The 57,671-nt window shown below is 73.8% G+C and carries 29 protein-coding genes (1 of these 29 cut by a window edge); 18 read left to right on the top strand and 11 right to left on the bottom strand.

Going from position 1 to position 57,671, the window contains the following annotated elements; genetic code table 11:
* The 6 genes from ACFV4F_RS28580 to ACFV4F_RS28555 all read left to right on the top strand — a co-directional run.
* A protein-coding gene (locus ACFV4F_RS28580) for a LacI family DNA-binding transcriptional regulator (RefSeq protein ID WP_380506673.1) crosses the window boundary here: on the top strand, positions 1-587 show its 3' portion. 496 nt of this gene lie to the left of the window's left edge; 587 of the gene's 1,083 nt are visible here — the last part of the coding sequence; its start codon lies beyond the left edge, outside the window; the stop codon is at positions 585-587.
* Between the two features lie 158 nt (positions 588-745).
* Positions 746-2,899, top strand: a complete 2,154-nt coding sequence (locus ACFV4F_RS28575) for an endo-beta-N-acetylglucosaminidase (protein WP_380506670.1) — start codon at positions 746-748, stop codon at positions 2,897-2,899.
* A gap of 284 nt (positions 2,900-3,183) precedes the next feature.
* On the top strand, positions 3,184-4,470 hold the full coding sequence (locus tag ACFV4F_RS28570) for an RNA-guided endonuclease InsQ/TnpB family protein (RefSeq protein WP_380506667.1): 1,287 nt from the start codon (positions 3,184-3,186) through the stop codon (positions 4,468-4,470).
* A 194-nt stretch (positions 4,471-4,664) separates the two neighbouring features.
* Positions 4,665-8,846 (top strand): NEW3 domain-containing protein, encoded by a 4,182-nt coding sequence (locus ACFV4F_RS28565; RefSeq protein ID WP_380506664.1) that lies wholly within the window; start codon positions 4,665-4,667, stop codon positions 8,844-8,846.
* A 143-nt stretch (positions 8,847-8,989) separates the two neighbouring features.
* A complete protein-coding gene (locus tag ACFV4F_RS28560; protein ID WP_380506661.1) occupies positions 8,990-9,532 on the top strand; it encodes a hypothetical protein in 543 nt (180 codons plus the stop codon).
* Positions 9,533-9,793: 261 nt separating this feature from the next.
* A complete protein-coding gene (locus ACFV4F_RS28555; RefSeq protein WP_380506658.1) occupies positions 9,794-10,999 on the top strand; it encodes an alpha/beta hydrolase family protein in 1,206 nt (401 codons plus the stop codon).
* Here ACFV4F_RS28555 and ACFV4F_RS28550 read toward each other — a convergent pair.
* The 5 genes from ACFV4F_RS28550 to ACFV4F_RS28530 all read right to left on the bottom strand — a co-directional run bounded on the left by ACFV4F_RS28550 (position 10,996) and on the right by ACFV4F_RS28530 (position 18,175).
* Positions 10,996-11,466: a GNAT family N-acetyltransferase gene (locus tag ACFV4F_RS28550; RefSeq protein WP_380506655.1), complete on the bottom strand. Its 471-nt coding sequence runs from the start codon at positions 11,464-11,466 to the stop codon at positions 10,996-10,998. The two genes, ACFV4F_RS28555 and ACFV4F_RS28550, sit on opposite strands and share 4 nt — an antisense overlap.
* A gap of 53 nt (positions 11,467-11,519) precedes the next feature.
* The gene (locus ACFV4F_RS28545; RefSeq protein WP_380506652.1) at positions 11,520-12,827 is read right to left on the bottom strand and encodes a S8 family serine peptidase; all 1,308 of its coding nucleotides are present in this window, start codon (positions 12,825-12,827) and stop codon (positions 11,520-11,522) included.
* A 200-nt stretch (positions 12,828-13,027) separates the two neighbouring features.
* Positions 13,028-13,543, bottom strand: coding sequence for an SMI1/KNR4 family protein (locus ACFV4F_RS28540; protein WP_380506649.1), 516 nt, complete (start codon positions 13,541-13,543; stop codon positions 13,028-13,030).
* Positions 13,540-14,778, bottom strand: coding sequence for a cytochrome P450 (locus ACFV4F_RS28535; protein ID WP_380506646.1), 1,239 nt, complete (start codon positions 14,776-14,778; stop codon positions 13,540-13,542). The genes ACFV4F_RS28540 and ACFV4F_RS28535 overlap by 4 nt, the downstream gene beginning before the upstream one ends.
* A 193-nt stretch (positions 14,779-14,971) precedes the next feature.
* Complete coding sequence (locus tag ACFV4F_RS28530; RefSeq protein WP_380506642.1) at positions 14,972-18,175, bottom strand: M28 family peptidase; 3,204 nt, start codon at positions 18,173-18,175, stop codon at positions 14,972-14,974.
* A 347-nt stretch (positions 18,176-18,522) separates the two neighbouring features.
* On the opposite strand from ACFV4F_RS28530, the gene ACFV4F_RS28525 reads away from it, so the two are divergent.
* Together ACFV4F_RS28525 and ACFV4F_RS28520 are read left to right on the top strand one after the other, a co-directional pair.
* On the top strand, positions 18,523-19,986 hold the full coding sequence (locus ACFV4F_RS28525; RefSeq protein ID WP_380506639.1) for a helix-turn-helix domain-containing protein: 1,464 nt from the start codon (positions 18,523-18,525) through the stop codon (positions 19,984-19,986).
* Between the two features lie 133 nt (positions 19,987-20,119).
* Positions 20,120-20,581 carry a rhodanese-like domain-containing protein gene (locus ACFV4F_RS28520; protein ID WP_380506636.1) on the top strand — a complete coding sequence of 154 codons (462 nt, stop codon included), beginning with the start codon at positions 20,120-20,122 and terminating at the stop codon, positions 20,579-20,581.
* Positions 20,582-20,614: 33 nt separating this feature from the next.
* Here ACFV4F_RS28520 and ACFV4F_RS28515 read toward each other — a convergent pair whose 3' ends face one another.
* On the bottom strand, positions 20,615-21,793 hold the full coding sequence (locus ACFV4F_RS28515; protein WP_380506633.1) for a cytochrome P450: 1,179 nt from the start codon (positions 21,791-21,793) through the stop codon (positions 20,615-20,617).
* Positions 21,794-22,219: 426 nt separating this feature from the next.
* Between ACFV4F_RS28515 and ACFV4F_RS28510 the strand changes: the two genes are divergently transcribed.
* The 7 genes from ACFV4F_RS28510 to ACFV4F_RS28480 all read left to right on the top strand — a co-directional run bounded on the left by ACFV4F_RS28510 (position 22,220) and on the right by ACFV4F_RS28480 (position 39,921).
* On the top strand, positions 22,220-31,561 hold the full coding sequence (locus tag ACFV4F_RS28510) for an amino acid adenylation domain-containing protein (protein ID WP_380506630.1): 9,342 nt from the start codon (positions 22,220-22,222) through the stop codon (positions 31,559-31,561).
* Positions 31,548-33,248, top strand: coding sequence for a phytoene desaturase family protein (locus ACFV4F_RS28505; RefSeq protein ID WP_380506627.1), 1,701 nt, complete (start codon positions 31,548-31,550; stop codon positions 33,246-33,248). The genes ACFV4F_RS28510 and ACFV4F_RS28505 overlap by 14 nt, the downstream gene beginning before the upstream one ends.
* Before the next feature lie 20 nt (positions 33,249-33,268).
* On the top strand, positions 33,269-34,909 hold the full coding sequence (locus ACFV4F_RS28500; protein WP_380506687.1) for a phytoene desaturase family protein: 1,641 nt from the start codon (positions 33,269-33,271) through the stop codon (positions 34,907-34,909).
* 37 nt (positions 34,910-34,946) lie between these two features.
* Complete coding sequence (locus ACFV4F_RS28495; protein ID WP_380506624.1) at positions 34,947-36,005, top strand: MDR family NADP-dependent oxidoreductase; 1,059 nt, start codon at positions 34,947-34,949, stop codon at positions 36,003-36,005.
* 116 nt (positions 36,006-36,121) lie between these two features.
* On the top strand, positions 36,122-37,423 hold the full coding sequence (locus ACFV4F_RS28490) for a hypothetical protein (protein WP_380436432.1): 1,302 nt from the start codon (positions 36,122-36,124) through the stop codon (positions 37,421-37,423).
* Positions 37,424-37,447: 24 nt separating this feature from the next.
* Complete coding sequence (locus tag ACFV4F_RS28485) at positions 37,448-38,683, top strand: AAA family ATPase (protein WP_380506621.1); 1,236 nt, start codon at positions 37,448-37,450, stop codon at positions 38,681-38,683.
* Positions 38,680-39,921 carry a VWA-like domain-containing protein gene (locus ACFV4F_RS28480; protein ID WP_380506618.1) on the top strand — a complete coding sequence of 414 codons (1,242 nt, stop codon included), beginning with the start codon at positions 38,680-38,682 and terminating at the stop codon, positions 39,919-39,921. The genes ACFV4F_RS28485 and ACFV4F_RS28480 overlap by 4 nt, the downstream gene beginning before the upstream one ends.
* Here ACFV4F_RS28480 and ACFV4F_RS28475 read toward each other — a convergent pair.
* On the bottom strand, positions 39,867-40,433 hold the full coding sequence (locus ACFV4F_RS28475) for a winged helix-turn-helix transcriptional regulator (RefSeq protein WP_380506615.1): 567 nt from the start codon (positions 40,431-40,433) through the stop codon (positions 39,867-39,869). The two genes, ACFV4F_RS28480 and ACFV4F_RS28475, sit on opposite strands and share 55 nt — an antisense overlap.
* A 176-nt stretch (positions 40,434-40,609) precedes the next feature.
* On the opposite strand from ACFV4F_RS28475, the gene ACFV4F_RS28470 reads away from it, so the two are divergent.
* Positions 40,610-41,365 carry a methyltransferase domain-containing protein gene (locus tag ACFV4F_RS28470; protein WP_380436440.1) on the top strand — a complete coding sequence of 252 codons (756 nt, stop codon included), beginning with the start codon at positions 40,610-40,612 and terminating at the stop codon, positions 41,363-41,365.
* A 64-nt stretch (positions 41,366-41,429) separates the two neighbouring features.
* Here ACFV4F_RS28470 and ACFV4F_RS28465 read toward each other — a convergent pair whose 3' ends face one another.
* Positions 41,430-42,014 carry a class F sortase gene (locus ACFV4F_RS28465; RefSeq protein WP_380436442.1) on the bottom strand — a complete coding sequence of 195 codons (585 nt, stop codon included), beginning with the start codon at positions 42,012-42,014 and terminating at the stop codon, positions 41,430-41,432.
* Positions 42,015-42,097: 83 nt separating this feature from the next.
* Positions 42,098-43,711, bottom strand: coding sequence for an ADP-ribosyltransferase domain-containing protein (locus ACFV4F_RS28460; RefSeq protein ID WP_380506612.1), 1,614 nt, complete (start codon positions 43,709-43,711; stop codon positions 42,098-42,100).
* A 216-nt stretch (positions 43,712-43,927) separates the two neighbouring features.
* Here ACFV4F_RS28460 and ACFV4F_RS28455 point away from each other — a divergent pair, with 216 nt between their 5' ends.
* Together ACFV4F_RS28455 and ACFV4F_RS28450 are read left to right on the top strand one after the other, a co-directional pair.
* A complete protein-coding gene (locus ACFV4F_RS28455; protein WP_380506609.1) occupies positions 43,928-44,602 on the top strand; it encodes a macro domain-containing protein in 675 nt (224 codons plus the stop codon).
* Between the two features lie 101 nt (positions 44,603-44,703).
* Positions 44,704-45,924 carry a cytochrome P450 gene (locus ACFV4F_RS28450; RefSeq protein ID WP_380436448.1) on the top strand — a complete coding sequence of 407 codons (1,221 nt, stop codon included), beginning with the start codon at positions 44,704-44,706 and terminating at the stop codon, positions 45,922-45,924.
* Here ACFV4F_RS28450 and ACFV4F_RS28445 read toward each other — a convergent pair.
* Both ACFV4F_RS28445 and ACFV4F_RS28440 read right to left on the bottom strand, forming a co-directional pair.
* A complete protein-coding gene (locus ACFV4F_RS28445; protein ID WP_380506684.1) occupies positions 45,872-48,733 on the bottom strand; it encodes a type I polyketide synthase in 2,862 nt (953 codons plus the stop codon). The two genes, ACFV4F_RS28450 and ACFV4F_RS28445, sit on opposite strands and share 53 nt — an antisense overlap.
* 52 nt (positions 48,734-48,785) lie before the next feature.
* A complete protein-coding gene (locus tag ACFV4F_RS28440) occupies positions 48,786-57,476 on the bottom strand; it encodes an SDR family NAD(P)-dependent oxidoreductase (protein ID WP_380506682.1) in 8,691 nt (2,896 codons plus the stop codon).
* Positions 57,477-57,671 lie beyond the last annotated feature (195 nt).

Raw genomic sequence — 57,671 nt, 5'->3', positions numbered from 1 at the left:
ACGACCGGGAGGCGATGCTCTCCATCGTCGACTACCTGGCCGCCATCGGGCACCGCAGGATCGCCCACCTCGCCGGGCTCCCGCACTTCCAGCACACCCAGCGGCGGATCCGCGCGCTGCGCGACGCCTCGCGTCGGCTCGGGCTGGAGGAGGCGGTCTCGGTGCCGACCGACTTCAGCGACGCCGAGGGCGCCGCGGCCACCCGCACGCTGCTCTCGCGCGCCCGGCGGCCCACCGCGATCGTCTACGACAGCGACGTGATGGCGGTGGCCGGCCTGGGCGTCGCCGGCGAGATGGGGGTCGCGGTGCCCGGCGAGCTGTCAATCGTCTCCTTCGACGACTCGGTGCTCGCCCGGATCGTCCACCCGCCGCTCACCGCGCTCAGCCGGGACACCTTCGCCCTCGGCGAGCAGGTGGCGCGCAGCCTGCTGGAGGCCCTGGACGGGGCCGGGCCCGGGCGGGACCTCCAGATGCCGACGCCGCGGCTGACCGTCCGGGAGTCGACGGCGCCGCCCGGGGCCGCGGCCGTTTCACCCGTGGGGGCGGTTGTTGCGCGGGTCGTTGACAGCGGTTCTGAACCGGTTTAGCCTCGCTGCGCCGAGGGGGTCCGGCACCCTGCCCGTTGATTGCGTACCGTCAGCCGATCGCCGGCGCCTCCTCCGATGCGCATCGTCACGCCCGCATGCACCCGGGCCCGCCGCGCCGGTGGGCCCGCGCCCCTCCTCCGCTCGATCGGAGTCAGCGCATGTCCAGACGTCTCCCCCTGCTGCTCAGTGCCGCGCTCGCCGCCGCCGCGCTGGGCGTCGTGCCCGCCGCCCACGCCTCGCCCGCCGCACCCCCGCCCGCCGCACCCCCGGCCGTGAAGGCCGCCGCGGCCGGCAGCCAGCCCTACGCGTCGTACTGGTACCCCGGCACCATCCTCACCTGGGACCCGTCCACCGACCCCGACGCTCGCTTCAACCGCTCCCGCGTCCCCCTCCAGCCGCGCACCAGCGACCCGTCCCTCGCGGCCAACCCCAACGCCCGTGCGGGGGAAGGGAAGATAGCCTCCCTGGTCTCCTTCGCCCCCACCTCGAACAACCCCTCCCAGGGCTCCGCCGACCCCAACTACTACGCCTTCGGCTACTGGCAGTACGTCGACAAGCTCGTCTTCTGGGGCGGCTCGGCGGGTGAAGGTCTCATCCTCGCCCCCAACCCGACCGTCATCGACGCGGCCCACCGCAACGGCGTCAAGGTCTACGGCACCGTCTTCTTCCCGCCCGCGGCCTACGGCGGCCAACTGCAGTGGGTACGCGACTTCGTCCAGAAGTCCGGCGACCGCTACCCCGTCGCCGACAAGCTCGTCCAGGCCGCCCAGTACTACGGCTTCGACGGCTGGTTCATCAACCAGGAGACGGGCGGCGGCGATCAGGCCCTCGCAGGTCAGCTGCGCGACCTCATGCAGTACACCAAGGCGCGCAGCGGCGGCACCGACTTCATGTGGTACGACGCCATGACCACCTCCGGCGCCGTCGACTGGCAGAATGCGTTCACCACCGCGAACTCGCCGTTCCTGCAGGACGGTTCGAAGCGCACCTCGGACTCGATGTTCCTCAACTTCGGCTGGACGCCGTCGGGTCTGGACTCCTCCCGCACGCTGGCCCGGCAACTCGGCCGCAGCGAGTACGAGCTCTACTCCGGCATCGACACCGAGGCCAACGGCTCCAACACGAGCGTCGACTGGAACACGCTCTTCCCCGCCGGGCAGCCGCACACCACCTCGCTCGGCCTCTACCGGCCCGAGTGGACCTGGAAGTCGGCCACCGACCGCAACGACTTCTACGCCAAGGACTCCCGCTACTGGGTCGGCGCCAACGCCGACCCCTCCAACACCAACCTGTCCGACTCCTGGCCCGGCCTCGCCAGTTACGTCGCCGAGTCCTCGCCCGTCACGGCCAAGCCGTTCGTCACCAACTTCGACACCGGGCAAGGGGACTTCTACAACGCCGGCGGCACCCGCGTGGCCACCGGCGGCTGGAACAACCTCTCCCTCCAGGACGTCCCGCCCACCTACCGCTGGATCGTCGACTCCGACGGCAGCAGGCTCACCCCGTCCGTCGACTTCACCGACGCCTACCAGGGCGGCTCCTCGCTGCGCCTCACCGGCACGCTCGACTCCGCCAACACCGTGCGGCTCTACCAGACCAGCCTGCCCGTCGCGGCGGACACGCGGCTGTCGATGGTCGTGAAGACTCCGGGCGCCGGCCCGACCAAGCTCAAGGCCGCAGTCTCCTTCACCGACGCGCCGGACAGCTTCACCACCCTCGACGTGGGCGCCGACACCGGTACGGGCTGGGAGCGCCACACCCTCGACCTGTCGCCGTACGCGGGCCGCACGATTGCCCAGATCGGGCTCCGGGTCGAAGGGTCCGACCCCGCGTACGACGTCCGGATCGGCCAACTCGCCGTCTACGACGGCTCGGTGGAGGCTCCGGCCGCGCCCGCAGGGCTCACCGTCCTCGGCGCGAGCGACGTGGTGGCCGGCGCCAGCCAGTCCCTGCGGCTCTCGTGGACGGCGGCGCCCGGCGGAAACGTCCACCACTACGAGGTGTACCGGCGCAACGCCGACGGCACCCGGACGTTCCTCGGGGCCACGCCCAACGATGCCTATTTCGTCGGCAAGTTGGACCGGGCGGGCGGCGAGGACAGCACGGTGGTCGACGTCGAGGCGGTCTCGACGACGTACGGCCGCTCGGCGGCCGCGTCCACCGCGGTGGCCTGGACGGCCGCGCCCTCCGGCAGCAACCTCGCGCTCAACCGGCCCGCCACCGCCTCCGGCCAGCCGGGATCACAGGCGTTGTGCTCATCAGCAGTGCTGGAACCAGGTCGGGAAGCTCGTGATGCAGGCGGTGCGATCTGATGGCTTTGAAGCTGTTGGCTGGCTTCGAGAAGGCCACTTAGGTCCCGAAGTTGACGCGTAGGTGAACGCGATCGCCTTCCATCATTTGGACTCGAACAGTTCTGTCTCGCGGTCCGCACGCACGGACCACGTGATTTCTGGCATGCGGGTCGGGCGGGGGTGGTGAACACATAGCGCTGGTGGTTCGTCACAGAACCGGCGGGCGTTAGCAGAAATGCACCGCTCCGATCAATTCTGGTCGCCTGATTGACAACCATGAAATGACTCAACATAGGGTGATTCGCGTGAAGGCTGACATGGGGCGCCGGTACCGGCTGTACCCCACCGTGGACCAGGAGGAGATCCTGATCCGGTGGGGTCACACCTGCCGTGCCCTGTGGAACGTGGCCCTGGAACAGCGCCGGTACGTGTACCGTCAGCGCGGGACTACCCTCATGGGATCAGCCCAGTGCGGGCAGCTCACCGCCGCCCGCGCCGAACTGGACTGGATGGCCGACCTGCCGGCCGAGTGCGGTCAGCGCGTGCTGGCGAATCTGGACGCGGCCTACCTGAACTTCTGGAACCCCAACCACCCGGCCGGATTCCCTGCGTGGAAGAAGCGCCGGGAGCGCATGTCGATTCCGTTCAAGGGCCAGCGCATCGAGGTCCACAAGCTCAACCGGCACTGGGCCGAGGTGCGGCTGCCCAAGCTCGGATGGGTGCGGTTCCGGCTCTCCCGCGCCCTCGGGGGCACCATCCGCAACGCCACCGTGTCCCGGGATGGAACCGGCTGGCACGTCTCCTTCGGCGTCCATATGGGCCGCATCCCCGACGCACCGAACGGAAGGCCGGGCTGCGGTGTTGACTTCGGAGTCGCGGCCTCGGCGTTCGCCTCCACCGAGACCGAGCCCCGGCTCATGCCGCCCACTCTCACCAAGGCCGAACAGGCCCGGCTCAAGCACCTGGAGCGCAAGAAAGCCCGACAGCTCACCTACGCCAAGAAGCACAACGGCGGTCGCTACTCCAACCGGCTGCGCCGCACCATGGCCGAGATCGCCAAGATCAGGGCCCGGCAGGCCAACCGCCGGGCCGACTTCACGCACAAGCTCACCACTGACCTCGCCCAAAACCACGGCTTCGTCGGCATCGAAGACCTGCGCGTGAATAACATGACCAAGAGCGCCAAGGGCACCATGGACACCCCCGGGAAGAACGTGGCGGCAAAGGCCGGCCTGAACCGGTCGATCCTGGACAACGCGCCCGGCGAGCGACGCCGCCAGCTTGAGTACAAGTGCCGCATGTACGGTTCCGAGCTCATCCCGGTACCGGCGTTCCATACCTCCCAGACGTGCGGCAATCCCGCATGCGGCAAGGTCGATCCCGCCAGCCGTCCCGGCTGTGGACGGCTGTTCCGTTGCGTGAATTGCGGCTGGGAAGACGACGCTGATCACAATGCCTCGATGGAGATCGAGGTCCGAGCCCGCCGGACGGGTGGCTCGGTCATCAACAGCACGCGCAGCGCCGAACCGGCGCGAGTCCCGGCCCAAACCCGGAGGCGGACGCGTGAAGCCCTACCGGCCACCCACGGGTAGTCGAAGGGAATCGCCTCCCGTTCGCGGGGGCGAGGATCGTCAATTGCCCCAGGCCTCGAACTCGTGAATTCGGGCGGCCGGACTGGTGTTCTGGATGGGCTTGGTGACGACCAGCCGCACGTACCGGGCAATCACGTTCACCGGGTGGGTGGTGACTCAGCAGCCTCCCCTCGCTTGTCTTGGAAAGGACGCCCGTGCCGGTCACCATCACCGCCGTCGAGAGCACCGACCTGTTCGTGGGCCCCGAGGACGCCCCGCGCCAGTTGCTGCGAGTCACCGTCGACGGCCCCGCCGCCCGGATCGCCGTCAGCGGTCCCGGCGTGCGCGGCGAGGCGGCCGGCACGGGGGAGGTCGAAGTCCCGCTGGAGATTACCGGCGCCGCCGTCGGGGCCCGGCTGCCGGTCACCGTGACGGCCGGGGACTTCGAGGCCGAGGCCGTCGTCGAGGTCGCCGAGCCCGGCTGGACGATGTTCCTCGTCTCGCACTTCCACTACGACCCGGTCTGGTGGAACACCCAGGCCGCCTACACCTCCCCCTGGGACCTGCTCTCCGCCGACGCGACCACCCGCCCGCTCTGGGAACGCAACGGCTTCGCGCTCGTCGACGCGCACCTGGACCTCGCGCTGCGCGACCCGGTCTACAAGTTCGTCCTCGCCGAAGTCGACTACCTGAAGCCGTACTTCGACCAGCACCCCGAGCGGCGGGCGGAGCTCCGGACGCTGCTGGCGCGCGGCCAGGTCGAGCTGGTCGGCGGCACCTACAACGAGCCGAACACCAACCTCACCGGCGCCGAGACGACCATCCGCAACATCGTGTACGGCATCGGCTACCAGCGCGACATCCTCGGCGGCGATCCGCAAACCGCCTGGCAGCTGGACGTGTTCGGGCACGACCCGCAGTTCCCCGGGCACCTCGCCGCGGCCGGGCTCACCGGCAGCGCCTGGGCGCGCGGGCCGTTCCACCAGTGGGGCCCGATCCAGAAGAACTTCCGCGAGGGCAAGGACGACGCCCGGGTGATGCAGTTCCCGAGCGAGTTCGAGTGGATCGCCCCGAGCGGCGACGGCGTCCTCACCCACTACATGCCGCACCACTACTCGGCCGGCTGGTGGATGGACTCCTCCCCGGACCTCGCCACCGCCGAACGGGCCGTCCACGACCTGTACCGCAAGCTCAAGCCCGTCGGCGCGACGCGGAACCTGCTGCTGCCCGTCGGGACGGACTACACCCCGCCCAACAAGTGGGTCACCGCGATCCACCGCTCCTGGGCCGCCAAGTACCTGTGGCCGCGCTTCGTGTGTGGGACGCCGAGGGACTTCCTCGACGCCGTCCGGGCCGAACTGGCCTCCACGGGACGCCGATTGAGCCCGCAGACACGCGACATGAACCCGGTGTACACCGGCAAGGACGTCTCGTACATCGACACCAAGCAGGCCCAGCGCGCGGGCGAGGTCGCCGCCGTGGACGCCGAGAAGCTCGCCACGCTGGCATCCGTCCACGGGCTCGGCCGGTACCCGTCGGTGGCGATGGACAAGGTGTGGCGCCACCTCGCGTACGGCGCCCACCACGATGCCATCACCGGCTCCGAGTCCGACCAGGTGTACCTCGACCTGCTCGGCGGCTGGCGCGAGGCGCACGACCTCGCGGCGGAGGTGCGGGACGCGGCGCTGGACGCTCTGGCCGCCCGGATCTCCCTTGAGGGAACCGGTTTTGGGGTGGTCGTAACGAACACGCTCTCGTTCGACCGCACGGATCTGGTCGCCGTGCGGCTGCCCCCGGACGTTCGCGCGGTACGGGTGCTGGACCCGCTCGGTGCGGAGGTGCCGAGCGTCGTCGACCGGGGGACGCTGCGGTTCCTGGCGGCGGACGTTCCCGCGCTGGGGTGGCGCACGTGGCGGCTGGTGCCGGCGGGCGAGCCGGTTGACGCCTGGACGGCCGAGGACGGGTGGACGATCGCCAACGGGCGCTACCGGGTTCGGGCCGATCCGGCGCGCGGTGGCGGTCTCGCCTCGGTCTACGACCGGCTGCACGAACGGGAGTTGATCCGCGACGGCGCGATCGGCAACGAGCTGCGCGTCTACGAGGAGTACCCGCAGCACCCCGACTTCGGGGAGGGCCCCTGGCACCTGCTGCCCAAGGGGCCGGTGGTCGGGTCGGGTGCGGGCGCGGCTGTCGTCCGGCGGGAGGTCGGGCCGCTCGGGGAGCGGCTGGTGATCACGGGCTCCGTGGACGCCGTCCGCTACGAGCAGACGGTCACGCTGTGGCACGGGCTCGACCGGGTCGACTGCCGGACCCGGGTGGTCGACCACTCCGGTGCCGACCGCTTGCTGCGACTGCGCTTCCCCGTCGACCTCCCCGGCGCGCTGCCGGTCAGCGAGGTCGCGGGCGCGGTCGTCGGGCGGGGCTTCGCGATGCCGGACGTCGACTCGGCGGAGGCGCCGTGGACGCTCGACAACCCGGCCAACACCTGGTTCGGCCTCGGCGCGACGGCCCGCGCGGTGCTCCGCGACCCGGCGGGGTCGGTCCTCGGCGAGCGGGCGTTGGGCGTGGCGGAGGTCGTCGTGCCGGCGCTGGACTCGGCGGCCGGCGTCCGCGATCTCGTCGTGGCGCTCGCCCGGGTCGGCGTCACGGCCACGACTTCGGGCGCCGAATGGGCCCGGTACGGCTGGCTGGACGTGGACTCCAACCTGCCGGACTTCCGGATCGTCGTGGGCGGCCCGGAAGTCAACTCTGTGGCCAGGGATTTGATCGAGCGGGCGGGCGAGGAGTACGCGAGCGTGCTCAAGGCGCACGGTGCGGCGTGGGTGCCGGCGGTCGCGCCGCTGGCGGACGCGTGGCGGCCCGGCGCCGACCTGCGGGACCTGCGGGCGCTCCCGGCGCTCGTCGTCACGGACCCGGCCGGACTGGCGGCGGACCTGGCGGACGCGCGGATCGAGGTCGTCTGCCCGGTCCACGATCCGGACGCCCAACTGGCCGACAACACAGTCGCGTTGCTGAGCTACGGCCTGCCCGGCTTCGCGGTGGACACGACCGGCGCGCTGCACCTCTCGCTGATGCGCTCCTGCACCGGCTGGCCGTCCGGCGTCTGGATCGACCCGCCCCGGCGGACAGTGCCCGACGGCACCTCTTTCCAACTCCAGCACTGGACACACGAGTTCAGCTATGCGCTGGTCGGGGGAGCGGGCGACTGGCGCGCGCAGGCGCTGCCCGCGCAGGGGCAGGAGTTCAACCACCCGCTGTACGGGCGCGTTGTGCCCGCCCAGGAAGGCCCGCTGCCGTCCACCCTGTCGTGGCTGCGCGTCGAGCCGCAGCGGGAGGTGCTGCTGAGCGCGCTGAAGCCGGCGGGCAACCCGATCGCGCACGGGTCGGCGGCGTCGGCGGGTTCGGATCTCGCAGTCCGTCTGGTGGAGTCGACGGGCTTCGGACGGACGGTGACGCTCGGCGGCGCGCTGGGCCTGGGCGAGCTGCGGCAGGCGGACCTGCTGGAACGGCCGGCGGGCCCGGCCGACCTCGACCTCTCCGGCTCGCAGATCGTGACGCTGTTGGCGGCCCCCGCCCTCACGTCACCCCCGGAGGGTCCCGCCCTCGGCCCGGAGGCGGAGGCCGCCCAGCCGGTTCACGCCCGCTACTGGCTGCACAACCGGGGCCCGGCGCCGCTCGGCTATCTGCCGGTGTCGGTGGGCGTCTCGCCCGGCCTGCTGCGGACGGTAGGGGAGCCGGTGTCGGTCTCTGCGGTCCTCTCTTCGCACCTCCGCGACGCTGCGGTCGAGGGCACGGCCGTGGTCCTGCCGCCAGAGGGTTGGCGGACGAGCCTCGGCAGCCGCCCGTACCGTCTGGAGACGGGCGGCCACGTGCGCTTCCCGGTGACGCTCACCCCGCCTGCGGACGTCCCGCCGGGCCTGTACTTCGCCGCCGTGCGGCTGGAGCACGACGGCCAGGAGGTCGAGGACGTGGTGACGATCGCCGTCGGCGACCTGCCCGACCTGCTGCCCGTCCCGGGTGAGGCCCCCGAGGAGTGGGTGGCCACCCAGGGCACGAAGGCGACGAGCGGCCGGGACACGGGTCTGGAGGTAGCGGTCTCTTCCGAGGCCCTCGTTCTCACTCCCGGTGTCCGGACGAACCTCACCTTGACCCTCATCAACCGCACGCGGAGCGAGATCCGGGGCGAGCTGCAAGTGGTCTCCCCCTGGGGCACCTGGGCGGCGATCCCAGCCCCCGTCCGGGGCTTCCGCGTCCCGGCGGGGCAATCCTCCACCGCCACGTTCGACCTCACCGTGCCCGAGGACGCCGACGCCGGCGCCTACTGGGCAGTGGTCAAGGTGATGTGGTTCGGCCGCTGCCAGTACAGCCCGACCGTCACCCTGGAGGTCCGCCGGTGACTCTCGGCCACCTCGACGGCCGCCCGCTGTCACGCAGGAACCTCGACCACCGTTTGACCGCCCTCCGAACCGGCCCCCGCTCAACAGCGCTTCCGCGGCCCGGGAGCCCCGAGGACCGTCAACTCACGAGGTGGGTGGCCCAGGTGATGTTGACCGAGGCCCTGTGCGAGGCAGTGGCCGCCGAACGCGGCCTGGCGGTGGCGGGTGGGGCGCCCGTCCACCTCGACCAACAGGCAGCCGTCGAGCTGGGCTCCATCACGGCGGCGGCCTTCGAAGGCAGCGCCGCCGTGCGGGCGGTCTACGAGGCCGTCACGGCGGACGTCGAGCCGTCGGAGGACGAATCGGCCCACTACCGCCGGATGACGACCCGCCCGCCGTCCGTCGTCTGGCGCCTGGTGCTCCCCGACGGTGAGTGCGAGGCGGCCCCGGAGTCGCTCCCGCTGGCCCTGGCCGACGCCCTGCGCAAGGCCCCGAGAGGAGAACGAGTCACCGCCGGCCGCTGGACAGCGACCCTCATCTCCGAGCACTCGACCACCCCCGACATCACCACCACCATCCACGACGCCACCCGCCGCGCGGCCTTCACCCGCTGGCTCGACCGAGAACGGGCAGCCCGCCTCACCCTCGTAGCCGGCCTGGAACACCCGGGCGACCCGGGCCAGCCCGACAACCACCACCGTCACTAGTGCAGCGCCGCGTTGATCCTTCGGGGGTTCGTGCGGCTTTGAGTGGGCTGCCGTCGTGGGTCCGGCGGTAGGGCTCGGCGTCGTGTTCGTCGGAGGCCAAGACGAAGTCGGCGCTCGACGATGCCGGCGCGAGGAGCCCCGCGCCGCACGACGTACTCCCGGCGGGTGACTCCGGTACCTCGCCGGGGCTACGAACGACACCGGAACGTTTACATCCACGGGCCGATTCGATGCGGAGCCGCGGAACCTAGCGTCGATCCCATGAAACGCAATCACCGTGTCAACGCCGTCGCGATGCTGGCGCTCGCCGCCCTCGTCACCGGAACCGGCGCCGGGTTCGCCGCCACGACCACACCGTCGGCCACACCGGTGGCCACGCACGCGTTCGACGCCGCACCGGCCACGGCCACCGCGCCCACGCGGTCCTTCCAAGGCGCGCTCCCCGCGCCGACCGGCCCCTACGCCGCCGGCGAGGACGTCATCCACCTCACCGACGCGAGCCGTCCCGACCCGTGGGTGCCGTCATCCGGCCCCCGCCAACTGACCGTCACGATGGTCTACCCGGCCGTCCCCGGGACCGGGACTCCGGCCCCTTACATGACCCTCGCCGAGGCAGCCGGACACATCCAGCGCGCGAAGATACCGGCGAGCTCCGGCATCACCCCACAGAACGTTTCCAGCGTCACCACTCACGCCTTCGACGGCGCTCGGCCGCGACACGGCAAGTATCCGCTGGTGGTCCTCTCACCCGGGTTCGGGGACCCGCGCATGGTGCTCACCTCGCTCGCGACCGAGCTGGCCAGTCAGGGCTACGTCGTCGCGCTCGTCGGCGACACCAACGGGGACAGCGGCGAAACGCTGGCGAACGGCCGGACGCCGCCGTGCGCGATCTGCGATGACCCGAACCTCGACATGGACACGGTCACCGCCGGCCGCGCGCTGGATGTGTCCTTCGTGATCGACCAGTTGACGCACGGCAATACCGCGTGGCCCCTGGCACACCTCATCGACAAGCACGAGATCGGCATGGCCGGACACTCCATCGGCGGAGCGGCGGCCGCCGCCACGATGGTCGCCGACCCGCGAGTACGGGCCGGGGTGAACATGGACGGCAAGTTCTACCCGGTCCCGGTGCCCGGCCGGATCAACCGCCCGTTCCTCATGCTGGGCGAGACCGACACCCACGTGGCCGACGGCTTCGACACCACGTGGGGGCAGACCTGGGCCGCCCTCGGCGGCTACAAGAAGTGGTTGACGGTCACCGGCGCCAACCACCCCAGCTTCACCGACGTGGACCTGCTCGAGGAGCAGGCCGGGTTCCCGACGCCGGCCCTCGACCCCGAACGTGGAATCGTGATCACGCGTGAGTACGTGACAGCGTTCTTCGACCGGACGCTGAAGGGGATCCACAGTCCGCTGCTGGACGGCCCCTCGCCGGACAATCCGGAAGTTCTCTTCCAGTACTAGAGCAGTTGGTCCATCTGCTGGTTCATCGGGCTGAGGCCGGCGGACTCGTAGAAGGCGCGGGCCGGCTCGTTGAAGTGCCAGACGGCGGTGGTCAGGCGGCGGCAGCCTGCGGAGCGGCCGTGGGTGCGGACGGCGTCGAGGAGGGCGGAGCCGACGCCGGTGCGGGCGGCGGCGGGGGAGACGGAGAGCTGGTCGAGGTAGACGACGTCGTCGGGGACGGCGAAGGTGTTGCCCGGCCAGTGGACGATGCGGGCGACCGCGTAGCCGGCGGGTGTGCCGTCCGCCGCCTCGGCGATGAAGACGGTGACGGCCGGAGCGGTGATCTGCTCCTCGAAGTGGGCCGCCGCGTCGGGGGACGGGGTGAAGAGGTCGGGGCGGTGTTCGACGTGCAGGGCGTGGACGTGGTCGTTGAGCCGCGCGAGGAGGGCGGCGTCGGCGGCGGTCGCGGTGCGGATGGTGATCGTCACGGCGTCATCCTGGTCAACTCGCCTCCGCACCGCCACGCCTTTTCGTCGGAGGGTCAGCGGCGCAGTCCGCGGACGCCGCGGGGGGTGCCGAGGCCGGTGGGGCCGTCGTAGCCGGGGAGGGCGGTGCAGAGGTAGGAGCCGCCGCACGATCCGTTGGAGCCGGTGGTGATGTCGTTGAAGGCCCGGGGGTGGGCGTAGGGGTAGGAGGCGGCGAAGTCGTTGGCGCCGGGTGTGCCCGCCACCGCGTACATGCCGGCGATCAGGGGTGCGGCGACGCTGGTGCCGCCGATCACGTGCCAGCCGGCGCCGTCGGTGGGGTCGGTGAAGTAGACCGCGACACCGGTGGCGGGGTCGGCGACGGCGGAGACGTCGGCGATGGTGCGGTTGGCGCAGCCGGGGTCGTGCTGCCAGGACGGCTTCGGCTCGAAGAGGGAGCAGCCGGAACCGGCGCCGACCCAGGCGCTCTCGGACCAGCCCGGGCGGTTGAACGGCGGGAACGGGGGCCGGACCCGGTGCAGGCTGGTGCCGCCGGCGGCGGTGACGTACTGGGAGGCCGCCGGCCAGGTCGGGTTGGGGTAGCCGTTGTCACCGCTGCTGGCCACGAAGGCGATGCCGCGGTGGTTGAAGAACGAGTCGATGATCGTCTGGTTGGGGAATTCGGGCGCACCGAAGCTCATGGAGATGAACGTGGCGTTCTGCTGGAAGGCCTGGCCGACCGCGTGGATCTCGTTGCGGAGCAGCTCGTCGTCGGCCTCGACCAGCAGGATGTGGCAGTCCGGGCAGGTGGCGCTGACGGAGGCGAGGTCGGTGGCGGCCTCCACGACCCAGCCGGGGTCGGTGGTCGGGGGCGGGGTGCTGCCGCCGTTCTGGTTGATCTTGCGGAAGCAGCCGTTGGCGGTGGTGCACGGCGGCAGGTGGTACTGCTCGCGGTAGACGGCGAGGTCGCTCTCGGCGGTGCGGTCGTCGAAGGCCACCACGATGGCCACGGTCCGTTCCCCGCCGCCGTTGCGGGGCAGGTTGTAGGCGGCCTGGAGGTCGCGCGCGCCGAGTCCCGGGGGCTCGGTGTCCGGCTGGAGGCGCCGCAGCGGGGGCAGGTCGGTGCGGATCAGGGCGAGGCAGGGGCCCCGCAGGTCGGACGGCACCTCGGCGACGGTGCCGTCCGGGGTGGTCAGGGCCGTGGTCGGTGCGTCCGCCGCCGCGGGCGATGCCGGTGCGCACGCCCGCTCGGCGGTGACGGCCGGTGGGTCGGCGGGCTGCACGCCGCCGGCCGGGGTCAGGGCCTGCGCGGGCGCGGCGGTGGCCGCGAGGGCCAGCGCCAGGGGGACGGCGAGCAGGAAGCGCATGAGTGGGGTGGGCCGCATGGACTCCTCGTTTCGTCGGCCCGAACCCCGGGGCCCGTCGAGGCGCCGCCCGGTCCGAGCCGGGTGTTCCCGTTCGGTGGCGCGGTCCCGCAACGGCGGACCGCTCGATGTGGCGCCATCGTCGCAGCGGCCGACCGGGGGTCGACGACGTCGGGGCGGACACCGCGGCGCGATCACTCCGACGGGCCATCGCCTCGCCGTCAGGTGTCTTCGGCGGGAGCGAGCCAGGCCTCGTACCAGTCGCGGAAGTCCGGGCCCGGGGTGAGACCGCCCCAGTCGGGGTCGTCGTGCCACACCTCGCCCGCGTTCGGGCCGGTGACGACGAGACGGGACCACATGCCGCAGCCGCCCTCCGCGATGACCAGGCTTCCCGCGACCGGGTGCGGGCCGTGCCCGGTGAACGGCATGGCCAGGACGCCGGGGCGCAGGTCGTCCTCGCGCACGCCGTGGATGGCGTCCTCCTCGTCGAGGACCTCCGTGAGTCCGACGACGCCGTAGTCCGGGCCGGCACCGCCGTCGGCGACGTCGGTGAGGAAGCTCCGGTAGGAGGAAGGGAGTTGGACGCCGTGCCGGTGCTCGAACGCCCGGATGGTCTCCTCGGCGAGCGGCGGCCGGAGCCGGTAGTCGTGGTGGTCGGAGCCGAAGCGGCGGCGTTCGGGGTCCGCGTCGGCCATGGCGGCGAGGCGGGTGCGCACCCTGGAGGCGTCCCGGGTCACGTGAGCAGCACCGCCGGCGTCGGGCCGTCGGGGCGGACGGTGATGCTGTAGGCGGCGCCGGTGGGGGTGGAGAGGAAGGCCGGGGTGTACGCCGGGAGGAGCAGTTCGAGCAGGGCGGTGGTCTCGCGGACGGCGAACTGGGTGCCGAGGCAGGCGCGGGCGCCGAGGCCGAAGGGGTAGTAGGCGGCGAGGTGGGCGGGGCGGGTCCCGGTGGCGGTGAAGCGGGTGGGGTCGAAGCGCTCCGGGTCGGGCCAGAGAGCGGGGTCCCGGTGGGTGAGGTACGGGCAGACGAGGACGTCCGTTCCGGCCGCGATGTGGTGGCCGGCGATCACGTCGTCCTCGGTGGCATGCCGAGGGAGCATCCAAGCGGACGGGTAGAGGCGCAGGGTCTCGCTGACGAGCGCCTGGGGGGCGGCCGTACGGGCCTCGGGGTGGCGGTCGAGGAGGAGATACAGCCAGGTGAGGGTGGTGGCGGTGGTCTCGTGGCCGGCGACGATGAGGGTGACGAGTTCGTCGCGGATCAACCGGTCGGTGTACTCGGGGTGTTGGCGCGAAGCTTCGAGGAGGTCGTGCAGGACGCCGGGGGAGTCGTGGGTGGTGCGCGCCGCGTCGATGGCGGCCTGGGCGATCGCGTCGATCCGGGCGAGGTCCTCGGCCACCGCGTCGCGGGCGTCGGCCGCGTTGGTGGGCAGGGTCGGCATCGCGGCCACCACCCGTTCCACCGAACGGAGTTCGCGGTCGGTCGCGTCATCCATCTCGTGTCCGGTGAGGGCCCGCCACACCGTGTCGAGGGCGAAGCGCCGCATCTCCTCGCCGACGTCGAAGGTCTCGCCGGTGCGGGCGTACCCCGCCCACCGGTCGGCCGTGCGCCGCGCCGCCTCGGCGATCCGCTGCTCGTAGCGCCGCATGCCCGTCCCGGTGAACTGGGACTGCAGCAGCCGCCGTTGACGCTTCCACGCATCCCCGCTGGCGGACAGCACACCGTCCCCGACGAGCATCCGCGCCCGGTGCGAGCGCTTCACGTACCGGTCCGGATGCCGCCCGAGCACGTGCTGCACACCCGCCGGATCCGTCACCAGCACGGTCGCCCGCTCGCCCCCGAGCGGGACCGCGGCGATCCCCCCGACCTCCCGCCGCGCCCGCGCGAGCAACTCGACGAGGTCGGCCCCGGAGGCCCGCCACTGCTCGACGGCCTCGGCGGGAAGCTCGGGAACGGAAAGCGCTTCGGTGGCCACGGGCTGCTCCTCGGTGCGGCGGCTGTCGGTCCGTCGGATCCGGACGGAACTCTATGGCAGGGCAGTGGCGATCATGGAATGACGACGGGACCCGGTGCTCTCCTCTCGTCATCAACGCGCGCGGCTGCGCCGCGGTCCGTCCCCCTCGACGGGCCGCGGCGCAGCTCTTTTTCCCCTCTGCGCGTCAGAGACGTCAGATGCGCTGCCAGAGGGCCGGGACGATGGGCGGTTCCCAGCCGGCCTGGGCCGTGTGGCCCTGGATGCAGCGGTAGCTTGCGCCGTTGTACGTGACGACGTCGCCGGCCTGGTAGGTGGTGCCGGGGGTCCAGGTGCCGCCGGGGTTGCCGCTCCCGACGGTCAGGGAGTAGGTGGTGGTGTGGGTGGCGGTGCCGGTGCCGGTCACCGTGATGGTGTAGGTGCCGGCGGCGGCCGAGGAGGAGGCGGTGACCGTCATGGTCGACGAGCCGCCGGACTGCACCGAGGCCGGGCTGAAGGAGACCGTCACGCCCGCCGGGGCGCCGCTCGCCGACAGGTTGACCTTCTGCGCGGAGCCGGACGTGGTGGCGGTCGAGACGGAGGCCGTGGCCGAGCCGCCGGGCGTCACCGAGCCGTTGGCCGGGTTGACGGACACCGAGAAGTCGTTGGACGGGGCGGTGCCGCCGACCGAGGTCTTCCAGATGGTGTACGCGACGCCGTTGGCGCTGCGCTTCAGGGCCGTCGGGTCGATGTTGCCGCTGGTGTCGCAGGACTGGTGGTAGCAGGAGTCGTAGGACTGGTTCGCGGTGCCGCCCCACTTGGCCGCCTGCGCCGCCGTCTTGACGGCGTCCGCGCCGGCCGCGTAGCCGGAGGTGGCGATGCCGGCCTGCTGGAAGGAGTAGTCGTCGGAGCGGCCCTGGCCCTCGACGTTCTCCTCGGGCTGGAGGTTGAGCGAGTCCCAGTACGCCTTCATGGGGGCGGCGGGCGCGGTGGTGATGTTGTTGATGAAGTAGCCGGCGTTGGGCGAGCCGACCATGTCGAAGTTGTAGTAGGCCTTGATCGCGGAGCGCTGGGCGGAGCTCAGCTGGCCGACGTAGGAGCGGGAGCCCTGGAGGCCCTGCTCCTCGCCGGTCCACCACGCGAAGCGGACGTGCCTGGTCATGGCCGGGTTCTGCTGGGCGAGGGCGAGGGCGTTCTCCAGCAGGGTGGCCGAGCCGGAGCCGTTGTCGTTGATGCCGGGGCCGGCCTGGACGCTGTCGAGGTGGGCGCCGAGCATGGTGACCTGGTCGGCGGGGCCGCCGGGCCAGTCGGCGACCAGGTTGCTGGACGGGTAGTCGCAGGAGCTGCAGGTCTGTTCGGCGACGGTGTAGCCGGCGGCCTGGAGCTTGCCCTTGATGTACGCGACGGACTGGCTGTGGCCGGCGCTGCCGGCCCGGCGGTTGCCGCCGTTCTGGTCGGCGATGGTGTTGAGCTGGGCGAGGTCGGCCTGGATCTTCGCGACGTCGATGTCGGGCGCGGGTCCGCCGGGCGTGCCGCCGCCGACCGTCAGGGTGTACTGGGCGGTGTGGGTGGCCGCGCCGGCGGTGCCGGTGACGGTGATGACGTACGTCCCGGCCGGGGCGCCCGAGGAGGCGGACAGGGTCAGGGTCGCGGAGGAGCCGGTCTGCACGGAGGACGGCGAGACGGTGGCCGTGACGCCGGCCGGCGCGCCGGATGCGGTCAGGCCGACGTTCTGCGCGGTGCCCGAGGTGACGGCCGTGCTGACCGTCGCCGTGGTCGAGGAGCCGGGCTGGACGGAGCCGGACGCCGGGCCGAGGGCGAGCGAGAAGTCGTTGTTGCCGGACGGCGTGCAGCTCGGGTCGCCGCTCTGCGCGGGCACGCTGACCGCGTCCCAGGCCGCCTTGGTGCGGTTGTAGAAGCCGCAGGTGGGGTCGAGGTTCTTGGCGGCGGTCAGGGTGGTGGTGCGGTAGCGCTTGTACGTCATGCCGCTGGTCTTGAGCAGCATGCCGCCGTAGAAGACCTGCCCGGCTTGCTTGACGCCGATGCCGGTGACCGAGGAGCCGTTGCAGGTGGGGCTCGTGGGCTTGCCGCCACCGGGGTTGGAGCCGAGGCTCAGCAGGTAGAACCAGTGGTTGAGCGGGCCGGCCGCCGCGTGCACCTCGGTGCTCGGGATCGAGGAGGAGTAGCAGTCGGGGTCGTTGTTGACGAGCGAGGGCTGGTAGAGGCTGCGGATCGGGCCCTGGCCGAGCAGGTTGGCCTCCCGGCCGACCTGGTAGTCGGGGTAGTCGTAGGGCGAGGGCTGGTTGGCGTACTCCTTGGTGAGCGCGCCGAAGATGTCGCCGGTGCCCTCGCCGAGGCCGTTCTCGTTGTTGGCGCCGCCGGGGGTATACTGGTCGATGCCGTGGCCGAACTCGTGGCCGACGACGTCCTGCGCGGCGATCCACTCGCCGCCCTGGTTGTGGCCGATGGAGACGGAGCTGCCGTCCCAGTAGGCGTTGACGTCGTTCAGGCCCATCTTGACCGGCCAGCTGCCGCCGTTGCCGTCGTGGCCGTTGCGTCCGAGCCAGTCGCGGAGCATGTTCCACTCGGTCTGGGCGGCCCACATGGCGTCGCCGCAGCCGGTCTCCCTGCTGGACGGGTCGCCGGTGCCCCAGGAGTCGGAGGACTTGGTGAGCACCTGCCCGGTGTCGTAGTCGGAACAGGTGAGGCCGGGCCGGTTGGGGTCGCGCAGGCTGTACGAGCCGCCGGAGTTGGTGGTGTTGATGGTGAGCGGCCCGGGGCCGTTCCACTTGCTGTTGACGGTGCCCGCGCGGACGTCGTCGTAGCTGTCGATCACCTCGCCGGTGGCGGCGTCGACGAACACGTGCAGCTTGCTGGGCGCGCTGTCGGTGCGGCCGGTCAGGACGGTCTCCCAGGCGAGCCGTCCGGCGCCGTCCTTGACCCGGACGACGAGCCGGCGCGCGTCCACCGAGTCGACGGCGGCGAGCCGGGTGCGGGCCGTCTGCTCCGCGTGCGCGGCGCTCACCTGCGGGGTCGTCGAGCCGCCGACCGGGCCGGTGGCCGCGGACTGGAGGCCCTGGACGCGCCCCTGGCCGTCGGCTATGACGACGGCGTCGCCGCCGACCACGGGCAGGCCGCGATAACTGCGCTCGTAGGCGACGGAGTAGAGGCCGTTCAGCCAGGGGGTGACGGCCCGCCGTTCGTACGTCTCGCCGGGGCCCTTGGCGAGGGCGTCCAGGCCGGCCGCCGCGGCGGCGTCGGCGGCGTTGACGGCGGCGGCCAGGGCACTGGGCGGGGCGGCGGAGGGACCTGGGTCCGCGGCGGCGGCCGGCCCGGCGCCGGTGGCGGCGATCAGGCCGGCCAGCACGGTCAGGGTGGTCGCCGTGGTGAGCAACCGGCCCGTGGTCAGTCTGCGTTGCATCGAGGCTCCTCGAACGTGGGGGTCCTCGACCGCGGACGGCGTGGTGGTGCGTGGAGCTGCGTTCCGCGGGCCGCGTCTGGGGGACGGCCGTTCGCTGCGGGCCGTCCGCGCTCGGGTGCCGGAACCCTCACATGTCGTCATGGCCGGGTCAATGGGCGGTGCGGAGGTGCCCAAGGGTTGGCAAATTCCGTCAAGGCGCCGGGGGTCCGCCCGGGGTCGTCCGGAAGCCCGAATTGGTTGAGACCACGTCATGTACGGATCGCGTGCCATCGAGTACCGTCCTCATCGTCGGACGGTCCGTGAACGTCCCGGGGGCCGGGGTTGGAGCGCTACCGCGGGAGGCAGCCGTGCACCGGAACCGGGTGGCCGCGCCCCAGCCGTCGACGACCCGGCCGTCGACGCCCAGGCCGTCCGCGCCCCAGCCGTCGACGCCCCAACCGGACGGGCCCTGGCGCGAGTTCGGCGCCCGGCTGCGCCACTGGCGGCGGCGGGCCGGACTCACCCAGGCCCAGCTCGGCGCCGGCATCGGCTACGACCACACCGCCGTCAGCAAGATCGAGCACGGCACCCGCCGGGTCACCCCGCGCGTCGCCGACCGGCTCGACGACCTCCTCGCCGCCGGGGGCGAACTGCGCGGCGCCCTCGCGCGGGCCGAGGAGGCCGAACTCAACGCCGCCGTCCTGCCGTTCGCCCCCGGCCTCACCCGCCCGCCGCTGCCCGGCGACCCCGACGAGCGCGGCCCGCAAGCCCCGTGGTGCGCGCCGCCGCGCCGCCTGCCCGACTACGGACTGCTCTGCCCCCTCCACGGCGCCGACGGCTGCGCCGTGCCCGCACCCGCCGAACTCGCCGCCCTGCACGCCGGGTTCTGCGCGGCCGACCCCGCCGCCCCGCCACCCCTGGACGCCGACACCGCACACGCCCTCACCGGGCTCCTCGCCGCCCGGCTGCGCTCCGGCGAGACCGCCGCCCACCCCGGCCTCGCCGCCGCCGTCGAGCGGACCCTGCGCGCCGTCCTCGCCCGGCTCGCCTCCGCGTCCGCCTCCGCCGATCAGCGGCGCCCGCTGGCCCGCCTCGCCGCCGAGTACGCGCACGCCGCCGGCGCGCTGCGCATGCAGGGCGGCCGCAACGCCACCGCCATGGCCTGCTTCGACCGGGCGCTCACCTGGGCCGAACTCGCCGGCGACACGGCCACCCAGGTCGCCGCGCTCAGCGACATGAGCACCCTGGCCCGGCTCGACGGCGATCCGGCGGCCGCCCTCGGCTACGCCCGCGAGACCGGCCGGGTCGCGCCCGGGCGGCACTGGGCGGCGGCGATGGGCCAGATCGGCCGGGCCAGGGCGCACGCGCTGACCGGCGACGTCCGCGAGACCGTCCGGCACATCGGCCGCGCCCGGCTCCACCTCGACCACATCGGGCCGCGCGACGAGGCCGACGCGCCGTGGCTCTCCATCGCCTCCATGCGGATGCGGGTCGAGTCCGGCGCGGCTGCGGCCCTGCGGGATGTTGCCGCCGCCGTCGGCGACCCGGTGCTCGCCCGGCACGCGCTGGCCGCCGCGGAGAGCGCGCTGCACCTCCTCGGGCCTGCCCAACTGCCGTCCACGCGGCTGCTGTTCACCGTCCGGGTCGCCGACTGTCACGCGTGCGCGCACGACCCGCAGGCCGCCGTCGCGCTGCTCGGCCGCACGCTTGAGGCGGCGCCGGAGGAGGTCCTGCCGGCGCTGGTCGGGCGCGAACTGCGCGGCCTGCGCGAGCGGTTGGCTGCGCACCGGCCGGTGGAGGCGCACCGGCTCGCGGAGCTGGCGGGCTCCTGAAAGCTCCCTGGTACGGCCCATCGGGAGCTGGCGGGATCTTGACGAAGACAGGCGATCACGACACTCGTGGGCGGGTCGGGGCGCGGGCCAGGATGAGCACATCGCACCGAGCCACCACCCCAGGAGCACCCCGATGACCAGCGCCGTCCTCTCCGTCCCCGCCGCCGACCCGGCCCTCGCCGCCGCCCACTTCCTCTCCCGCCTCACCTTCGAGGCCGACGTCTCGGACGTGCGCGCCGACCTGCTGGCCGGTGTCCCGGGTCTGGTCGTCGTCGACTCGCGCAGCGAGGTGGCGTGGTCCCAGGGCCGCATCCCGGGCGCCCTGCACCTGCCCACCGCCCGCATCCCGGAGCTGGCCCCGCGGCTGGTCGACCGCGGGGCCACCGTCGTCACCTACTGCTGGGGCCCCGGCTGCAACGGCGCCACCCGGGCCGCCCTCGCCTTCGCCCGCCTCGGCTACCGGGTGAAGGAGATGCTCGGCGGCTTCGAGTACTGGGCCCGGGAGGGCTTCGCGTACGACACCGACAACGGCACCGAGCAGCGGCCGATCGACGACCTGACGGCCCCGCGCTCGGGCATCTCCTGCGCCTGCTGAAGCCTGGTCGGGCGCCCGGTCACGCGCCCGGCCTCACCACGTCACCGTGAGCCGGCGCGGGCTGCGGGTGGAGAACACGCAGCGCCACTCGATGGCCTCGACCGGCTCGGCGAGCCGCAGGCCCGGGAGGCGGGTGGCGAGGCGGTGGAGCGCGAGGCGCAGTTCGAGGCGGGAGAGCCAGGCTCCCAGGCAGTGGTGCGGTCCGGCGCTGAAGACGAGTGTCGGAGCCTCCAGCGGTTCGAAGAGTCCGTCGGGCAGGCCGGTGGTGAAGACCTCGGGGTCCTGGTTGGCGCTCCACCGGTCCAGGAGCACCACCGCGCCGGCCGGGATCGTCACCCCGCCGACCACCACCTCCCGGACGGACCGGCGCAGGGCGCCCTGCCCCTCGCCGAGCGGGATGGTGTGCAGCAGCCGGTCGGCGGCCGCCTGGGCGGCGTCCTCCGAGGTGAGCCGCGGCCAGGCGTCCGGGCGCTCGTCGAGCAGGTAGACCAGGAAGTTGCCGAGTGTGGCGACGGTCGTCTCGTGGCCGCCGGCGATCAGTCCGCAGATCAGCTTGACCATGCGCTCCTCGGAGACGCCGCCCTGCTGGTCGGCCGCCGCCACCATGCGGCTGACCAGATCCTCCCCGGGCTCGCGCCGCCGCCGGTCCAGGAGTTCGGCGGCGAATGCGTAGAACTCGGCCAGCACCGCCCGGACTTCGTCGACGGGTTGGCTGCGGTCGGCGAACAGGTGGTCGGTCCAGTGGCGCAGCCGCTGCCGGTCGACGTCCTCCACGCCCATCAGGCGGCTGATCACGTCGACCGGCAGCGGCATGGTCAGCGAGGCGACCAGGTCGGCTGGGGGGCCCTGGTCGACCACGTCGTCGACGAGCCGCTCGACCACGGAGGTCAGCCAGGGCGTCCACGCGTCGATGGCCTTGCGGGTGAAGGCCTGCTGCATGAGGGCGCGCAGCTGCCGGTGCTCCGGGCCGTCGATGTTGCTGATGAAGCCGGGGTCGCCCTCCAGGCCGGAGACGGAGCCGAGCGACGGGGCGTCCGGCGCGAACAGCGCGGCCCGCCCGAACGCCGGGTCGGTGAGCACCTGCCGGACGTCGGGGTAGCGGGTGATCAGCCAGGCGGGCGTGCCGTTGGGCAGCGCGGTGAGCCGGGGCGCGCCGTGCGCGGCGGGCTTGCGGCGGTGCAGGGGAATCAGCGTGCGCTCATCGATGGACATGGATCCTCCGGCGGCCCCGTGGGCGGGGTTCGTGGCCAATGGGTCTGCCACCAGCTTTGCCGGGGTGTGCACGATCGATCCAGAAGATCGTCAAAGACGCTCTGGAATATTCCGCCATTCGTGTAATCCGCACGTCGAATCAGCTTCGTAGTGGGTGCCTCCGGCTAGCATCACTGGCGTTTCCGTTCGTCCGCCATCGAAAAGCCTGGGAGCGCGTGCTGTCCGCCATTGCCCGTCGGGTCAGATGTCCGCTTCCACCCGTCTCTGCCGGATTATTCGAGGCGTGATAAATCACGCTGTGCCCGCCGGCAGCAGTGATCGGATTTTCTTAGGAATCGGATTTCCATAGGACCGCGTGTTCGCAGTCGAAACGAGTTTCTCCGTCCAGGGAATTCGTGAACGCGAACCGAACCCCCGGATTGGACCATGACCTCCTCGCCCCTCGACGTGCCCAGCGAACGGATCGCGATCACCGGGATCGGCTGCCGCCTGCCCGGCCACGCCAACGACCACCGGTCGTACTGGCGCAACCTGCTGGCGGGCCGGGACTGTCTCGTCCCGACGCCGGCCGACCGCTACGACGTCGCGTCGCTGGGCAGCCGGGACCGGGCCAAACCGGGGCGGCTGATCGGCGGCCGGGGCGGGTACATCGACGGCTTCGACACCTTCGACCCGGAGTTCTTCGGCATCAGCCCGCGCGAGGCCGCCTACATGGACCCGCAGCAGCGCAAGCTGCTGGAGGTCACCTGGGAGGCGCTGGAGGACGGCGGGCAGCGGCCGTCGGAGCTCGCGGGCCGGGACGTCGGGGTGTACGTCGGCGCGTTCACCCTGGACTACAAGATCCTCCAGTTCGCCGACCTCGGCTTCGAGACGCTCGCCGCGCACACCGCCACCGGCACCATGATGACGATGGTGTCGAACCGGATCTCGCACTGCTTCGACTTCCGCGGCCCGAGCGTCTCGATCGACACCGCGTGCAGCTCCTCGCTGGTCGCGGTGCACCTGGCCTGCCAGAGCCTGCTCCGCGGCGAGACCGAACTCGCCCTGGCCGGCGGCACGTTGCTGCACATGGCGCCGCAGTACACGATCGGCGAGACGAAGGGCGGGTTCCTCTCGGCGGACGGCCGCTCGCGGGCCTTCGACGCCGCCGCCGACGGGTACGTGCGGGCCGAGGGCGTCGGCGTGGTGGTGCTCCGCCGGCTGTCGGACGCGCTGCGCGACGGCGACCCGGTGCACGCGGTGATCATCGGCAGCGGCGTCAACCAGGACGGCCGCACCAACGGCATCACCGTGCCGCGGGCGGACGCCCAGGTCACGCTGATCGAGCGGGTGTGCGCCGAGGCCGGGGTGCGGCCCGGCGGCCTGCAGTACGTCGAGGCGCACGGCACCTCGACCCCGGTCGGCGACCCGATCGAGGCCAATGCGCTCGGCCGGGTGCTCGCGGTCGGGCGGCGGCCGGGGGAACGCTGCTACGTCGGCTCGGTCAAGACCAACATCGGGCACGCCGAGTCCGCCGCCGGAGTGGCCGGGCTGATCAAGACGGCGCTGGCGCTCGAGCACCGGCGGATCCCGCCGCACATCAACCTGGAGCGGCCGAACCCCGACATCGACCTCGACGCGCTGCCGTTCGAGATCCCGCGCACCGCCGTCGACTGGCCCGAGCACGAGGGGCCGGCGCGGGCGGGGGTCAACTCCTTCGGCTTCGGCGGCACCAACGCGCACGTCCTGCTGGAGGAGCCGCCGCCGCGCGAGCCCGTCGCCCCGGATCCCGCGGCACTGCCCGCGCCGGCGTGCACGGTGCTACCGCTGAGCGCCCGCGACGCGGCCGCGCTGCCCGAGCTGGCCGCCGGCATCCGCCGTGAACTCGCCGACGGCGCCGACCTCGTGGACCTCGCGCACACCCTCGCGCACCGGCGCGAGCACCTGCCCGAGCGCCTCGCTGTCGCGTACGCCTCCCGGGAGTCGCTGGACGAGGCGCTGGCCGCGTACGAGCGCGGCGAACCGCACCCCCGGGTGGTCCAGGGGCGGGCCCGCGAGCGCCGACAGCGCCGGTTGGCCTGGGTGTTCACCGGCATGGGGCCGCAGTGGTGGGCGATGGGCCGCGGGCTGTACGCGAGCGAGCCGGTCTACCGCGAGGCGGTCGACGCGTGCGACCGGGAGATCCGCGCGCAGGCCGGGTGGTCGCTGCTCGACGAACTCGCCCGCGGCGAGGACGAGTCGCGGATGGCCGAGACCTGGCTCGCGCAGACCGCCAACTTCGCTCTCCAGGTCGGTCTTTCGGCGCTGTGGCGGAGCCGCGGCCTGCGGCCGGACGCGGTCGTCGGGCACAGCACCGGCGAGGTCGCCGCGTTCCACGAGGCCGGGGTGTACGACCTGGCCGACGCCGTCACGGTGGTGCTGCACCGCAGCCGCCTCCAGCACCGCCTCGCCGGGACGGGCACGATGCTCGCCGTCGGCCTGCCGGAGGCCGACGCGGAGCGCCGGATCCGCCCGCACCGCCAGCGGGTGTCGCTGGCGGCCGTGAACGGGCCGAGCGCGGTCACCCTCGCGGGCGACGCCGACGCGCTCGGCGCCCTCGCCGAGGAACTGCGGCAGGAGCGGGTGTTCGCAAAGTTCCTGGACGTCGAAGTCCCCTACCACAGCGTGCGGATGGACCCGATCCGCGAGGAGCTGCTGACGGCGCTCGCGGGCATCAAGCCGCGCGCGGCGCAGGTGCCGCTCTACCTGACCGCCGACGAGGGCCGCGCCCTCGGGCCCGAGCTGGACGCCGCGTACTGGTGGCGCAACGTCCGCCACCCGGTGCGCTTCAAGGCCGCCGTCGAGCTGATGGCCGAGGACGGGTACGGGCTGTACCTGGAGGTCGGCCCGCACCCGGTGCTCGGCCACGCGATCCGCGAGTGCCTGGCGGACCGCGACCCGGACGTCCGCGCGCTGCCCTCCGTCCGCCGCCGCGAGGACGAGCCCGAGCGCGTCACCCGCACCCTCGCCGAGCTGCACACCCTCGGGGTGGAGCCGTCCTGGCCGGCCCTCCACCCGGCCGGCCGCGCGGTGCCGCTGCCCTGCTACCCGTGGCGGCGCGACCGGTACTGGGCCGAGCCGAAGCCGGTCGAGCAGGTCCGGCGCGGCGAGTCGGACCACCCGCTGCTCGGCCGCCGGACCGCCGCCGCGCAACCGACCTGGGAGATCGCGCTCGACGTCGAGAAGCTGCCGTACCTGTCCGATCACCGCATCGAGGGCAGCGCGGTGTTCCCGGCCGCGGGCTACCTGGAGATGGCCGCCCAGGCCGTCCGGACGCTGACCGGCGGGACGGACGCGGTGCTCGCCGACGTCGACCTCGCCCGGGCGCTGGTGCTCTCCGACGCGGAGCCCACCAGGGCGCAGTTCTCCTTCCTCCCGGACGACGGCCGGTTCGGCGTCGCGTCGCTGCCCGCCAGCGGCGACCCGGTGGTGCACGCGAGCGGCCGGATCCGCACCGGCCAGCGCCGCGCCCACGGGCCCGCGCTCGACGCCGACGCCGTCCGCGCGCGCGGCACCCGTCACGGGAAGGCCGACTGCTACCGCGCGCTGGCCGCCCGGGGCTACCACTACGGCCCCGCCTTCCAGGCCGTCGACGAGGTGTGGACGGCGCCCGGCGAGGCGCTCGCCCGGATCAGCCCCACGGTCGAGGACGCCGCCGGCCACCACGTGCACCCGGTGCTGCTCGACGCGTGCTTCCAGACGCTCCTCGCCGCCCAGGTGCTCCAGGGCGACGGCGACGGCGTGCGGCTGCCGGTGTCGATCGGCGAGGTGCGCCTCGGCCCGGTCGGCGACCAGCCGGTCTGGGCCCACGCGACCGTCACCCGCGACACCGGCGACGAGCTCCTCGGCGACCTCGCCGTGTACGCCGAGGACGGCGCCCCGCTCGGCCGGATCACCGGCTTCCGCGTCGCCGACGTCGCCCGCGCCTCCTCCTCGGTGGGCCTCGCCACTATCGACGGCTGGCTCACCGAACTCGCCTGGGTGGAGGCACAGGAGTCCGAGGAGGCGCAGGGGCCCGAGGAGGCCGGGGAGCCCGAGGAGACCGACGCCGGAGGCCTCGTCCTGCTCGCCGACGCGGGCGGCCTCGCCGAACGCCTGGCCGCCCGGGCGGGGGAGCGCGGCATCCGCTGCCACCTCGTGCGGCCCGGCGACGGCTACCGGCACACCCCCGACGGCTCCACCGTCCGCCCCGAGGCGGCCGAGGACTTCACCCGCCTCCTCGCCGACCTCGACCCCGCGTTCCGCACCGTCGCCCACCTCTGGAACCTCGACCAGCCCCGCCTGGACGACTCCCTCCACACCGACCTCGACCGCCTGGCCGGCCTCGGCGCCTACTCGCTCGTCGCCCTCGCCCAGGCCCTGCCCGCCGCGCGACCGGACGGACGGCTGCACATCGTCACCCGCGGCACCCAGGCCACCGGCCCCGACGACCGCGTCGAACCGCTCGGCGCCCCCGCCTGGGGCCTCGGCCGGGTGCTGTGGCAACAGGAACTCGTCGCCCAGCGCGGCACGTTGATCGACCTGGACGGTGCCACCGGGCACGGAAGGCCGATCGGCCTCGACGCCCCCACGGACCTGCTCGACGAGGTCGACGCGCTGCTGCGCGAACTGACCGCGTCGGCCGCGCACGGCGAGCAGGAGATCGCCCTGCGCGGCGGCCGCCGCCTCACCAGCCGGCTGCGCCCCGCCGAGGGGCTCACCAAGCCGCTGCCGCTGAGCCTGCGGCCCGACGGCAGCTACCTCGTCACGGGGGCGTTCGGCGCCCTCGGCCGGCTGTTGTGCCGCACCCTCGTGCGGCGCGGCGCCCGGCGGCTGATCCTGCTCGGCCGCACCGCCCTGCCCGAGCGCGACCAGTGGCGGCACACCGAACCCGACAGTCCGGCCGGTGCCCGCATCGCCTTCCTGCGCGAGCTGGAGGCACTCGGCGCCGAGGCCCTCGTGGCGCCCGTGGACGTCACCGACGAGACCGCCCTCGGCGCCTGGCTCGCCGACTACCGGGACCGCCAACTCCCGCCCGTCCGGGGCGCGTTCCACCTCGCCGGACAGGTCCGCGACACCCTGCTCCCGCAGATGGACCGCGCGGCCTTCGACGCCGGCTACCTGCCCAAGGTGGCCGGCGGCCACCTCCTGCACCGGCTGCTCCGCGACGAACCGCTCGACCACTTCGTGCTGTTCGCCTCCGTCGCCTCCCTGCTCACCACCGCCGGACAGACCAACTACGCGGCGGGCAACGCCTTCCTCGACGCGCTCGCCCACCACCGCCGCGCCGACGGCCTGCCCGCGATCAGCCTCGACTGGGGCCCGTGGGCCACCGGCATGATCGAGGAGCTCGGCCTCGTCGCCCACTACCGGGACGCCCGCGGCATGAGCTCGCTCCCGCCCGAGGCCGGCACCGCCGTCCTGGAACGGGTGATCGGGCAGGACCGGGCCCAGCTGCTCGTCGCGACCGTCGTCGACTGGCCGGTCTTCCTCGCCTGGTACCCCGCGCCGCCGCCGCTCGTCGCCGACCTGGCGGCCGACGCCGCCGAACCCGCCCAGGCCGAGACCGGCGGCCTCCTGGCCGCCTTCCGCGCCGCCGACCCGGCCGGCCGGCGCACCCTGGTCGCCGAGCGCTTCGCCGCCGCCGTCGCCGCGGTGCTGCGGATCGGTGCCGAGCGGATCGACGAGGACACCCGGCTCGGCGCGCACGGCCTGGACTCGCTGCTCGCCATGGAGCTGCGAGCCCGCGTCCTCGGCGAACTCGGCGTCGCACTGCCGGTGGTGGCCCTGCTGAGCAACGGCCCGGCCGGCGAACTGCTGGACCTCCTGCACGACGGCCTCGCCGCCCTGGCCGCCGACGACGGCACGGCCGCGCGCGCGGCCGTCGACCTGCACACCGACGAGCGGTGCTACCCGCTCACCCACAACCAGAAGGCGCTCTGGTTCCTCAAGCAGCTCCACCCCGACGGCTTCGCCTACAACATCGGCGGCGCCGTCGAGGTCCGCACCGCGATCGACCCCGGCCTGTTCGCCGAGGCCTTCCGCGCCGTCGTCGCCCGCCATCCCGCGCTGCGCGCCGCCTTCACCGCGGAGGAGGGCCGCCCGGTGCAGCGGATCAGGGACGAGGCCGTCGTCAACACGGCGCTGGTCGACGTCGAGGGCCGGCCCTGGGCGGAGGTCCGGGACCTGATCGTCGCGGAGTACCGCAAGCCGTACGACCTGGAGCGCGACCCGCTGGTGCGGCTGCGGATGTTCCGGCGCGGGCCGGAGCACTGGGTGCTGATGAAGGCCGTCCACCACATCGTGTCGGACGCGATCTCGACGTTCACCTTCATCGAGGAGCTGTTCGAGGTCTACGAGGCGCTGACGGCGGGCCGCACGCCCGAGCTGCCGCCGGTGCCCGCCCGCTACCTCGACTTCCTCAACCACCAGAACCGCTTCCTGGCCGGTCCCGAGGCCCGCCGGATGCTCGACTACTGGCGCGGCCACCTGCCCGCCGAGGTGCCGATCCTCAGCCTGCCCACCGACCGGCCCCGGCCGGCCGTGCAGACGCACAACGGCGCGTCGGTCTTCTTCCAGCTGGACGCCGAGCTCAGTGCGCGTGTGCACGAGCTGGCCCGCGCGCACAACGCCACGCCGTTCATGGTCCTGCTGAGCGCCTACTACCTGCTGCTGAACCGCTGGTCCGGGCAGGAGGACATCATCGTCGGCAGCCCGGTGACCGGGCGCACGCAAGAGGAATTCGCCTCCGTCTACGGGTACTTCGTCAACCCGCTGCCGCTGCACGTGAGCCTGGCCGGGGAGCCGACGGTCGCCGAGCTGCTGGGGCGGGTCCGGGCGACGGTGCTCGGCGGGCTGGACAACCAGGAGTACCCGTTCGTGCTGCTGGTCGAGCAGTTGGGGCTCCAGCACGACCCCAGCCGCTCGGCGGTGTTCCAGGCGATGTTCATCCTGCTCACCCACAAGGTCGCCGTCGAGCGCGACGGCTACCGCCTCGACTACATCGAACTGCCCGAGGAGGAGGGACAGTTCGACCTGACGCTCTCCGCCTACGAGGAGGCGGCGGACGGCTGCTTCCACTGCGTGTTCAAGTACAACTCCGACCTCTTCGACGCCCCGACCGTCGAGCGGATGGCCGGGCACTACCGCAACCTCGTGGACGCCATGACGCGCGCCGCCGCCGAGCGGCCCACCGACCGGCTGCCGATGCTCGGCGCGGACGAACGGAGGCTCGTGCTCACCGAGTTCAGCGGCGCCGGACGCGCCCTGGACCACGACGTGCCGCTGCCCGACCTGTTCGCCAAGGCCGCCGCCGAACACCCCGAGGCCGTCGCCGTGGTGGCGCCCGGCCGCACGGGGCCAGCCGAGGCGCGGCGGCTCACCTACGCGGAGCTCGACCACCGCTCCCAGCGGGCCGCCCTGCGGCTGCGCGAACTCGGCGTGCGGGAGGGCTCGGTGGTGGCGGTCTGCCTGGCCAAGTCGCCCGAGCTGATCGGCACGCTGCTCGCGGTCTGGCGGGCGGGCGCCGCCTACCTGCCGCTCGACCCCGGGCACCCGGCCGACCGCCTCGCCTACCAGGTCGCCGACGCGGGCGCCGTCCTCGTCGTCGTCGACCAGGAGCTCCCGGCCCCGGCGGGGCTGCCCGTCCCGCTGGTGACCCTGGAGGACCTGGCGGGGCCGGCGGCCGAGGACGCCCCGCTGCCCGGCACCGACCCGGACCGGCCCGCGTACGTGATCCACACCTCCGGCTCGACCGGCCGCCCGAAGGCCGTCCGGGTGGCCCACCGCAGCCTCGCCGCGGTGGCCGCGGGCTGGCGGGCCGAGTACCGGCTGGACACCGACGTCCGGGTGCACCTGCAGATGGCAGGCGTCTCCTTCGACGTCTTCACCGGCGACCTCGCCCGGGCGCTCGGCTCGGGCGGCACGCTCGTCCTGGTCGACCGCGAGCTGCTCTTCGACCCCGCCCGGCTGTACCGGACGATGCGCGAAGAGGCCGTCGACGGCGGTGAGTTCGTCCCGGCGGTCGCCCGCGCCCTGCTCGCCCACTGCGAGCGCGAGGGCCTGCGGCTGGACTTCCTGCGGCTGCTGGTCGTCGGCTCGGACCTCTGGAAGGCCGGCGAGCACGCCCGGCTGAGCGCCCTGTGCGGCCCGCGGACCCGGGTGGTCAACTCCTACGGCCTGACCGAGGCCAGCGTGGACAGCACCTACTTCGAGGGGCCGGTGGACGCCCTGGAACCGGGCCGGATGGTGCCCATCGGGCGGCCGTTCCCCAACAGCGCGCTCTACATCCTCGACCGCCACGGCGAGCCGGTGCCGCCGGGCGTCCCCGGCGAACTGTGGATCGGCGGCGCGGGCGTGGCCGACGGGTACCCGAACGACCCCGGGCAGACCGCCGAGCGCTTCACCACCCTCGACCTGGACGGGCCGGTCCGGCTCTACCGCACCGGCGACCTCGGCCACTGGGACGCCGGGGGCACCGCGCACCTGCTCGGCCGGATCGACAACCAGGTGAAGGTGCGCGGCCACCGGATCGAACTCGGCGAGGTCGAGGCCCAGTTGGCCGACCGGCCGGAACTGGCGCAGGTGTGCGTGACGATCCGTCAGGACGTGGCGGGCGAGGCCGTCCTGTGCGCGTACTGCGTCCCGGCGGAGGGTTCCGTACTGGACCGCGGCGAGCTGCGGCGCCACCTGTCCGAGCGACTTCCCACCTTCATGATCCCGTCCTGGTTCACCGAACTGCCCGCCCTGCCGCTGACGTCGAGCGGCAAGGTCGACCTCGCCGCGCTGCCGGAACCGCGCGTCGAGGCCGGCGGTGACCGGCACGAGCCCCCGGTCACGCTCTACGAGACCCGGATGGCCGCCCACTGGGAGGCGCTGCTCGGGGTGGACGGGGTCGGCCTGCAGGACGACTTCTTCGAACTCGGCGGCAGCTCCATCCGGTTGATCGAGCTCATCCACCACCTGCGGACCGAGTTCAACATCGCCGTCCCGGTCGGCCGGCTCTTCGCGGTCACCACCCTGCACGGCATGGCGCGCGCCGTCGAGCAGATCATCACCGGCGAGGCGGCGGGCGGCGAGCCCCACCTGTGGTTCAACCGGGACGCGCCGCCCGAGCGGACGGTGTTCTGCTTCCCGCCCGCCGGCGGGCACGGCCTGGTCTACCGCCAGCTCGCCGCGCACCTGCCCGGCCACCGGATCGCCGCCTTCAACTACCTCTCCGGGGACGACAAGGCGGCCCGGTACGCGGACCTCGTCGAGGCGCTGCACGAGGACGGCCCGTACGCCCTGCTCGGCTACTCGCTCGGCGGCAACCTCGCCTTCGAGGTGGCCAAGGAGCTGGAGCGGCGCGGCCGCGCGGTGAGCGCCGTCGTCGTCCTGGACTCCTACCGGATCACGGAGGCCTACGCGCTCGGCGAGGAGCACCTCGCCGCGTTCGAGCGGGAGCTCCGCGAGCACCTGCACCGGCACACCGGGTCGACGCTCGTCGCCCAGGAGACCCTCGAACAGGCCCGGGACTACCTGGAGTTCTGCAGCCGCACGCCCAACACCGGTACCGTCGCCGCCCCGCTCACCGTGGTCTGCGACCGCGAGCAGGTGGTCCTCCATACGGGCGGCTCGGGCGGGTCCTGGCAGGGCGCCTCCACCGCCGGCACCGCGGTGCTCGGCGGGCACGGCACCCACGCCGAGATGATGGACGGCGAATTCGCCGCCCGGAACGCCGAGTTGGCGGGCACGATCCTGGCCGGAGGCGGCGCCGATGGCCACGCCTGACCGCGGCCCGGACTGGACCGCCCGGGAGCGCCCTCCCGGCGGCCCGCCCCGGGTGATCGTCATCGGCGCGGGCATCGCGGGCCTCGCCACCGGCTGCTACGCGCAGATGAGCGGCATGGAGACGCGCATCTTCGAGAAGCACGTGCTGCCCGGCGGCTGCTGCACCGCGTGGTCCCGCGACGGCTACCTCTTCGACTACTGCATCGACTGGCTGATCGGCACCGCACCGGGCGCCGGCGGCCACCAGGTGTGGCGCGAACTCGGCGCGCTGGACGGCAAGTCGGTGACCGAGTTCGACGTCTTCAACCGCGTCGTCGACGAGCACGGCCGGGCCGTCACCTTCTACAACGACCCCGACCGGCTCGAACGGCACCTGCTGGAGACCTCCCCGGCCGACGCGCCGCTGATCCGCTCCTTCTGCAAGGACTTCCGCCGCTTCGCCGCGCTCGACCTGCCCTGGGAGGTGACGCCCCCGCCACTGCGGACGGCGGCCCAGCGCCTGCGCACCGCGCGCGCCGTCCTGCCCGCGTTCCGGCTGTTCTGGCGCACCGCGACCACCCCGATGCGGGGCTTCGCCGACCGCTTCCAGGACCCGCTGCTCCGGCGGGCCCTGCCCAACATGTTCCTTCAGGAGCCGGCCGGCTTCCCGCTGCTGCCGTACCTGTACACGCTGGCCGCCGCGCACAACGGCAACGCCGGTTTCCCGCAGGGCGGTTCGCTCGGGCTGGCCCGCTCGGTGGAGGAGCGCTACACCTCGCTCGGCGGGGTGGTCGGCTACCGCCACCGGGTCGAGCGGATCCTGGTCGAGGACGGCCGGGCGGTCGGGGTGCGGCTGCGGGACGGCAGCACGCACTACGCCGACCACGTGGTGTCCGCGTGCGACGGCCCGACCACCGTCGACCGCCTGCTGGAGGGCCGCTGGACGAGCCCGACGGCGGACCGGCTCTACCACGAACTCCTCGACAGCCCGGGCAACTTGTACCCGGCCGCCGTCTCGGTCTTCGTCGGCGTCGACGGCCCGCTGCCGCCCGGCGGGGCGCACAGCACGACGTACCTGCTCACCCCCGAGGAGGGCGCCCGGCTGCCCGGTGCGCTCCAGGACAGCCTCGTGGTGCAGCTGCGTTCGCGCTACGGCGACGGGTTCGCGCCGCCGGGCAAGTCGATCCTGCACTGCATGTACTTCAGCGACCACGCCTCGTGGAAGGCGCTGCGCGCGGCCGACCGCCGGGCGTACCGCGCCAGGAAGCAGGAAGTCGCCGACTTCGTCCGGGAGTTCCTGGAGCGGACGCACCCGGGGCTGGCGGGCCGGATCGAGCTGCTCACCGTGGCCTCGCCCGTCACGACCGAGCGGTTCACCGGCAACACCTACGGCAGCATCCTCGCCTGGCAGGCGTTCTCCGACGCCGAGGACGCCGCCAACCGGCTGGTCAACAAGGACCGCATGCGGCTGCCGGGGCTGAGCGGCTTCTCGATGGCGGGCCAGTGGGTCGGCATGGGCGGCCTGATCCGGGCGGCCACCAGCGGGCGGTTCGCCGTCCAGTACCTCTGCCGGGAACTCGGCCTGGAGTTCCGGGCCTGGCCCAGCGACGACCAGGAGCCCTGGCACCCCGGCAAGTGGGGCCGGGTGCCGCGGCTCGGCCGGGCGGACCTCGGGGCCGTGGAGACGACCGTGGGAGCGGCGGAATGAGTTCGACGACCAGGCCGGAGATGGTGATCGTCGGAGGCGGCCTCAGCGGCCTGTCGACCGGTTGCTACGGCCAGATGAACGGCTACCGCACCAAGGTGCTGGAGATGCACGAGATCCCCGGCGGCTGCTGCACCGGCTGGGAGCGTGGCGACTTCACGTTCGACCCCACCATCAGCTGGCTGCTCGGCAGCGGTCCGGGCAACGAGATGCACCAGATCTGGCTGGAGCTGGGCGCCCTCCAGGGCAAGCGGATGCGCAACTTCGACGCCTTCAACGTCGTGCGCGGGCGGGACGGCCGGGCGGTCTACTTCTACTCCGACCCGGACCGGCTGGAGGCGCACCTGCTCGGCCTCTCGCCGGCCGACGCCCGCCCGATCAGGCAGTTCTGCGGGGACCTGCGCCGGTTCCGCCGCTGCCTCACGCTCTACCCGTTCCTCAGCCCGGTCGGGCTGATGAGCCGCTGGGCGCGGTACCGGATGCTGGCGTCGTTCGTCCCGTACTTCAACCTCATCCGCCGCTCGCTCGGCGTCCTCATGACGGACTACTCTCAGCGCTTCCAGGACCCCTTGCTGCGCGAGGCGTTCAACTTCATCCTCTACGAGAAGCACCCCAACTTCCCGGTGCTGCCGTTCTACTTCCAGCTGGCCGCCCACGAGGGCCTGTCGGCCGGGGTGCCGGAGGGAGGTTCGCTCGGGCTGGCGCGCTCGATCGAGGACCGTTACAAGCGGCTCGGCGGCGAACTGCTGTGCAACACCAAGGTGGTGGAGATCCTCGTCGAGGACGACCGCGCGGTGGGGGTGCGGCTGAGCGACGGCACCGAGATCCCGGCGGACGTCGTGGTGTCGGCCTGCGACGGCCGGGCGACGGTGATGGACCTGCTCAAGGGCCGCTACCTGAACGGCACGTACCGCCGCCTCTACACCGAGTGCATCGACCAGCGGGACCAGGTCTTCCCCGGCTACGTCGCCGTCTTCCTCGGCCTGCGCGAGCCGTTCCCGGTCGGCGACCCGTGCACGACGTACCTGCTCGACGAGGACCTCGCGGGGCGGCTCACCGGGATCCGGCACCCGAGCATCAACATCCAGTTCCGCAGCCGCCACTACCCGGAGCTCTCCCCGGCCGGCACCGGCGTCGTGTTCGCGAGCTACTTCAGCGACATCGCCCCCTGGCGGGCGCTGAGCACCGGCCCCGAGCAGGCCGCCCGGATCCGCCGCGGCGAGGAGCTGCACACCCTGCCGGTCGGGCGCGGCCGGGAGTACCAGCGGGAGAAGCGGCGGGTGCGCGACGCCGTCATCGAGCTGCTCGAACGCCACCACCCCGGCATCCGGTCCGCGATCACCGTCAAGGACGTGTCGACCCCGCTGACCCAGCTGCGCTACACCGGCAACTACGACGGCTCGGTGCTCGGCTGGCAGCCCTTCGTGGAGAGCGGCGAGACCATGGAGGAGGAGATCAAGCGCAACGGCCCGGTGCTGCCCGGCCTGCGCGACTTCTACCTCTCCGGGGTGTGGGCCACCACCGGCGGCCTGATCCGGGCCGCCGCCTCCGGCCGGCACGTCATGCAGTTCATCTGCCACGACGAGGGCCGCCCGTTCACCGCTTCGGTGGACGACATCGCCCCGCCGCCCACCCATCTCGTCGACCGTGTCGGTCGGTTCTGAGTTCTTCGGTCGGTTCTGAGTTCTGAGGAGCACACCTGTGGTTCGGATCGAGAAGTGGATCGTCCGCGAGCACGTCGAGGGCGTACCGGACGTCGAGCGGACGTACGAGAAGGCGGTCGAGGACGTCGAGGTCAGGCTGGCCCCGGACGAGATGCTGTTCCGCACCCGGTACGTCTCGGTGGACCCGTACCTCCAGGGGATCACCCTGGACACGCCCATCGGCGACCACGCGGGCGGCGACTCCGTCATGGAGGTGGTCGAGGCGGGGCCGCGGGCGCGGTTCGCCGTCGGCGACCTGGTGCACGGCTTCGGCGGCTGGCGCAGCCACGTCATCGGGACGGGCGCCGCGACGCCGTGGCAGACCGGGACGTTCCCGATGGTCTTCCCCGAGTACCGGCTGCTCGACCCCGCGCACTACGACGAGGCGCTGCCGCTGTCGACGGTGCTCGGCGTGCTGGGCGGCTCGGGCATGACGGCGTGGGCGACGGTGACGAAGTTCCTGGACGTCCGGCCCGGGGACACCGTCGTGGTCGGCGGCGCGTCCGGCTCGGTCGGCTCGCTGGTCGGCCAGCTGGCGCGGCTGCGCGGCGCCCGGGTGGTGGGCACGACCGGCTCGCCCGCCAAGGTGGCCCGGCTGAGCGGGCTCGGCTTCGACGCGGTCGTGCTGTACCGCGACGGGGACGACCCCGAGCGGCTGCGCGAGGACCTGGCCAAGGCGGCGCCGGCCGGCGTCGACCGGTACTTCGACAACCTCGGCGGGACGCTGACCGACGTCGTGTTCACGATGCTGAACATCGACAGCCGGGTCGCGGTGTGCTGGCAGTGGGCCAGCCAGGTCGGCGGGGACTGGACCGGGCCGCGGCTGCTGCCGATGATCATGTTCCCGCGGACGACGATCCGCGGGATCTTCGCGCCGGAGTGGTTCACCGACGAGAACTGGGCGGGCCTGCGGGAGGAGGTGGGCGGCCTGGTGCGCCGGGGCGAGATCGCCTACGAGCAGACCGTGCACCGCGGCTTCGACAGCATCCCGGCCGCCTACCGGAGCCTGTACACGGACCGGGCGGCCAGCCGGGGCAAGGTGCTCGTAGAGCTGTGAACGGGTTTTCCCGGGGAAGGCGTTGGCGGATCGGCGGCCGTGCGGCTATGCTCCCCGGCGATGACGACTCTCTCCTCTCTCAGGATGGAGGTCCCGTCCGCGCAAGGTGAGTGCTGATGGCCACTCACTCCGCGAACCGGGATCCCCGTCTCCTCCGCTGGCTGCGCGTGCGCGAGTTCGCCGTGCCGCCCACCATGATCGAGTCCGCGACCGCCCGCCGCCGCACCGGCGACTGGGCCGGGGCGTGCGCCGCCGCGCGGCTCGACGTCGACCTCGACCTCAAGACCGCCGCCCGTGCCCACGGCCGCGCGTTCGTCGAGCAACTCCGCGCCGACCTCCGTAGGTTGGCGCCCGACCTGCTGCGCTGGCACCTGCCCAGGACCGCTCCGGACGGGCTGCTGCGGGCCGGCCTGACCGTCCCGCTCGCCCGGTACGCCGGCACCGGGCGCGACGGGCGGAGCCCCGTGCACCTGGTGGTCCGCACCCCGCCCGCGTGGGCGGACGGCGGCCAGCGGATCAGTCTCGCGCTGTGGTCCGACGGCGCGGACGCGGGCGCGCATCCGCATCCGCGGCCGAGCCGCCGCTACCGGCTCGACCTGCACCGGCACCTCTGGGACGCCGACCGCGCAGGCGAGTTGGGCGCGCGCGGCGGCGACGGCGCGGCGCAGCCGGTGCATCCGGCCGTGCCGCCGGGCCTGCCGTGCGCCGTCGACCGCTGGGCGGCGGAGGCGCGCGTCCTGCTGGCGGCCGACGGGCTGCCCGCGGGCCCCGTCGCCGTCCGGCTCGGGGGCCGCCACCGGCTCGTCCTCGGCGTCGACGGCACGCCCGCGCCCGGCGTGACGGACGGGCTGCCGGTGCTGCCCGACGCGGCGACGTGGATCCCGCCGGACGTGGAACTGCTGCGCGCCGGGCTCGTCGAGCCCGACCGGTTGCACCCGCTGGTGGCCGCCGCCCTGGTGGCCGGTCACGTCCCGGCGGCCCGGATGCGGCCCCCCGACGGGCCGCGGTTCGTCGACTGCCGGGGCTCCCGGCACCGGATCGGGCTGGTGGACGGGGTGTTGGCCGCGCTCGACCACGACCCCGAGGAGCTCCGCCGCGAGGAGCTGCTCGTCGGCCTCGGGGGCCCGCCCCTGCCGTGCTTGCGGGCGATCGACCTCACCCACAGGAGCCCGGCCGGGCTCGACGGCGTCCGTGAACTCCTGGACCACGGCGACACCGCCGGGGCCCTCGCCGTCGTCGAGGAACTGCTCGGCCCGGCCGCCGTGCTGCGCGACGGACCGCTGCGGGACGAACTGGAGGCCGCGGCGCAGCGCCGGATCGCGTACGGCCTCTACCGCGCCGGCCTGACCGGCGGTCACTGCCCGCCCAGGCCCCGCCCCCTCCACTCCTGGTGCTCGCGGCACAGCCGCTGCTACTGACCCTCCGTCAAAAAGGTGATCCCCATGGCTCTTTCCGTCCTGCCCGAAAACTCCGAACTCACCGTCGCCGCGGACCTGTTGGCACTCCTTGCCGACACCGCCACCGAACTCCGCCCGGACGACCAGCTGGAGGCCCTGACCCTCGCCGTGGCCGCCGACCTCCCCGTGCTCCTCTGGGGCGAGCCGGGCATCGGCAAGACCGCCGCCCTCACCCAGCTCGCCACCTCCCTCGACCTCCCGCTCACCACCGTGATCGCCAGCGTCCACGAACCCTCCGACTTCTCCGGACTGCCGATCGTCGGCGACGACCCCGCCGAACAGGGCGTCCCGCTGGCCCCGCCGGACTGGGCGGTGCGCCTCGTCCGGGCCGGGCGCGGGCTGCTGTTCCTCGACGAGCTGTCCACCGCGCCGCCCGCCGTGCAGGCCGCGCTGCTCCGGCTGGTCCTGGAGCGCCGCATCGGCGCCCTCCAACTCCCGCCCGGTGTGCGGATCGTGGCCGCCGCCAACCCGCGTTCCTCGGCCGCCGACGGCTGGGAGCTGAGCCCGCCGCTCGCCAACCGCTTCGTCCACCTCCAGTGGGTCCACGACCACGAGGTCGTCGTCCGCGGCCTCGGCGGCACCTGGCCGCGCGCCACCCTGCCGAGCCTCGACCGGGCCGCCCTCCCCGAGGCGGTGGCCTTCGCCCGGCGCGCCGTCTGCGGGCTGCTCGCCGCCCGTCCCAAGCTCGTCCACCAGCTGCCGAGCAGCGAGGCCCGCCGCGGCGGCGCCTGGCCGTCCCCGCGCAGCTGGGACATGGCGCTGCGCCTGATCGCCTTCGCCACGGCCGCCGGCTCCTCGCGGGACGTCCTGTCGCTGCTCGTGCGCGGCACCGTCGGGGACGGCCCCGGGCTGGAACTCCTCGCGAGCATCGACCGGATGGACCTGCCGGACCCGGAGGACCTCCTCGCCGACCCGGCCGCCGCCGGCCTGCCCGAGCGCGGCGACCTGCGCCAGGCCGTCCTCGACGGCGTCGTGGCCGCCGTCCGCAACCGGGCGACGCGCGAACGCTGGGACGCGGCCTGGGCGTTGCTCGTCCGCGCGATGGAGACCGGCGCCCCGGACGTCGTGGTCGTCCCCGCCACCACGCTCGCCTCGCTGCGCCGCGACGACTGGGACGTGCCGGCCGCGATCGACCGGCTCGCCGGGGCGGTGACGCTGTCCCGGCGCGCGGACGCGGCGGCGGGCCGGGTGGCGGCGCTCGCGGGCAAGGGCGGCCGGTGACGGCGACGGTGAGCGCGGCCGCCCTCGGTCTCGACGTCGACAAGCTCTTCGCCGCCCGCCTGATGGCCGCCCGGGCCCGCCCCTACCTGGCGACGGCGCTGTTCGCCCTGCACGTGGCGGAGTCGCGGGACGTGCCCACGATGGCCGTCGACGCCCACTGGCGCTGCTACGTCTCCCCGGGCTTCGTCGCCCGGACACCGGTCGAGGACCTCGCCGGGGTGTGGGTGCACGAGGTGTCGCACCTCCTGCGCGACCACCACGGGCGCAGCGCGCGCTACGCGAAGCGGCACGGGCTGACCGGCCCGGCGGAGCAGCTGCAGATGAACATCGCGGCCGACTGCGAGATCAACGACGACGTCTACGGCGACGGCCTCGTGTGCCCCGAGGGAGCCGTCGTCCCGGCGGACCTGGAGCTGCCGGCGGGCGAACTGATGGAGGACTACCTCGGGCGGTTCCGGCTCGGGCAGCTCACCGAGCACCTGGCCTGGCTCGACTGCGGCAGCGGCGTCGACGGCCGGCCGCGCCCGTGGGACCTGGGCCCGGACGGCGCCCACGGGCTCAGCCGGCAGGAGCGGGACGCGGTGCGCTTCCGGGTGGCCGAGGGCATCGCGGGCCGGCCGGGGAACGCCCCGGAGGGCTGGCGGCGGTGGGCCGAGGAGGCGTTCCACCCGCCGCAGCCGTGGCGGGAGCTGCTCGGTGCGGCGGTCCGCTCGGCGGCCTCGGGCGGCGGTGTGGGCCAGGACTACTCGTACGGCCGCCCGGCCCGGCGCTCGGTGAGCCTGCCCGGGATCGTCCTGCCGAGCCTGCGCCGCCGTCCGCCCCGGGTGGCGGTGGTGGTGGACACCTCGGGGTCGGTCAGTGACGCCGAACTGGGCAGCGCCCTGCTGGAGGTCGCGGCGATCGCCCGCGCGGTCGGCGGTCGGCGGGACCTGGTGACGGTGCTCTCCTGCGACGCGGCGGTGGGGACGGTGCACCCGCTGTGCAAGGCCGAGGGCATCCCGCTGATCGGCGGGGGCGGCACGGACATGCGGGAGGGGTTCACGGCGGCGCTGCGCACGCGGCCCGACGTCATCGTGGCGCTGACGGACGGCCAGACGCCGTGGCCGTCGGCCAAGCCGCCGTGCCGGACGGTCGTCGGGCTGTTCCCCCGGGGCACCCCGAGGTGGGCGGAGAAGGACCCCGGCTACGAGCCCCCGCCCGGGCCTCCGGCCTGGGCGCGGGTGGTGACGATCGGGTGAGCCGCGTCGTCCCGGCCGCGGGCGGCGAGCAGCGGACCGAGGGCGCGGGTGCCCGGACCGGTCCGGCCGCCGGGGCCGGGGAGCGCGGTGGTGTTGGCGGCGGTGACCGGTCCGCCGCAGTTCCCGCAGGCCATGACGGGGGTGGCGGCGTGGCCGCAGTCCAGGTGGCGGACGCGGGCCGGCGGTCCCGCCTCGCCCGCGTACCAGCGGTCGCCCCAGTTCATCAGGGCGAGCAGGACGGCGTGCAGCTCGGCGCCCTTCTCGGTGGCGCGGTAGTGCTCGCGCGGCGGGTGGTCCTGGTAGCGCTCGCGGACGAGCACGCCCTCGTCGACCAGCCGGGCGAGCCGGGCGGCCAGGGTCTTGCGGGAGATACCCAGGTCGTGCGCCAGGTCGTCGAAGCGGCCGATGCCCGCGAGGACGTCCCGCATGATCAGGGCCGTCCAGGCGTCGCCGAACAGGTCGGTGGCGCGCGCGATCGAGCAGGCGACGTCGGCGAGGGAGGTGCGGGTCATGGCGGCCAGCCTAGACCGGTTCCCGGGTTCCCTGAGGGAACCTGTCCCTGTTAGGTTTCCTCAGGGAACGCAACATTGACTCCGGGGCAGGACCCCGACTCCGGGTCAGGGCCCGACCTCCATCCGGGGGCCGGGTCCGGCACCGGGCCCGGACCCGAGCAGTTAGGAGCATCGCCATGGGCACCACCCCGCACATCGAGCTCGACTCAGCGCACCCCGGTGCCATCGACGGCCGGCACATCCGCGCCCTCGCCTTCCAGGCCGTCCGCACGGCGTACCTCGCCGAGGTCGCCCCGGACGGCGGCGGGCGTCCGGCCCTGGTCGTCGGCGGCGGTCGCGGCCTGCCCGCCGCCGCACTCGCCCGCCTCGGCTACCGGGTGACCGCCGTCGACCCGTCCCCGGTGGCCACCGCGGCGGCGCGGGCAGCCCACGCGCGGGACGGGCTGGCGATCGCCGACGAGACCGCAACCGCCGAGGAACTGCCGTTTTCCGACGGGGAGTTCGACCTCGTCTACGTCGCGGACACCTTCGAGGTCACCGCCGACCTCGACCGCGTCCTCGGGCACACCGCCCGTGTCCTGCGCCCCGGCGGCACCCTCGTCTACGACACCGTCAACCGGACGCCGCTCGCGCGGCTGGTCTACCTCGGCGCGTTCCAGGCCCTCCCGATGACCCGCATCATGCCCCCGGGCCGCTACGCCGCCGACCGGCTGCGCACCCCGGCCGAACTGACCGCGGCCCTGGCCCGCCACGGCCTGCGCAACCAGGACGTCCGGGAGTTCAAGCCGCGCGACCCGCGCGCGCTCGTCCGGGCGATCCGTGCCCGCAGGGCCGGGCGGATCACCGACGACGAGATCCCGCCGCTGGTCGACTTCGTCCTCGCGGCGGGCGCCCGGCCGTTGGTCACGTACCTCGGGCACGCGCGGAGGTGAGCGCCGCCCGGTCGTGCGCGGCCCGGTCGTGCGCGGCCGTGGTGAGGCCGTCGCCCCGGTGGTGTCAGTCCGTCTCGGCCAGGTGGGCGTAGATGACGATGTCGCCGTGGGCGCCGGTGGCGTCGCCGTCGCAGGTGACCAGCCGCAGTTGGGCGTCGGCCGCCGCGGCGTAGGCGCGGTCGTCCGGGAAGCCGGCCTTCGTGTCGGCCTGGACGGCGTCGACCGCGAACCGGGCGGTGTGCCGGTCGGCGCGGGTGATGTCGATCAGGTCGCCCCGGTGCAGCGTGCCCAGCCGCCGGAACACCGCGGGGCCCTGACGGGTGTCGACGTGCCCGAGCACGACGGCCGTGCCGACCTGGCCGGGGGAGACGCCGTCGTGGTACCAGCCGGCCAGGTTCCGGTCGGTCTCGGACGGCGGCTCCAGGTGCCCCCGGCCGTCGAGCCCGACCCCCGCGACCGGCGCGTCCACGCCGATCCGGGGGATCCGGATCCGCGTCGGCGCGGCCGGGCCGAGCCCCTCGGGAGCGGGCCGGTCCGCGGCCGCCGGGGCCCGGTCCGTGGCGTCCGTCGCGGGCCCGCACGCCGCCAGCCCGCCGCCGACGGCGAGCACGAGCACCCATCGGCCGACCGCCCGTCGCCCCTGGTTCATGATCCGCATCCGGACAGACAACCGCGCCGACCGCCCCGCCGCACGGCGACGCGCCCATGACCGCGATTGGCTCGCGCTCCGACTCAGGACACCAGCGGCTCCTCCTCCACCTCCGTCAGGCGGACGGTGCCCAGGCCGCCGCGCTCGGCCTTCACCTCCGTCACCTTCAGCTGCGTGCCCGGCAGGAGGATGAACTCCTCCTCTCCCGTGAACGACGAGAAGTCGCGGATGCCCACCGCCCGGGCCGGAACCACCTCGAAGAGCGTCCGCTTCCCGCGGCTGCCGAGGAACGACCGGGCCACGCCGAGCTCGGAGGTGCACGAGGAGACGCCCCACCACGTCACCGTCCGCCCGAGCGGGTACTGGGCGCGGAGGTCCAGCGGCACCCCGCGCCACAGCGGCGCGGTGCGCGCCGGCAGCCCGGACACCGCCGCGAACAGCAGGCGCAGGTAGGGGAGGTACGGCACGACCTTCGCACGGTCGGGGGAGCGCAGGACGGCGTTGATCTCGCGGTAGAACGCCGACTCGCACGTGTAGAGGTACAGCGCGGCGATCGCGTCGGCGGAGAGCCCCCGGCCCGCGTCGGCGTCCGCCCGCCGCTTGCCGAACTCGTGCGAGCGCTCGACGTGCCCGCCCAGGCCGCGCAGCAGCTCGGCGACCGGGCCGACGGCGTCCCGGAAGTCCATCAGGGGCGTGTCGAACACCCCGGTGATCGCCGGGAGTTCGAGGCCCTCGTCCTTCACGCTCGCGAGGCGTTCGAGGTACAGCTGGTGCAGTTCCATCGTGGACGCGATGAACGCGCCCATGCGCTCGGCGACGCCGTCGTCCGCCTGGCCGCCCTCGGCCGCCTGCTGGTTCCAGCCCTTGCTCGGCAGCCAGTCGACCTCGTCGAGGCCGAGCGAGGCGAGGGCGGCGTTCACCGTGCCGAAGTGCTCGTCGTCGCAGAAGATGTCCCCCTGCGCGGCCGGGTTGGCGTGGTCGATGTGCCGGACCTCGACACCGGGGTACTTCTTCTCCAGCCGCTGCACGACCCGCTTCAGGCTGCGCGCGTGCGCGCCCCACCACGCGAAGACGACGGCGCGGTCCTCCTCGGCGGCCTGCTGCTTCGCGCTGAGGATCTCCTCGACGATCCGCTCCGCCACCGGCCGCCAGAACGCGGTGTGCCGGTCGGGGCCCGCCCCGCCGCTGCTGCTCGCCGTCAGGGCCGCGTTGAGCAGCAGCACGCCCTGGGTGAGCATCGCCTGGAACCACTCCGGCGGCTGGACGGTGTCCCGCTCCTTCAGCAGCGCGCGTATGTCGGCGATCGGCGTCTTCTTGGGGATGCCGTACTTCCACATCGCCGCGGCCTTGATGATGCAGCGGATGCTGACGACCCGGCCGAACTGGCTGTCCTTCCAGTCGTGGAAGGTGTTGTCGAACATCGCGATGCCGGTGGCGCTCTCCGGCCGGGGGTACGGGTTCTGGCCGAAGACCACCACCTTCCACTGGTGCGGCGCGTTGGGCTTGAGCGCCTGGAAGGTCAGCTCGCGGACCGGCACGACCTCGGGGGCGCGGTTCGGGCCGATGAAGGAGGCCGCGTCCGGCTGCGCCTCGATGACCGGCTTGAGCAGCGGCAGCCAGGGCTCGCCGCCGCCCTTGAACAGGTCGGCGAGGGCGAGCGGGTCGTTCGGGTCGGGCTGGGCGGTGGCTTCGCTCATGGCGGCACAACTCCTGGGTTCTCACGCGGTGCTGACGTCGGGAAGTCGCTGCCGACAGTACGAGGACCCACCGACAACGGCGCCGGCCGGGTTTGTCGGTGCGGCGCGCTAGCTTCGAGTCCGTTGGAAGAACGCGACGACGAAGCCGTCGACGAACGCGATGACGAACGCGATGACCAACGAGATGACGAACGCGATCCCGATCGGAGCACGCCCATGGACCGCACGCAGCCGCCGCTCAGGGTGGTACTGACCGACCTCAACTCGACCGTGGTGCGGGCGTGGCGGGCCGCCTTCGCCGACACGCCCGGGGTCGAGATCCGCACCGGCTCGATCCTCGACGAGAAGGTCGACGCCTGGGTCAGCCCCACCAACTCCCGCGGCCGGATGGACGGCGGCACCGACGCCGCCGTCAAGCGCCACCTCGGCGCCGGCATCCAGCTGCGCGTCCAGCGCGCGATACGCACCGGCTTCGCCGGTCACCTCCCGGTGGGCGCCGCGGTGTGCGTGCCGTCCGGGGCGGAGCACCCGAAGTTCCTGATCTCCGCCCCCACGATGGAGGAGTCCTCGCAGAACGTCAGCGAGACGCTCAACGTGGCCCTCGCGTGCGCCGCCGCGTTCCAGGCGGTCCACCAGCAGAACCGCAAGGCCCCCGGCAGCATCCGCTCCGTCGCCCTGGTGGGCATGGGCGCGCAGACCGGGCGCGTCCCCGCCCGGGTGTGCGCCAACCTGATGTGGACGGGCCACACCCTCTTCCACGACCACGACTTCGAGGACTACGCGGACCTGCGCACCACGGTCCTCGCCCAGCTCGACGACATCGAGAACGCCCCGGTCGACCGGCCCGTCCGCCTCACCCCACCGGCCCCCACCAGGCGCCGCACCCGCTGAGACCGTCGGGCCTCCGGCTTCAGAACCGCCTTACCCCGGCGGCGGAGAATCCGGGGGCTTCGGCCGAGAGCCGGCCGTCACCCGAGGGTTCTGGGGATCGAATGACCAGTGAGACGACGGGCGCAGCGACGGGCGTGGAGACGCTGCCGGACTTCCCGATGACGCGCGGCTGCCCCTACCACCCGCCGGCCGGCTACGGGCGGCTGAGGGAGGCCGGTCCGGTGGCCCGGGTCCGGCTGTTCGACGGCCGGACGGCCTGGGTGGTCACCGGGTACGAGGAGGCGCGGCGACTGCTGATCGATCCGCGGCTCTCCTCCGACCGGGCGCGCCCGGACTTCCCGGTGCTCGTGCCGAGGATGGCGGCGGCGAAGCTCACGGCGCTGGTGGGCATGGACCCGCCGGAGCACGACGTGCAGCGGCGCATGCTGATCCCCAGTTTCACCGTGAAGCGGGTGAACGGCCTCCGGCCGGCGATCCGGCGGATCGTCGGGGAGCGGATCGACGCCATGCTGGCGAAGGAGCGGCCGCAGGCGGACCTCGTCCAGGAGTTCGCGCTGCCGGTGCCGTCCACCGTCATCTGCGAGCTGCTCGGTGTCCCGTACGCCGACCACGAGTTCTTCGAGGAGCAGACCCGCCGCATGGTGCTGGCCAGCAGCACGGCGGAGGAGGCGGCCGCGGCGAGCGCCGCACTGATGGCGTACTTCGACGAGCTGATCTCGGTGAAGCAGGCGCGACCGGGGGAGGGGCTGCTCGACGAACTGATCGCGGACCGCCTCGCCACCGGTGAGCTGGGGCGGACCGAACTGACCTCGATCGCGATGTTCATGCTCGTCGCCGGGCACGAGACGACCGCGAACATGCTCGCGCTCAGCGTCCTGACGCTGCTGGTGCACCCGGAGCAGCTGGCCCTGCTCCGGGCCGACGAGGGCGCCGCCGCGGGTGCGGTCGAGGAGCTGCTCAGGTTCCTCTCCGTCGCGGACGAGCTGCAGCGGGTGGCGGCCGCGGACATCGAGATCGGCGGTGTCGTCATCCGCGAGGGCGAGGGGGTCTACCTGCCGAACGCGGCGGCCAACCGGTCCGCGGAGGTCTTCTCCGACCCCGACCGCCTCGACATCCGCCGGGCCGACCGGCGCCACCTGGCGTTCGGCTACGGCGTCCACCAGTGCATCGGGCAGAACCTGGCACGTGCCGAGCTGGAGATCGCGCTGTACGAACTGGCGGTCCGGATACCGGGCCTGCGGCCGACGGAGCCGGTCGAGGCGCTCGCCGTCAAGCCGGGCGGCTCCGTGCAGGGGGTCTACCGGCTGCCCGTCGCCTGGTAGTCGCGAACGGTACCGGAAGGGCCGCGGTGGGGCCGGCCGGGACGGTGACGTCCGTCCACCAGTAGTTCCGGTGCTCGAACGGGTAGGTCGGCAACTCGGCGGGCACCGGGTGGTGGTCGCCGTACCAGGCGTCCCAGCGGACCGACCCGCCCGCGGCGTGCAGTCGCGACACCGCGGTGACCAGGGACTCCTCCTCCGGCCGGTCGGGCAGCAGGACCGGTGTGACCACCGGAGCCGCGTCCGGCAGGCAGGCCCCCACCATGGGGGTGAGCACGGCGTCCGGGCCGACCTCCACGAACGCCCTGGTCCCGGCCTCGTGCAGCGTGGCGACCACGGCGCCGAAACGCACCGGCGAGCGGAGCTGGCGGGCCCAGTACTCCGGCTGCCGCAGTTCGTCGACGGTGACCGGCCGCCCCGTCAGGTCGGAGACGACCGGGATCGCGGGCGGGCGGAAGTCGAGCCCCTCCACCACCGGGCGCAGCCGGTCGAGCGCCCCGTCCATGTGGTGCGAGTGGAAGGCGTGGCTGACGCGGAGCAGGCGGGTCCTGCGGCCCTGGGCCCCGAACCGGGCGACGATCTCGCGCACCGCGTCCGCGTCGCCGGATACCACGGCCGAGCCGGGCCCGTTGACGGCCGCGAGGTCGGCCCGGCCGTCGTACTCGGCGAGGACGGCGAGCACCTCCTCCTCGGACGCCTCGCAGGCGGCCATCAGCCCGCCGGCCGGGAGTTCCTGCATCAACCGGCCGCGCGCGGCGACCAGGGCGGCCGCGTCGGCCGTCGACAGCACCCCGGCCGCGTGGACCGCGGTGAGACCGCCGAGCGAGTGTCCGGCCACCCGGTCCGGCTCGGGCAGCAGGTCGCCGAGGAGACGGAAGAGCGCGGTCTCCAGGGCGAAGAGGGCGGGCTGGGCGTACTCGGTGCGGTCGAGCAATGCGGCCTCCGGACTGTCCGGTGCCGCGAACAGCAGCGACTTCAACGGACGGTCGAGCAGCGGTACGAAGGCCTCGCACACCTCGTCGAGCGCGACCCGGAAGGCCGGCCTGCTCTCGTACAACTCCCGTCCCATGCCGATCCGCTGGCTTCCCTGGCCGGTGAACAGGTAGGCGGTGGGCAGGCGCTCGGCCGCCGTTCCCCGCACCGCGTGGGGGGCCGGCCGGCCGGCCGCGAGAGCGGCCAGCGCGGCGAGCCGCTCCGCGGGGGAGCCGGGCAGGACGACCGCGCGGTGCTTGAACGCCGTCCGGCCGAGCGCGAGGGTGCGGCCCACCTCGGCGGGGGCGGTGTCCGGGGCCCCGGTCAGGTGGTCGTGCAGCCGGGCGGCCTGGGCGCGCAGCGCCGATTCGGTGCGCCCCGACAGCGGCCAGGGCGCGAGCGGGGCCGGACCGTCCAGGTGGGCGTCCTCGGCCGTCGGGTCCTGGTCCGGGTCCGGCGGAGCCTGTTCGAGGATCACGTGCGCGTTGGTCCCGCTGATGCCGAAGGAGGACACCCCGGCGCGGCGCGGTCGGCCCCGGTCGGGCCACGGCAGGGCCTCGGTGAGCAGTTCGACGGAGCCGGCCGACCAGTCGACGTGCGGGGTCGGCTCGTCGACGTGCAGGGTGCGCGGCAGCACGCCGTGCCGCATGGCCTCCACCATCTTGATGACGCCCGCGACGCCCGCGGCGGCCTGGGTGTGACCGATGTTCGACTTGAGCGAGCCCGTCAGCAGCGGCTCGCCCTCCGGCCTGCCCTGCCCGTACGCGGCGAGCAGGGCCTGTGCCTCGATCGGGTCCCCCAAGCGGGTGCCGGTGCCGTGCGCCTCCACCGCGTCCACCTGCTGGGGAGCCAGTCGGGCGTCGGCCAGGGCCTGGTGGATCACCCGCTCCTGGGTGGGGCCGTTGGGAGCGGTCAGGCCGTTGCTCGCGCCGTCCTGGTTGACCGCGGAACCGCGCAGCAGGGCCAGGATCCGGCGGCCGTTGCGGCGGGCGTCGGAGAGGCGCTCCAGCAGCACCAGGCCGGCGCCCTCGGCGAACCCGGTGCCGTCGGCCGCCGCGGCGAACGCCTTGCAGCGGGCGTCCGGGGAGAGACCGCGCTGCCGGCTGAACTCCACCAGCAGCATCGGGGTCGCCATCACCGTGACGCCGCCGGCCAGCGCCAGGTCGCTCTCGCCGCGACGCAGCGACTGCGCCGCGAGGTGCATCGCGACGAGCGAGGACGAACAGGCCGTGTCGAGGGTGACGGCGGGTCCTTCGAGCCCCAGGTGGTAGGCGACCCGGCCGGAGGCGACGCTGGTCGCGTTCCCGGTCATCAGGTGGCCCTCGTACCCCGCGGGCACCCGGTCCGGCGGCGGGACGTACGCCTGGGAGACCAGACCCGCGAAGACGCCGGTCCGGCTGCCGCGCAGCGAGTCCGGTGCGATGCCGGCCCGCTCGAACGTCTCCCACGCCACCTCCAGCAGCAGCCGGTGCTGGGGGTCCGCGGCCACCGCCTCGCGCGGCCCCATGCCGAAGAACGCGGCGTCGAACCCGCCGGCCCGGTCGAGGAACCCGCCCTCGCGGGTGTACGTGGTGCCGGCCCGGTCGGGGTCCGGGTCGTAGAGCGACGCCAGGTCCCAGCCGCGGTCCTCGGGGAAGCCGGAGATGACGTCGCGCTCCTCGGCGACCAGCCGCCACAGGGCCTCCGGGGAGTCGGCACCGCCGGGGAGGCGGCAGGCCATGCCCACCACGGCGATCGGCTCGTGCTCCCGGTCCTCCAGTTCCCGGATCCGCTTGTTGGCCTGGCGCAGGTCGGCCGTGGCCCTCTTCAGGTAGTCGCGGAGCCGGTCTTCGTTGCTCACCACTGTCGCACTCTCTTCTGCTGGCGTCGGCTTGGTCGGGGCGCGCTCGGGGTCAGGACGCATCCAGTTCCTCGTCGAGCGCGCGGAACAGTTCCTCGTCGGTCGCCGTTTCGAGGTCGACCTCCGGCTCCTCGGAGGGGCCGGCGGCCAGTTCGTCCCACCGCCACAGGGCGGCGCGCAGCCGCTCCCGCAGCCTCGGGAACTCCCCGCTGTCGACACTCACCGAGGCGAGGAGCCGGTCCAGTTCGGCCGCGGCGTCGTCCGGTGCGAGCAGCGTGAGCAGGTGGCCGGCGAGCGCCGCCGGGGTCGGGTGGTCGAACACCAGAGTGGTCGGCAGCCGCAGCCCGGTGGCGGTGCCGATCCGGTTGCGCAGCTCGACCGCGGTCAGCGAGTCGAAGCCGGCCTCCTTGAAGGCCCGGTCGGCGTCGACGTCGTCCGGGTTCAGGTGGCCGAGCACGGCCGCGACCTGCTCGCGGACGAGGCGCAGGAGCACCTGAGCCCGTTCGGGACCGCGCAGCGCGGCCAGTCGGTCCGCGAGGGTGGCGGCGGACGCGGCGACGCCCTGGGCGGCCCGTCGCACGACCTGGCCGCGCACCATCGAGCGGAGCACCGCCGGGAGTTCGCCGCTGCCGGCCCGTGCGCGCAGTCCCGCGGTGTCCAGCGGTGCCGGGACCAGGAACGGCCGGCCGTCCGCGAGCGATGCGTCGAACAGTGCCAGGCCGACGGGCAGCGGCATCGGGACCAGGCCGCCGCGGGCGATGCGGGCCAGGTCCGCCGCGGCCAGGTGCCCGGTCATCCCGCTCGCGTCCTCCCACATGCCCCAGGCGAGGGACACCGCGGGCAGGCCCTCGGCGCGCCGCTCGCGGGCGAGGGCGTCCAGGAAGACGTTCGCGGCCGCGTAGTTGGCCTGTCCCGCGCCGCCGAGCAGGCCGGAGGCGGAGGAGAACAGTACGAACCAGGACAGGTCGAGACGGCGGGTCAGCTCGTGCAGGTTCCAGGCCGCGTCCACCTTGGGCCGCAGCACCGCCTCCACCTTCTCGTCGGTCAGGGACGCGAGGACGCCGTCGTCCAGGACGCCGGCGGCGTGGACGACACCGGTGAGCGGGTGTTCGGGAGCGATGCCGTCGAGCAGTCGGGCGAGCGCCTCCCGGTCGGCCGCGTCGCAGGCGGCGATCCGCACGTGTGCGCCCAGCGCGGTGAGTTCGGCGACGAGTCGGTCGGCACCGGGGGCGTCGGGGCCGCGGCGGCCGGTCAGCAGGAGGTGCCGCACACCGTGCTCGGTCACCAGGTGGCGGGCCAGGGCCGCCCCCAGGGTGCCGGTGCCGCCGGTGACCAGGACGGTGCCCTCGCCGGCGGGGGCCGCGGGGAGCGTGAGCACGACCTTCCCGACCTGCCGGGCCTGCCCGAAGTAGCGGAACGCGGCGGGTGCGTGGCGGACGTCCCACGTGGTGACGGGCAGCGGCGTCAGCGCCCCCTGCTCGAACAGGTCGAGCACGCGGGCCAGCACCTCGCCGACCCGGTCGGGGTCCATGCCGAGCAGTTCGAAGGGCTGGTACTCGACCCCCGGCCGGGCCGCCGTGACGGCCGCCTGGTCGCGCAGGTCGGCGATGCCCATTTCGACGAACCGGCCGCCGGGGCCGAGCAGTCGCAGCGAGGCGTCGATGAACTCCCCGGTCAGCGAGTTGAGGACGACGTCGACACCGTGGCCGCCGGTCGTCGTGAGCACCCGCTGCTCGAACGCGGTGCTCCGGGAGGACGCCAGGTGCTCGTCGTCCAGCCCGAGGGCGCGCAGCGCGCCCCACTTGCCCGGGCTCGCCGTGGCGAACACCTCGGCGCCGAGGTGCCGGGCGACCTGGAGGGCGGCCAGACCGACGCCGCCCGCTCCGGAGTGGATCAGCACCCGCTCGCCGGGTTGCACCCGGGCCAGTTCCACGAGCCCGTAGTAGGCGGTGGTGAAGACGGCGGGCACACCCGCGGCGGCGGCGAAGGACCAGTCGGCCGGCATCCGGGCGACCAGCCGCCGGTCGGCGACGGCCACCGGTCCCACCGCGCCCGGCACCAGGCCGAACACCCGGTCCCCGACGGCCAGTCCGGTGACACCGGGGCCGAGCTCCAGCACGGTCCCGGCGGCCTCGGTGCCGAGCGGCGCGCCGACCGGGACCACACCGAGCGAGGTGAGCACATCCCGGAAGTTGAGCCCGGCCGCGCGGACCGCGATCCGGACCTCCCCGGCGCCGAGCGGGGCCCCGGCCGCCGGGTACGGGGCCGCGTGCAGGTCGTCGGGCGACCCGCCGGGGGTCTCCAGACGCCAGGCGGAGCCGTCCTCCGGGGTGGTGAGCGCCGGTTCCGGTGCCGTCCTGGCCAGCCTCGGCACGAGGATCCGGCCGTCCCGGAGGGCGAACTGGGGCTCGCCGGTGGCCAGCGCGGCGGCGAGGACCAGCTCGGAGGCGGGTTCGCCGTCGCTGTCGACCAGGACGATCCGCTCCGGGTGCTCGGTGGCCGCGGACCGCACCAGGCCCCACAGCGGTGCGGCGGTGAGGTCGACGGGGTCGCCGGGGGCGGCCGGCACCGCACGGCGGGTGAGGACCACCAGGCGGGTCTCCTCGTCCCGCTCCTGGTCGGCCAGCCACTGCCGGAGCCGTGCGAGCACCGCGAGCACGGCGCCGCGGGCGGCGTGCGGGACGGGCTCGCCCGCGGCGGACGCCGTCTCGGTCTCCAGGAGCTCGTACGGTGGGGGCACGGCCGGGCCGGGCTCCGGCAACTCGGTCCATTCGAGCACGTGGAGCCCGTCGGCCCCGGCCCGGGGCGAGGCGGACCGCAGCCCGCCGGGCGCGACCGGCCGCAGGGTGAGCCGTTCCGCCGTCGCCACCAGGGCACCGGTGGGGTCCGAGACGGAGACCGTGACGGTGTCCTCGCCGCCGGTCCCCGGTGCGACGGTCACGCGGAGGGCGGTGGCCCCGGCGGCGTGCAGGGCGACCCCGGACCAGCTGAACGGCAGCCGCACACCGGTGCCGAGGAAGTCGCCGAGCCCCATGGTGTGCAGGGCGGAGTCGAGCAGCGCGGGGTGCAGCGCGAAGCGGGCGGCCTCTGCGTGGTGTTCGGGGCTCAGCGACACCTCGCCGTGGACGCTGTCCCCGGCCTTCCAGGCCGCGGTGAGGTTGCGGAATGCAGGACCGTACTCGTAGCCCAGCGCGGCGAGTTCCTCGTAGAGCCCGTCGGCGTCCAGCGGGGTCGCGCCGGGCGGCGGCCACTCCGGCGCTCCCGCGGCCGACGCGGTCGCGGCCGGCGCCTCGGGGGCCAGGACGCCGGAGGCGTGCCGCAGCCACGGGGCGTCCGGCTCGCCAGCGTCGGGCCGGGAGTGGACGCTGACGCCGCGGCGGCCGTCTTCGTCGGGTGCCTCCACCGACACCTGCAGCCGCACACCACCGCGCTCGGGCAGCACCAGGGGCGCCTCCAGGGTGAGCTCCTCCACCCCGTTGCCGCCGACCTGCTGGGCGGCCTGAAGGGCGAGTTCGAGGAACGCGGTCGCGGGCAGCAGCGGGGTGCCGCTCACGGCGTGGTCGGCGAGCCAGCCGTGGGACTGGTGGGAGACGCGACCGGTGAGCAGCAGTGCGCCGTCGGTGGCGAGTGTGGTGGCACCGGTCAGGAACGGGTGGTCGGCCGAGTCGAGGCCGAGGCTCCCCGCGTCGCTGTTGGCCGCAGGGCCTTCCAGCCAGTAGCGCTGGTGTTGGAAGGGGTAGGTGGGGAGGTTGGGGGGTGGGGTGTGGGTGGTGGGGGTGGTGGTGGGGTTCCAGGTGATGGTGTGGCCGTGGGTGTGGAGGTGGGCGAGGGATTGGTGGAAGCGGTGGAGGTTGCCTTCGTTGCGGCGGAGGGTGCCGGTGATGGTGGGGGTGGTGTGGGGGTTGGTGTGGGTGGTGGTGTCGTGGATGGCGGTGGTGAGGACGGGGTGGGGGCTGATTTCGATGTAGGTGGTGTGGCCGTCGTTGTGGAGGGTTTGGATGGCGGGTTGGAAGAGGACGGGGTTGGCGAGGTTTTGGTACCAGTAGTCGGGGGTGAGGTGGGTGGGGTCGAGGTAGGTGTTGGTGAGGGTGGAGTAGAAGTTGGTGGTGGTGGGTTGGGGGGTGATGTCGTGGAGGAGGGTGTTGAGGGTGTGTTGGAGGGGGTGGACGTGGGGTGTGTGTGAGGCGTAGTCGACGTTGATGGTGCGGGCTTGGATGTTGTGGTTGTTGAGGTGGGTGACGAGTTGGGTGAGGGTGTGGGGGTTGCCGGCGATGATGGTGGTGGTGGGGCCGTTGATGGCGGCGATGTGGAGGTCGGGGTGGTTGTCGAGGTGGGTTTGGGTTTGGTCGGGGGTGAGGGGGATGGAGGCCATGGCGCCGGTGCCGGCGAGGGTTCGGAGGGTTTGGGCGCGGAGGGTGACGATTTTTGTGGCGTCGTGGAGGGTGAGGGCGCCGGCGATGTAGGCGGCGGCTATTTCGCCTTGGGAGTGGCCGATGACGGTGTCGGGGTGGATGCCGTGGTGTTGCCAGAGTTTGGCGAGGCTGGTGTTGATGGCGAAGAGGGCGGGTTGGATGACGTCGACGCGGTCGGTGGGGGGTGCGTCGGGGTGGCCGTTGAGGACGTCGAGGAGGTTCCAGCCGGTGTGGGTTTGGATGGCGTTGGCGGTGGTGGTGAGGTGTTGGGTGAAGACGGGTGAGGTGGTGAGGAGTTCGCGTGCCATGCCGTCCCATTGGGGGCCTTGGCCGGGGAAGACGAAGACGGTGCGGCCGGGTGGGGTGGCGGTGGCGGTGGTGAGGTGGGGGTGGGGGGTGTTGGTGGCGAGGGCGTTGAGGGCGGTGAGGAGTTGTTCGCGGGTGTTGTGGGGGGTGGTGGTGATGGCGGCGCGGTGGGTGTGGGTGGCGCGGCCGGTGGTGAGGGTGTGGGCGATGGCGGCGGGGTCGGTGTCGGGGTGGGTGTGGGTGTAGGTGTGGAGTTGGCGGGCCTGTTCCTGGAGGGCTTGTTCGGTGTGGGCGGAGAGCAGGAACACGGTCGGGCCGGTGGCGGGCGTGACCGGCCCCACCGGCTCGGTGGTCGGGGCCTCCGCCAGCGCGGGCGCCTCCTCCACGATGACGTGGGCGTTGGTGCCGCTCATCCCGAAGCCCGACACACCTGCTCGCCGCGGACGGTCACCGGGGGCCCATTCCCTTGCCTCGGTGAGGAGTTCGACGGCGCCGGCGGTCCAGTCGACGTGCGGGGTGGGCTCGTCGACGTTGATGGTGCGGGGCAGGAGGCCGTGGCGCATGGCCTCGACCATCTTGATGATTCCGCCGACTCCTGCGGCGGCCTGGGTGTGGCCGATGTTGGACTTCAACGAGCCCAGCAGCAGCGGACGTCCGGCGGGCCGGTCCTGCCCGTAGGTGGCCAGGATGGCCTGGGCCTCGATCGGGTCGCCCAGCGTCGTGCCGGTGCCGTGTGCCTCCATGGCGTCGACGTCGGCGGTCGTGAGCCCGGCGTCGGCGAGCGCGGCGCGGATCACCCGCTGCTGCGAGGGCCCGTTCGGGGCGGTGATGCCGTTGGACGCGCCGTCCTGGTTGGTCGCGGTGCCGCGGATCACGGCGAGCACGTGGTGGCCGTTGCGGCGGGCGTCGGAGAGGCGCTCGACCAGCAGCAGGCCCACGCCCTCACCGAACGACGTGCCATCGGCCGCCGCGGCGAACGCCTTGACGCGTCCGTCCCTGGCGAGTCCGCGCTGGCGGCTGAAACCGATGAAGATGTCCGGGTTGGCGAGCACGGTCGCGCCGCCGGCGAGCGCCAGGTCGCACTCGCCGCGCCGCAGGGACTGCACCGCGAGGTGCAGCGCGACCAGCGAGGACGAGCACGCTGTGTCGACCGTGACCGCCGGCCCCTCCAGGCCGAGCGTGTAGGAGATCCGGCCCGAGGCGATGCTGCCGGCGCTGCCGAAGCCCAGGTAGCCCTCCATGTCGGCGGGCAGTTTCACGCGCGAGCCGTAGTCGGTGTAGACGACTCCCGCGAAGACGCCGGTCCGCGAGCCGTGCAGCGAGGTCGGGTCGATGCCGGCCCGCTCGAACGCCTCCCACGCGGTCTCCAGCAGCAGCCGGTGCTGCGGGTCCATGCTGGTCGCCTCGCGCGGGCTGATGCCGAAGAACGCGGGGTCGAACCGGTCGGCGTCGTGCAGGAACCCGCCCTCACGGGCGTACGAGGTGCCGGCGTGCTCCGGGTCCGGGTCGAACAGGCGGTCCAGGTCCCAGCCGCGGTTGGTCGGGAACGGTGAGATGACGTCGCTCTCGGACACCACCACCTGCCACAGGTCCTCCGGCGTGCGGACCCCGCCCGGGTAGCGGCAGGCCATCGCCACGATGGCGATCGGCTCCCCGTCGTGGGCGGTGGCGACGCGGACGGCCGCCGTGCCGGCGGTGCCCAGCAGCTCGGCGTGCAGGTGGGCGGCCAGTGCCTGCGGGGACGGGTGGTCGAAGATCAGGGTGCTCGGCAGCTTCAGGCCGGTCGCGGTGCTCAGCCGGTTGCGCAGTTCGACGGCGGTCAGCGAGTCGAAGCCGGCGTCCTTGAAGGCCCGCGCGGCGTCCACTGCCTCCGTCGTGGTGTGGCCGAGGACGGCGGCGACCTGGCGGCGGATCAGGTCGAGTAGCAGGCGGCGCTGTTCGGACTCGGGCCGCCCGGCCAGCGTGGAGGCGAGGGTGTCCGCCTGCGCGGTGGTGGTGGCCGCGGTCCGGACGGTCCGGACCAGCGAGCGCAGCACCGGGGGCAGCAGTCCCGCCTCGGCCTGCCGGGCCAGGGCGGTCCGGTCCAGCCGGACGGGGAGCAGCGCGGCGCGCGGCCGGGTGTGCCGGATGGCGGTCAGGGCGGTCGCGACCTGGTCGGCGGTGAACCGGGCGAGTCCCCGGACGGCCGAGGGGTCGTCCTCCTCGCGCGGGCCCCAGGCGAGGGAGAGTCCGGGCAGGCCCAGCGCGCGGCGGTGGTGTGCGAGGGCGTCGTGGTAGGCGCCGAGGGCCGCGCGGGAGGTCTGCCCGGTGCCGCCGAGGGTGGCGGAGGTGTCGGGCGCGAGCAGCACGAACGAGGTCAGGTCGAGTCCGAGCGTCAGCTCGTGGAGGTTCCAGGCGGGGGCGACGGCCGCGCGCAGGGCGTCCGAGAACGTCTCGGGGTCGGTGGAGAGCAGCACCGTCCGGGGTGCGGACGTGGCCGCGTGGATCACGCCGGTCGGCGGGTGGGCGGCGGGCAGGGCGGCGAGGGCGGCGGCGAGGCAGTCGCGGTCGCCCGCGCCGCCCTCGGCGACGAGCACCTCGGCGCCGAGCGCGGTCAGCCGCTCCGCGAGGCCCTCGTCGGCATCGAGCAGCAGCAGGTGCCGGGCGCCCTGCGCGGTGACAGCGTGCTCGGCGGCCGCGGCGGCGAGGTCCCCGCCGCCGGAGACGATCACCGTGCCGGCGCCGGCGGGCGCGGCGTCCTCGACCGGAGCGTCCGCGTGGTCCTCGGGGGTGTTCCTGACCAGTCGGGGGATCCTGATCCCGCCCTCGCGGAGGGCGAGCTGGGGTTCACCGGTGGCCAGGGCGGCGGGCAGGGAGCGCAGCGAGGACCGGGCGTCGTCGAGGTCGACGAGCGTGATCCGACCGGGGTGTTCGGCCTGGGCGGCCCTGACCACGCCCCAGACCGGCGCGGGCGCGAGGTCCTGGACGTCCTCCCGGTGGGTCGTGACGGCGTGCCGGGTGAGCACCACGAGGCCGGTCGACTCCGCCCGGTCGTCGGCGAGCAGTTCCTGGAGCCGCGGCAGCAGGTCGCTCGCGGAACGGGCCGTCAGGACCGTCACCTCGGGCACCGCCGTTTCGGGCGCCGGGGTCGTCGTGTCGTCCCCGGCGGTCCCGTAGGCCTCCGGGTAGGGGACGAAGCCGGCAGCGCCGAGGGCCTCCGCGAGGCCGGGCGGGGTCTCGCCGCTCACCGTCCAGGAGCCGATCGCCGGGGCGGCCGGGGAGTCGGTTTCGAGCTCGGGCCACTCCAGGCCGAGCAGCCAGTCGTGGCGGACGCGGTCGGCCTGCCGCACGGGGCGCAGTCCGACCGACTCGACGGTGGCGATGGGGGCACCGGTCGCGTCGGCGAGGTCGAGCGCGAAGGAGCCGGCCCGGGGCGAGATCCGGACCCTGAGCGTGCCGGAGCCGACGGCGTGCAGGGTCACGCCGCGCCAGTCGGCGGGTGCGGCGGACTCGTCGGCCTCGCCGAGCAGCGGCTGGAGCGCGGCGGTGAGCAGGGCGGGGTGCAGGCCGTAGCGGCCGGCCTCGGGGGCCGCCTCCTCGGGTGCGGAGAGCTCCGCGTAGATCAGTTCCCCGTGCTGCCAGAGCCGGGCGGGTCCGTCCGGTGCCGCATCGTCGAGCGCGGTGGCCCCGACGGGCGGCCAGGCGGTGAGGGGGTCCGGCGCGCGGTCGGCCGGTGCGGGCACGAGTGTGCCGGTGGCGTAGGTCGTCCAGGGGCGCAGCAGCGGATCGTCGTCCGCCGCGTCCTCGTACGGGCGGGCGTAGAGGGTGACGTCCCGGCGGCCGTCGTCGTCCGGGGCGCCGACGGTGAGTTGCAGGTCCACGCCGCCCGCGGGGGGCAGGACGAGTGGTGTGGTGAGCGTGAGCCGTTCGACGGCGAGTTCGTGCGGGCGGCCCGCCTGGAGGGCGAGTTCGAGCGGGACCGTCCCGTTGAGGTCGGTCTCGGTGAGCCAGCCGTGGGTCTGGTGGGAGACGCGGCCGGTGAGCAGGAGTGCGTCGCCGCCGCCGAGGGTGGTGGCGGTCGTGAGCAGCGGGTGGTGTGTGCTCTGCAGTCCCAGGTGCTCGGGGTCGGTGCCGGTGGCGGCGTCCTCCAGCCAGTAGCGCTGGTGTTGGAAGGGGTAGGTGGGGAGGTTGGGGGGTGGGGTGTGGGTGGTGGGGGTGGTGGTGGGGTTCCAGGTGATGGT

This window comes from Kitasatospora sp. NPDC059722 (genome assembly GCF_042733235.1).
Classification (GTDB): domain Bacteria; phylum Actinomycetota; class Actinomycetes; order Streptomycetales; family Streptomycetaceae; genus Kitasatospora.
The sequence above is the reverse complement of the archived record's forward strand: the minus strand, read 5'-3'. Positions and strand labels throughout refer to the sequence as shown.

Bases quoted from the DNA above. Each gene is read 5' to 3' on its own strand.
- ACFV4F_RS28575 (WP_380506670.1), top strand. From the start codon at position 746: ATGTCCAGACGTCTCCCCCTGCTGCTCAGTGCCGCGCTCGCCGCCGCC.
- ACFV4F_RS28555 (WP_380506658.1), top strand. From the start codon at position 9,794: ATGAAACGCAATCACCGTGTCAACGCCGTCGCGATGCTGGCGCTCGCC.
- ACFV4F_RS28545 (WP_380506652.1), bottom strand. From the start codon at position 12,827: ATGCGGCCCACCCCACTCATGCGCTTCCTGCTCGCCGTCCCCCTGGCG.
- ACFV4F_RS28530 (WP_380506642.1), bottom strand. From the start codon at position 18,175: ATGCAACGCAGACTGACCACGGGCCGGTTGCTCACCACGGCGACCACC.
- ACFV4F_RS28520 (WP_380506636.1), top strand. From the start codon at position 20,120: ATGACCAGCGCCGTCCTCTCCGTCCCCGCCGCCGACCCGGCCCTCGCC.
- ACFV4F_RS28515 (WP_380506633.1), bottom strand. From the start codon at position 21,793: ATGTCCATCGATGAGCGCACGCTGATTCCCCTGCACCGCCGCAAGCCC.
- ACFV4F_RS28510 (WP_380506630.1), top strand. From the start codon at position 22,220: ATGACCTCCTCGCCCCTCGACGTGCCCAGCGAACGGATCGCGATCACC.
- ACFV4F_RS28505 (WP_380506627.1), top strand. From the start codon at position 31,548: ATGGCCACGCCTGACCGCGGCCCGGACTGGACCGCCCGGGAGCGCCCT.
- ACFV4F_RS28500 (WP_380506687.1), top strand. From the start codon at position 33,269: ATGGTGATCGTCGGAGGCGGCCTCAGCGGCCTGTCGACCGGTTGCTAC.
- ACFV4F_RS28490 (WP_380436432.1), top strand. From the start codon at position 36,122: ATGGCCACTCACTCCGCGAACCGGGATCCCCGTCTCCTCCGCTGGCTG.
- ACFV4F_RS28485 (WP_380506621.1), top strand. From the start codon at position 37,448: ATGGCTCTTTCCGTCCTGCCCGAAAACTCCGAACTCACCGTCGCCGCG.
- ACFV4F_RS28475 (WP_380506615.1), bottom strand. From the start codon at position 40,433: ATGACCCGCACCTCCCTCGCCGACGTCGCCTGCTCGATCGCGCGCGCC.
- ACFV4F_RS28470 (WP_380436440.1), top strand. From the start codon at position 40,610: ATGGGCACCACCCCGCACATCGAGCTCGACTCAGCGCACCCCGGTGCC.
- ACFV4F_RS28465 (WP_380436442.1), bottom strand. From the start codon at position 42,014: ATGAACCAGGGGCGACGGGCGGTCGGCCGATGGGTGCTCGTGCTCGCC.
- ACFV4F_RS28460 (WP_380506612.1), bottom strand. From the start codon at position 43,711: ATGAGCGAAGCCACCGCCCAGCCCGACCCGAACGACCCGCTCGCCCTC.
- ACFV4F_RS28455 (WP_380506609.1), top strand. From the start codon at position 43,928: ATGGACCGCACGCAGCCGCCGCTCAGGGTGGTACTGACCGACCTCAAC.
- ACFV4F_RS28450 (WP_380436448.1), top strand. From the start codon at position 44,704: ATGACCAGTGAGACGACGGGCGCAGCGACGGGCGTGGAGACGCTGCCG.